Consider the following 55,471-nt stretch of genomic DNA (forward strand, 5'->3'; position numbering starts at 1 on the left):
CCGTCCACGGCCGCTGCGATGGCGGGCAAAAGATCGATCGCCGCGATCCCGCCGTTCGCTTGTCGGCCACCGTGATTGGAAACATAGACACCATCGACGCCCAGATCGATCGCCCGGCGCGCGTCGTCGGGGTGGCAAATGCCCTTCAGGACGATCGGCAAGCGGGTCAGCGAGCGCAACCACGCCATGTCGTCCCATGTCAGAACGCGCCCGAACGTCGCCGCCCAGGTCGCGACCGCCGCCTGCGGATCCTCCTCGGGCGGGCGGGTCAGCAAGGCGCGGAATGCCGGGTCGCTGAAGTAATTCGCGAGCACAAGTCCACGCAATTGCGGGAAATTCCCGGTGTTGAGGTCACGCGGCCGCCACCCGGTCACCCAGGTGTCGAGCGTCACGACGAGCGCCGCATAGCCCGCCGCCTCGGCACGTGCGACGATGCTGGCCGCGACATCGGCGTTGCGGGACGTATATAGCTGGAACAGCGCAGGAACCTCCCCGCACGCCCCGCGCACGTCCTCCAGTGCATCGTTGGCGAGCGTCGAGGCGCAGAACGGCACGCCCGTCTCCGCCGACGCCTTAGCCGCCGCGAGATCGCCATGCCCGTCATCGGTGCAGATACCGTTGACGCCGATCGGGGCCATGAACAGCGGGGAGGGGAGCGCGTGGCCGAACAATGTCGTGGATAAATCGCGGGTTGCGGTATCGACCATCATCCGCGGCACCATCCCCCAACGCGAAAAGGCGGTGGCGTTGACGTTCTGGGTGTATTCGTCGCCGCATCCGCCCTGCACGTAATCGCGCACCGAGGGCGGCCAATGCGCCTCGGCGCGCGCGCGCAGCCCGGCATGGTCGACCGGCCATTCGGGCACGATCCCCGACAGGCCCGCGAAATAGATCGCGTTCTGATAGTCGCCGTATTGCGGCATGATCCTCTCCGTATGGCGGCGGAGAGTGCCGGGCGGCGGCAGGGTTGTCGATGGGGTTGCGGTGGGTGGAGCGTTGGAAAGGTGGGAGATTTTGTCCGTCCTGACACATGCATGTCAGGGGTGGTGCGGCGTCGCGCGGGACGGGAGAGACATGGGCCCCTGCCTTCGCAGGGGCGACGGCGGCCCACGAACCGTCGCCCCTGCGCAGGCAGGGGCCCATGTCTGTCGCCTTCGTCAATCCGGCCGCCCCATGCTCCGACGCGCCTGTGTCCACAGCAGACGCGAAAAAGCCGGCGCACTCTCGCGAGTACGCCGGCTTTTCTCACCACGTCGGTTGCGGCGGGCTTACGCCCCCGCGACTTCCGCGGTGTCGACCTTGATGCCCGGGCCCATCGTCGAGCTGACGGCGACCTTGCGGACATACTTGCCCTTGGCGCCCGACGGCTTGGCCTTCACCACCGCGTCGACCAGCGCGTCGAAGTTGCGACGCAGGTCTTCCTGCGCGAACGACGCCTTGCCGATGCCCGAGTGGATGATGCCGGCCTTCTCGACGCGATACTCGACCTGACCGCCCTTGGCCGCCTTGACGGCTTCCGCGACGTTCATGGTCACCGTGCCCAGCTTCGGGTTCGGCATCAGGCCCTTCGGACCCAGCACCTTACCGAGGCGACCGACGACGCCCATCATGTCCGGGGTCGCGATGCAGCGATCGAAGTCGATCGTGCCGCCCTGGATGGTCTCCATCAGGTCTTCGGCACCGACGACGTCGGCCCCTGCGGCGCGCGCCTCGTCGGCCTTCGCGCCGCGCGCGAACACGCCGACGCGCACCGTCTTGCCGGTGCCGGCCGGGAGCGTGACGACGCCACGGACCATCTGGTCGGCGTGACGCGGATCGACGCCGAGGTTCAGCGCGACCTCGATCGTCTCGTCGAACTTCGAGGTCGCCCCCGACTTCGCCAGCGCGATCGCCTCGTCGACGCCGTGCAGCTTCTCACGATCGATCGTGATGGCCTTCTGCTTCTTGGTCAGCTTCGCCATGATCTCAGCCCTCCACCACTTCGAGGCCCATCGCGCGGGCCGAGCCTTCGATGATCTTGGTCGCCGCGTCGATGTCGTTGGCGTTCAGATCCTTCATCTTCGTCTGCGCGATCTCGGCCAGCTGCGACCGCTTGATCTTGCCCGCCGACACCTTGCCCGGCTCCTTCGAGCCCGACTTCAGGTTCGCCGCCTTCTTGATGAGGAAGGTCGCCGGCGGCGTCTTCGTCACGAACGAGAAGGAACGGTCGGCATAGACGGTGATGACGGTGGGGAGGGGCGCGCCCTTCTCCATCTCGCCAGTCTGTGCGTTGAACGCCTTGCAGAATTCCATGATGTTCACGCCGCGCTGACCCAGCGCCGGACCGATCGGCGGGGAGGGGTTGGCGGAACCGGCCGGGACCTGCAGCTTGATATAGCCTGTGATCTTCTTTGCCATGCGTCTCACTCTGTTACGGGGCGCGTCGTCGCCGTTGCGCCCGGTTCAAGTCTAGCGGTTCGTCCGGGCGCCGCCGTGGCGACACCCTCCCGCACGTTCCAGGTCGATGATGACAGGGAAGCGTGGGCCGATAGCGGATCGCCCCCGATAGCGCAACCGCCCTGTCACCTCCGCGCCACGCATTGGCACCGATTCGGTCTAACATTCATTAATCCAGAGCAGGCGGCGTTGCCCGACCGCTATTGGTTGTCGTAGCGACGAACCATGGCCAGAGCGATTCCACGAACGGGCGCATCCCTCGGCGGCGCACCGCTGTCGCTGAGTCGCACCCCTTGTGCGGCGCTGGCCGAGCATATCGCGCGCTTCTTCGTGACGGTCATCGAGCGGCCCGACGATGCGTTGCTCGACGATTTCCTGCTGCACGAAAACGCGTACGTTCGCGTGCCGCTGGTCGGCTCGTGGGAGACGCTCGTCGACGATCGATGGGTCGGCTATGAAGGGCCGATGCTGTTCGGCGCGCAGGAGCGACGCTTTTCGGTGCGGTGTCGCGGCCCGGTCGTCGCGGCGGGGTTCATGATCCGCCCCGGCGGGTGGTTCTCGTTCTGCGAGGAGCCCGCCGACCGGATGGCCGACCGGCTCACCCCGATCGGGGGCGACTGGGGCGCCGCGCTGCGCTGGGCGACCGAGGACGTCTACGATCACGAACAGACGTTCGCGCGAATGGAGCAGGTGGTGCTCGAACGGGTGATCGTGCGCGCGACCCCCGCGGATGCGGTCAGCGCCGCGTTCGAGCGGATCGCCCGAATCGATCCGGTTCGTCCGGTCGCCGATATCGCGGCGGAGTTCGGCATGTCGGGCCGGCGGCTCGACCGCACGGTACGGGCGCACTTCGGCCACTTGCCCAAGACGGTGCTTCGCCGCAGCCGCTTTCTGGACATGGCGGCGGTGATGCGAGGGTTGGCGGTGCCGACCGCCGACGAACTGGCCGAGTTGCGCTTCTACGACGCTTCGCATCTGAACCGCGAGTTCCGGCAGTTCGTGGGCATGACCCCGGCGCAGTTTCGCCGCTCGCAGACGATGCTGTTCACGCCCGGGCTGGAAGTGCGCCAGCAGCGCAAGCGCGTCGACCTCGCCCCGCATGTCGTCGCGGCGCCGTGGCGCGACGAAGCGGGGGCGGGTGAAGGCGGCAGCGATCGCGCGGGGGGCGTGACGGAGAAGTCGTCATTGCGAGCGTAGCGAGGCAATCCAGGGCGTCCTGGTCTGGCCCTGGATTGCTTCGCTACGCTCGCAATGACGGATATAGTATGGCGTCGCCCCGGATCACCAAGCCCCAGAGCGACGAAGGCCGGCTTACTTGCTGCGCTCGACCTGTTCGAAGTCGAGTTCGACCGGCGTCGCGCGGCCGAAGATGCTGACCGACACCTTGACCTTCGACTTGTCGAAATCGAGTTCCTCGACGGTGCCGTTGAAGCTGGCGAACGGGCCTTCCAGCACCTTGACCGCGTCGCCGATCTCGTAATCAACCTTGACCTTGGTCTTCGGCGCGGCGGCGGCCTCTTCCTTCGAGTTGAGCATCCGCGCCGCCTCGGCATCCGAGATCGGCTGCGGCTTGCCCGACGAGCCGAGGAAGCCGGTGACCTTGGGCGTGTTCTTGACCAGGTGATAGACGTCGTCGTTCATCGCCAGCTTGGCGAGGACATAGCCCGGCATGAACTTGCGCTCGACCGCGATCTTCTTGCCGCGCCGCGCCTCGGTGACCGTCTCGGTCGGCACCTCGATCTGCTCGACCAGCTGTTCGAGGCCCATCCGCGTGGCCTCCGACATGATCGAATCGCGGACCTTGCCCTCGAAGCCCGAGTAGGCGTGGATGATGTACCAGCGCGCCATCTTTTGGAATTCCGTCCTTACTGCGCCAGGCTCAGCAACGCCTTCACGACGGCGTTGAAGATCGAATCGACCGAGAGGAAGAACAGCGCGAGCACCGTTGTCATGATGACGACCATCACGCCGGTCATCACCGTCTCGCGCCCGGTCGGCCAGACGACCTTGGCGGTCTCGGTCCGCACCTGACGGATGAATTCGATCGGGGTCGTCTTCGCCACGAAACTGCGCCCTCGTTGAGCCCGGCCCGATTGAGCCTGAAAATGAAGTCCCGGCATAGGATCGCTACCGCTGCCCGGTCCGAAACCGGGAAGCGGTTGGCAAGCCGTCCGCGCTGTCGGATGAGGTAAGGGACATAAGGTCGTGCACGACAAAAGGCAAGCGGGGCAGGGTGGTGGCCCGGCGCCGGGCGACGCGCACGAAAAAGGGCCGGACGCGATGCGTCCGGCCCCTTCGCAAGATCATCGCACGCCGCCGTTATGGCAGCGCGCGCGTCCGATCAGTTGCTGTCGGAATCGTCGTCGTTGTCGTTGACGATCGCGATCACGCCGATCGCCGCAATGCCGGCGGCGATGATGGCGCCGAACAGGCCGGCACCGGCCAGCTCGCTCTTCTTGGCCGACGGCGACGCGGCGCGCGACTGCGCAACCGACAGGCTGGCGGCCGGGTTGCTGGTCGCGGCGAGCGCCGGGGTGGCGATGAGGCTGAGCGCAGCGGCGCCGGCGAGGATCGAACGCATGGTAGAACTCCCTTGAGTGGCTTTAACCCAGATCGCGCTATGGCGCTGTGCGGCACAACACGCAAGCCGCGTATTGGCTCCAGGTTTACAAAAGGTTTCTGGCAGGAGTGGAGGGACTCGAACCCACGGCCCTCGGTTTTGGAGACCGATGCTCTACCAACTGAGCTACACTCCTGTGCGGGCTGCGCTGTTGAACGTATCCGCCGCGTTCGTCAAGCGATTGCTGGCGCGCGTTCAGGCCGCATGTGTCTGAAGATGGCGCATCGCCAGCGCGCGGGCCTCGATCACCGGCAACGGGCGACCGAAATAATAGCCCTGGATACTGCGGCAGCCCAGTTCCTGCACCAGCCGCAATTCGCTTTCGGTTTCCACCCCTTCGGCGGTGGTGGTCATATCGAGGCTGTCGGCCATCGCCACCACGGCGCGGATGATCGCGATCGCCTCGGCCCGGCCCGCCGCGGCGGTCTGGACGAAGCTGCGGTCGATCTTGATCGAGGAGAAGCGCGTCGAGCTGAGATAGCCCAGCGACGAATAGCCGGTCCCGAAATCGTCGAGGCTGAGCCCGACGCCCAGCGCCAATATGTCGCCGAGCACGCGCGTCGCGCCGGTGCCTTCGCGCAGGAACACGCTTTCGGTCACTTCCAGTTCCAGCCGCCGCGGTGGCAGGCCGCTGTCGGAGAGCGCTTCGGCGACGACGGTGACGAAATGCGGATTGTGGAGCTGCTCGGGCGAGACGTTGACCGCGACATGCACGCCGTCCGGCCATGCCGCCGCCTCGGCACAGGCGGTGCGCACCACCCATTCGCCGATCGGCGCGATCAGCCGCGCCTCCTCGGCGATCGGGATGAACTTGGACGGCGGGATCTGCCCGAAGCCGGGGGTGATGCCAGCGCAGCAGCGCCTCGAACCCGCGCAGCGTGCCGGTGCGCGCATCGACGACGGGCTGATAGGCGAGCGACAATTCCTCGTTGGCCAGCGCCTGGCGCAGCGCCATCTCGAGCACGCGGCGCTCCTCCGCCTCGGCATGGAGCTGCGGCTCGTAGGCGTGGAAGACGCCGCCGCCCTGGTCCTTGGAGCGATAGAGCGCCAGATCGGCGGAGCGGATCAGCGTCTCGGCGCTGCGCCCGTCGCGCGGCGACGTCGCGACGCCGACCGACGCGCCGATGTAGAGCGTATGCTGGTCGACCTCATAGGGACGCGACAGCGTGTCGATGATCGCGCGAGCCAGCCGCTCGACGCGTAGCGGATCGGCCGCGTCGCGCACTACCACCGCAAACTCGTCACCGCCCAGTCGCCCGACGATCTCGCGATCGGCGAGCAATGTCGCGAGCCGTTCCGATACCTTGCCGAGCAACCGGTCGCCGACCGGATGGCCGAGCGTGTCGTTGACCGCCTTGAAGCGATCGAGGTCGATCATCATCAGCGCGCACCGCGTCCGCTCGCGCTCGGCATTGGCGACGGCATCGGCAAGCGCTTCGTTCACTGACAGACGGTTGGGCAGCCCGGTCAGCGTGTCGAACCGCGCCAGCCGCGCGATCTTCTCCGCCGAGGCGCGCTCCTCGGTCACGTCGGAGGCGACGCCGCGGAACCCGCCGAAATGGCCGTCGGCATCCCGGCGGGGCGAGGCGGCGATCCGCCACCAGCGCTGTTCGCCGCGCACCACCACGGGCAGGTTCAGGTCGCGGATCGCTTCGCGATTGCGCAACCGGGTCGCGAGATCGCGCAGCACCGGCGCGACCTGTCCGCTGTCCCAGCCGGTGCCCGCGAGCACTTCCAGCAGCGGTCGTCCCGCCAGTTGCTCGCGCTCCACCCCGCAGGCGGCCGCGAAGCGCGCGCTCGGGTCGAGGATGCGGCGGGATGCATCGGTCTGCCACAGCCAGTCGGGCGAGGATTCGTCGAAGTCGCGCAGCAGCAAGCCGATCGTGCCGTCCCGCTCCATCAGTGTCACCGCCGCGGCGTGCAGCATCGCATGCGCGCGCGCCCGGTCGAAGGTGCTGAGACACAGCAGCGAGGCATAGAGCAGATCGGCGAGCGCGGCGGCGAGATGACCGGTGGCGAGCAGGGTGAGCGCCGCCGTCAGCGTCGTGGTCGCGATGAAGGTGATCGTCATCAGCGGCAGCGACACCATCGCCACGGCATAGACCGTCATGAGCACCGCCAGCACCAGATGCGTCGCGAGCGCGGTCGTGACGTGAAGGTGGGTGCCGAACATGACCGGGACGACGCTCCAGGCCAGCGCCAGCGCCGCGCCCTCCAGTACCGGCGGACGCATCGCGGCGAGATCGGCATAGCCCCCGGCGCGCCCCCGGCAGCGCAGCCGGCGCGCCGTCGCGCCGACCGCCAGCGCGCCGACCACCACTGCCCAGAGCGTCAGCCACGGCATCGGGACGCAATAATCGAGGATCATCACCACCAGCGCGGCGCCGGTGAGATGCGCCGTCAGCAGCAACAGGGCGCGTTGCCGCGCCGCCAGCAATTGCGCCGCGCGAATCCGCCCCCACAGATCGGGATCATCGCCGTTGCTCAGCCCGAACAGCGCGGACGGCGGCGGTTGATGCGCGAGCGGGAAGGGGGATGAGGCTGTCACCCGCCCGTCTTAGGCGCGCTCTGGTTGACGAAGCGTTGCCCGGCATCGTTTTGCCGCGCGGCCGGCAGCGGGGTGCCGCTGTTGATAATCTTCAGAGAATTCAAAGGTAAGGGCGTGCTATGCACTGATGCCGGGACGCGACGCCCGCCCCGAAATATTTGCGGGTCGCCGCCACACACGCCGCCGCCCCGCATCGAATCCGGCGCGACGAGAAGCAAGGACGACGATCCGGCGCGGCACCCGTTACCGGGACGACGGCCGAACCCGGTCAGGCCGCCAGATCGTAGGGCTTGATCTCGCCGGCCAGATAGAGGTTGCGCGCCTTGGCGCGGCTCAGCTTGCCCGAGCTGGTGCGCGGCAGCGTGCGCGGCGGGATCAGTTCGACCACGCAGTTCATGCCGGTCACCGAGCGAACGCGGTCGCGGATCTCATCGCGCAGGCGGACGCGCTCGGCCTCGTCCGAGCTGCGGCACTGCACCAGCACCGCCGGGGTCTCCTCACCACCGGGTGCGGTGATCGCGAAGGCGGCGATGTCGCCGGCCTTGAAGCCGGGCAATTGCTCGACCGCCCATTCGATGTCCTGCGGCCAGTGATTGCGGCCGTTGATGATGATCATGTCCTTGGCGCGGCCGACGATGAAGATATAGCCGTCCGACATGTACCCCATGTCGCCGGTGTCGAGCCAACCATCGACCAGGCACGCGTCGGTCGAGGCCTGATCGCGGAAATAGCCGACCATCACGCTCGGCCCGCGGCACCAGACCTTGCCGATCGCGCCGTCGGGCAGCGGGGTGCCGTCCTCCTCGCGGATCTGGATCTCCATGTCGCGCACCGCCTTGCCGCAGTTCACGATCGCGCGGTAGCGCTGCGGGCGGTCCTCGCCGTGATGCATTCCCGACAGTTCGGTTTCCTCGACCAGCTCGACGCGGATCCCTTCGCCTGGCGGCATCAGCGAGACGGCCAGCGTCGCCTCGGCAAGGCCGTAGCTGGGCAGGAAGGCGGTCGCCTGGAAGCCGGCGTCGGCGAAGGCGTCGACGAACGCCTGCATCACGTCGGGGCGGATCATATCGGCACCGTTGCCCGCCACGCGCCAGCGCGACAGGTCGAAGCGATCCGACGCCTTGGTCTGCGACGAGATACGACGCGCGCAGATGTCATAGCCGAACGTCGGCGAATAGCTGAGCGAGGTGCCCTTGTTCCGGCTGATGAGGTCGAGCCACGACAGCGGGCGGCGCGCGAAATCCTCGGTCTTCAGATAATCGGTCGACACCTGATTGGCGAGCGGCGACAGGAAGCAGCCGACCAGCCCCATGTCGTGATACCAGGGCAGCCACGAAATGCAGCGATCGGTTTCCGCGATCTGCATCCCGTGCGCATGAGCGGCGAGGTTGCTGAGCAAGGCGCGGTGCGTCACCGCGACGCCGTGCGGGAAGCGCGTCGAGCCGCTGGAATATTGCAGGTAGCAGACGTCGTCGGCGCTGGCGGCGGGCAGTTCGGCGGCCGGGGCGGTGCGCGTCGCGAACTCGGTCCAGTCGACCCCGACGACGCCCGATGCCTCGGCGGCGGCGCCGGCCAGTTGCGCCAGTTCGGCCGGGTAGATCAGCAGCTTCGGATCGCAGCTCGCCAGCTGGACGCGCAGCTGGTCGATATAGGATTCGCGCCCGCCGAACGAGGTCGGCAGTGGCAACGGCACCGGCCATGCGCCGGCCAGCACCGCGCCGAAGAACAGCGCGCCGAACTCCGCGCTCGTCTCCGCGACCAGCGCGACACGATCGCCCACGCCGACGCCCGCGGCGATCAGGCGCAGGGCCGCGTCATGCGCGTCGTCGCGCAGCTGCGCGAAGGGATAGGCGCGCACCAGCGTGCCGCGCGCATCGTGGAAGTTCAGCCCGCGTACCCCGCTGGCGGCGTAATCGAGTGCCTCGCCCAGCGTGGTGAAATCCGAGAAGCGGCGCGGCAGCCGGTCCTCGGTCGGGGTGGCCGTCGGCGCAACCGTCGCGGGAGCGGTCATCGTGGCGGGGTCGATCGTCATCCTGTGTTCCTGTCGCACCTGTCACGCGTGCGCAATGGTTGAGCGGCAAAAATGGCGGTTTGCCGGATGTGTTAAAATTTTGAGCATCAGAATCTACGGTCAGTGTGGCACAATCAAGGCGTGGCCTTGACATCATCCTCCACGCGCGGACCGCGCCGTAACCCGCCGCCACTCGATGCCGGCGCGCTGGAGCGGCTCGCGTTGCGCTATGTCGAGCGGTTCGCGACGTCGCGCGGCAAGCTCTCCGACTATCTTGCCCGCAAGATCCGCGAGCGCGGCTGGGACGGCGCCCCGGTCGATCCGCGCGACGTGGCGCAGCGGATGGCCGACGCCGGCTATGTCGACGATCGCAGTTTCGCCGAGCAGAAGGGCGCCGCGCTGGCACGACGAGGATATGGAGCCCGCCGCGTCGCCGACACGCTGCGCGCTGCCGGACTGGAGGAAGAGGATCGCGCCCCGGTGCTGGAAGAAGCGCGTGCCACCGCGCTCGAAAGCGCGCTGCGGCTGGCGCGGCGCAAGCGGATCGGGCCGTTCGCTGCGGTGCGCGCCGATTCCCGCGAACGCGAGCGTCATCTCGCCGCCCTGTTGCGGGCCGGACATGATCCGGGAACCGCGCGGCGCGTGGTGGACAGCGCACCCGGCGACATTCCAGAACTAGACTGACATATCCCGGCTTGCTTTCGATCATGGTGCAGTGCACCGATGTGAACCGGGGATGAAGAGAGGGGCAGGACGCGACGTGCACGATGGGCCCGGCACACCGAGCGGCGGCGTGGAAGCGCGCGCCGAGACGAGCGAGGGTGGCCCGCCGCCGATCGCGCTGACGGGCGTGCTGAAATGGTTCGACGCCACCCGCGGCTTCGGCTTCATCGTCCCCGACGATTCGACGATGGGCGACGTGCTGCTGCATTTCAGCGTGCTGCAGGCCTATGGCCGCCGCACCCTGCCCGAAGGGACGCGCTTGCAGGGGCTGGCAGCGCAAGGCCCGCGTGGATGGCAGGCGGTCGAGATTTCCGCGCTCGATCTTGCCGCCGCGACCGAGACGGTGCGCGACCGTGATCGCGAGCGGCTGTCGCCGGAGGTCGCATCCGACGATGCCGCGGCACAGGCGCAGTGGGAAGACGTCAGCGTCAAATGGTTCAACCGGATCAAGGGCTACGGCTTTCTCGTCGCGCTGGCGCGGCCGGGCGATATCTTCGTGCATATGGAAACGTTGCGCCGCGCCGGGATCGCGGATGTCGAGCCCGAGCAGCGGCTGCGCGCGCGCGTGGTGCAGGGGCGAAAGGGGCCGCTCGCGGTCGGCGTCGCCGCACCCGAGTGACAGCGGAATGCCACGGGGCATTGAACGGGCGCGCGCACGCGGGTAAGCGAGGCGCCACGATGGGCATCAATCTCAACCCCTTCACCTGGTGGAACGGCGCAAGCTGGGGCACCATCCTCTATGGCCTGCGGGGCAAGCGTCAGGTGGGCGAGGATTATCTCGGCAACACCTATTGGGAGGGCGGCCGCGACACCGCGGGCGAACCGCGCCGCTGGGTGATCTATTCGGGCGCCAACGACGTCAGCCGCGTGCCGCCGGAATGGTTCAGCTGGCTCCACCGGCAGGTGGACGGCGTGCCGACCGACGTGCTGCCGCCACCGCGGCCGTGGGAGAAACCCGCCGTGCCGAACATGACCGGCACCGCCTTCGCCTATCGCCCGCAGGGCGCGCTGGAGAAGGGCGGCAACCGCGCCGCCGCGACCGGCGATTATGAGGCGTGGAGCCCCGACGCGTGAAGCGCGCGCTCGCGATCGGCGGGCTGGTGGTGGTGGCAGCGGCGGGGGTGACCTGGGCAGGGCTGAGCCTGCGCTCCGACCCGCAGGCGCCGACGCCCGACGCGCCGATCGTGAGCAAGGCGGTGCCCGACACGCTGCCCGACGCCGCGCCGACGCCGGCCGCCGATGAGGTGCAGGCGGATACGCAGGATACGCCCGTCGATTCCGGCACGACCCCGATGGCGCAGCGCGTCGCGGTGCTGGGGCTGCTCAACAAGCGTAATGGCGTCAGCCGCGAACTGTCGCTGCGTCCCGGACAGGCGGGGCGGGTCGGCGACGTGATCGTGCGGCTGCGCGCCTGCGAGAAGACCGCGCCCTGGGAGCCGGAGCAACTGACCGGCGCCTTCGTGCAACTCGACGTCCGCGGTGCCGACGCGCATTGGCGGCGCGTCTTCTCGGGCTGGCTCTACAAAGAGCGTCCGGCGCTCAACGTCGTGATCCATCCGGTCTATGACGTCTGGCCAAGGAGCTGCACCACGACATTCCCCGGTACCGCGCCGTCGGTCCCGGCCGCCGCGTCGAGCGCGAAGAAGTCGCCCGCACCGTCGTCGTCGACCGCAACGGCGGACGACGACGGCGCTGCCGACGAACCGGTCGAGGAAAGCGCCGCATCCAGCAACGCCATGTAATCGGCGCGATCGATCTCCTGCGCGCCAAGCGAGGCGAGGTGTGCGGTCATGAACTGGCAGTCGAGCAGCGAAAAGCCGCCCGCGCGCAATCTGGCCACCAGCGACGCGATCGCGACTTTCGAGGCGTTGGGCGCGCGGCTGACCATGCTCTCGCCAAAAAAGGCGCGGCCGAGTGCAAGGCCGTAGAGGCCACCGACCAGCCGGTCCCCGTCCCAGCACTCGACCGAATGCGCGTGGCCCAGCGCATGGAGGCGCAAGAACGCCTCTTCGATCATTGCGTTGATCCATGTGTCGGGGCGATCCTCGGCCGCCTCCGCACAGAGCTTGATGATTCGGGGGAAGTCGCGGTCGACGGTCACCCGAAAGCGGTCGGCAGCGATCACGCGTCGCAGCGAGCGCGACAGGTGGAAAGCATCGAGCGGTAGGATGGCGCGGCGGCGCGGCTCCACCCAATAGATGCTGGCGGCATCGCGGCTGTCGGCCATCGGGAAGACGCCGACCGAATAGGCGCCGAGCAACAGCCCCGGATCGAGGGTCCCCGTGCCGCTCAAGCGCGACGCTGCTCGATCGCTCGCCATAGTTGTGCGAAGGCCACCGCGGCCGGGCTCCGCGGCGCCGCGAGGCCGGTTGGCAGCCGCTGCGCCGTGGCATTCTCGACCGCGCTGGCCATCGGGATCACCGGCCAGTCGGGATTGCGCGCGATCGCCTCCGCATGAAGCGCGCGGCGGCGGTCGACCATCATGTGCACGGGGAAGATCGGCACCTGCCCGCCGAATTCGCGATCGAGCGTCGCAAACGCCTGTTGCGAGAAAGCCGAGGGCACGACCGGCACCACCAGCAGGTCGGCGGCGCGCACCACCTGGTCTGAGGTCTCGGTCAACCCCGGCGGGCAATCGAGCACCACCGTGTCGTGATCGCCCAGCTCGCCCACCAGCTTGCGCAAGCGGCGCTTCTTGTCGAGTTCGCGCAACTGATGGTTCAGGTCGCGCAGCGACGCATCCGCCGGCAGCAGGTCGAGCCGGTCGAATGCGGTCTTGGCGATCAGCTTGCCCGGCGACACGCCCTTGGCGAACAGCGCGCCGGCGCGGTCGTGCGCGCGGCCGTCGCCGAGCGTCCAGGTCGCCGAGCCTTGCGGATCGAGGTCCCACAGCAAGGTGCGACGCGCCGACAGCGTCGCTGCGCACCAGGCGAGATTGATCGCCAGCGTCGTTTTGCCGACGCCGCCCTTCACGCTGTAAATCGCCACCGTCGTCATGCGCGCGACGCTACGGTCCGGCCGGACACAGGGCAAGGAAGATGATGCAGATGAGGTTCACGGCGCGCCACCGTGGGTCAGGTACTGCACGGTGAAGTGTCGTTCGGCCGTAGCTCGACGCCGAACCGTCACCGCGGGCTTGATCCGGGGTCCCGGGCCGAGCCCGGGACGACAAGAGGAAGTAAGTGGATGACCCTTACGAGTGGCAGACCAGCTCGGGCTTGCCCGGACGGGTCAGCTTCACCTCGCTGGTGGTGCCGGTCATCTTCCAGCCGCCCTCGGCGGTCAGCGGGTCGCCGGCCTTTTCGGCCTTCAGCATGGTGGGGGTGCCGCCCTTTTCGGTGCGGACCACCGCCTGCTTGTCGCCATCGAAGAAGGTGACATAGGCCAGGCTCTGATCCTTGCAGCGCATGGTCTTGTCGGCCTTGATCGCGGGCGGCAGCTCGACCGGCGCCGCATTGGCGAGCGTCGAGGCCATCGGATCGGGGTTGCTGTCCAGCACCTGCGGCGAGGACGGTTCGGAATTGCAAGCCGACAGCGCCAGCAGGGCGGCGGCCACCGAGAGGGGGAGGAGCTTCTGCATAGTAAGCGCCGCTTCGCCGATGCAGTTTACTCCGTCAAGTCACGGTTTGTTGCGGTGCATCAGCGCGGGGGTCATTCGTGGAATTCGTCCATGTCCGGAATGCGTCCGAACGCAATCTTCGTGCCCACCCGGTCCAGCCGCCCGCCATGCATCGCCCCGACCGACACGGCATGGCGGCCGAATCGCTCGTTGATCCGGTCCATCGCGCGGCTGAGCGCCAATCCGCGCGTCTCGCGCGCCAGCGGATCGTCGGCAGGCAGATGCGCGAACAGCGAATGTTGCTCGGCGGTGACCGGCTCGATTTCGGCCAGCGTCACCCCGATCATCCGGCATCCGCTGCGGTGCACCACTTCCTGCGCCCGCAGCCGCGGAAGCAAGGTGTCGAGCACCGAGAGCACCGCGAAACTGTCCTGTGTCGCTGGCAGCTTCGCGGAAGTGCGCCACACGCTCTTGTCGTCCTCGAACCGTGCGTGGAGCACCAGCAGCCGCGCGCGATACGCCTTGCGGCGCAACCGGCTGGCCGCCTTCAGCGCCAGCCGCCGCGCGGTCAGCCGCACCGCGCCATAGCCGCGTTTGCCGGGTGACAGGACGTGGCTGTGACCGATCGTGCGGCTTTGCGTCGCCTTCTCGGCCAGATCGACGCCGTGGAGCAGATACCAGAGCCGGTCGCCGTTGGTGCCGCCCCAGGCATGGCCGGCGTCGCGCGGGCGGCGCGCGAGCAATTGCTCGATGTCGTTGATGCCGTCGCGCGCCAGCCGCCGCTCCATCTTCGCGCCGATCCCGCTGATGTCGCGCAGTGACAGGCGGTAGAGGGCGTGCGGCAGATCGGCGGCCTCGAACACCACCAGCCCGTCGGGCTTGTGCAGGTCGGACGCGAGCTTGGCGAGCAACCGGTTGGGCGCGATCCCGACCGATGAGGTCAGGCACCCGCCGACCTTCTCGCGGATGCCGCGCTTGATCCGAATCGCCAGCGCCTCGGCGTGCGTGCGGTCGTTCTCGTTGTCGAGCAGCCGGCACGCGACTTCGTCGATCGAACAGACCTTCGTCACCGGAATATGCCGCTCGATCTCGGCGATGATCGCATGGTGGAATTCGACGTAGCGCTCGTGCCGTGCGGGCGTGACGACCAGTTCGCGGCAGCGTTGCTTCGCCTCCCATACCGGCGTGCCCGTCGAGATGCCGAAGCGCTTGGCCTCCACCGACGCGGCGATCGCGACGGTCGTGTCGGTGCCGACCGGCGCGACGATGATCGGCCGCCCGCGCAGGCTGGGCTGCAACTGCTGCTCGACGCTCGCAAAATAGCTGTTCAGGTCGAGGAACAGCCAGCGCAGCGGACGGGGTGGCAGGTCGGGCATCGGCGACTCGATGGCTGAAACATATCAGGAACATGGCAGATCGTGGGGTAATTGGCGAGCGGCGCGAAGGCGGGAGTGGGTGGCCGATAGTTTCAATCGCTTGCGCATCGACCGGCCCGCCCGCATCTACGCGGTCATGCATACCACTACCGACACGCTGGCTCTGATCGGCAACACGCCGCTCGTCCGTCTGAAGGGGCCGAGCGAGGCGACCGGCTGCGACATCTTCGGGAAATGTGAATTCGCCAATCCGGGTGCGAGCGTGAAGGATCGCGCCGCCTTGTTCATCGTCAACGATGCCGAGGAGCGCGGCGTGCTGGCCCCCGGTGGCACGATCGTCGAGGGAACGGCGGGCAATACCGGGATCGGGTTGGCGCTGGTCGCCAATGCGAAGGGCTATCGGACCATCATCGTGATGCCCGATACCCAATCCAAGGAGAAAATGGACACGTTGCGCGCGCTCGGTGCCGAGCTGGTGACGGTTCCGGCCGCGCCATATTCGTCTTCGGCGCATTTCGTCCACACATCGCGCCGGATCGCGGAGGAGACGCCGGGCGCGATCTGGGCCAACCAGTTCGACAACATCGCCAACCGCCGCGCGCACATCGTCGGTACCGCCGAGGAGATCTGGACGCAGATGGACGGTCGGATCGACGGCTTCACCTGCGCGGTCGGCACCGGCGGCACGTTCGCGGGCGTCGGGCTGGGGTTGAAGGCGCACGATCCCGACGTGTGCATCGCGCTCAGCGACCCGCACGGCGCGGCGCTCTACGAATATTATGCGTGCGGCGAGCTGCGCGCCGAGGGTTCGTCGGTCGCCGAAGGGATCGGGCAGGGGCGGATCACCGCCAATCTTGAGGGCGCCCCGGTCGACGCGCAATTCCGTATCCCCGATCAGGAGGGGCTGGACTGGACCGATCGGCTGCTGCGCGAGGAAGGGCTGTGCCTGGGCCTGTCGTCGGGGATCAATGTTGCGGGTGCGGTGCGGCTGGCGCGGCAGCTCGGGCCGGGCAAGCGAATCGCGACGATCCTGTGCGACACCGGCTTTCGTTATCTCTCGACGCTCTACGATCCGGCGTGGCTGGCATCGAAGGGGCTGGTGCGCGGAGCGGCGTTAACGAATTGATCGACACTCGCGCGACGATCGGTTAGAAATGCGCGACCGATGAAGGCTCCTCTCAAAGATAAAGCCGCCGTCGAACGGCAACAGGCGGAACAGACCCGGCAGCGCGTGCGCGTCGGCATGATCGGTCTGGCGGCGGTCGTGCTGTTGATCGGGCTGGCGAGCGCGATCTTTTCTTCGGTCAATCAGCAGCAACCCGTCAGCGTGACGGGTGCCGCCCAACCGGAACTGGTCGCCAACATGAGCGCGCCTGCCTCCGCCCCCACGGCGGCGCCCACCAACGAGCCGCTCGCCGAAATGGGCGTGACGCCCGGCGCCGCGCCGACCCCCTCTACCGTCGAGCCGCAACCGCAGGCCCCCGCGCAGCCCACGTCCGACGCGTCGTCGACCAACGGCATGTTGTGATCGGCACGCCGCGGCCCGTGTCCGCGGCGATCCTTAAGCCGATTCGAATCAACTTGCCCGTTCCCATGTCCCGGCGGTCGCCAATTCCATGCCGTGCGCGCCGCACGGCCGCGGGGATTCGCCGGGGAAATCCGGGGAAGAGGTGCCCGAACACGGAAAAACCCGGGTCAGGCGGGTGTCTCGGGGCCGTTTTGGCATCGGCACGCGCGCACGCTCCGCCGTGGTTTTCGGCCATATTCCGGCAATCGCGGGGCTGATCCCCGGATTTCCCCGAATATCCCTTCTCATCCCGTTTTAACCCTGATACGTAAGCTCGACGACATTGGGGGCAGAACCACTGTTGTTTGCTGACGGCAACGTCGGCGCGCGGCGAGGGCTGTGCGCCGGGCAGGATGGTTGTGCGCTCCGGGTGCGAGGTGGGCGTGGTCGACAGGGTGGATTATCAGGGAAAGGGGCTTGGTCTTGTCGACGACAAGGGCCGGGTCGCGATTCCGAACACCTTGCGCGCAACGCTCGCCAAGAACGCCCCGCGCGAGGACGGCAAGGATGGCGGCACCGTCATCATCGCCCCGCACCCCGAACATCGCTGCCTGATCGCCTATGATCCCGGCTTCGTGCCGTTCTGGAAGGCGAAGCTGGAGGCGCTCGACGCCGCGCAATTCGCGACCAGCGGGCGCACCGACTATAACATCCTCGACCGCGCCGGCGGCGCCGAGCCCCTGCCGTTCGACGGCTCGGGCCGCTTCATCATGCCGACGTTCGAGCGCCGCTACGCCCGCATTCAGGGGGCGGCGGTCTTCCTCGGCGCGTTCAACTGGATCACGATCTGGGCACCCAACGTGCTGATCGAGACCCCGGGGATCGACCCCTTCCTCAAGGAGTATGTGGAATTCACCTGCGAGGACAAGGGGATACCCCTGTCATGAGCAGCGCCGCCGCCCCGCACATCCCCGTCCTGCTCGACGAAGTCGTCGCCGCGCTCGCCCCTGCCCCCGGCGAGCGCCACGTTGATGCGACCTTCGGTGCCGGCGGTTACACCCGCGCGATCCTCGCCACCGGCGCGACGGTGATCGCGTTCGATCGCGACCCGGATGCGATCGCCAACGGCCGCGCGCTGGAGGAAGACGCGGCGCTGACGCTCGTCCCCGCCACCTTCTCCGCGCTCGAATCGGAACTGGCGGCGCGCGACGCGGTGCCGGTCGATGGCGTGACGATGGACATCGGCGTGTCGTCGATGCAGCTCGATCAGGCGGAGCGTGGGTTCTCGTTCCAGTCGGACGGTCCGCTCGACATGCGGATGAGTCAGGAAGGCATGTCGGCCGCCGACTTCCTGAACGAAGCCGAGGAAGAGCAGATCGCCGACGTGCTCTATCGCTATGGCGAGGAGCCCAAATCGCGGCGGATCGCGCGCGCGGTGGTCGCGGCGCGCCCGCTCACCACGACCGCGCAATTCGCGAATGTGGTCCGCAAGGCGCTCGGCCATCGCCCGCACGACAAGAAGGACCCGGCGACACGCGCCTTCCAGGCGGTGCGCATCCATATCAACGGCGAGCTGGACGAGCTGACGCAAGGGCTGGAGGCCGCCGAGCGCGTGCTGAAGCCCGGCGGGCGGCTGGCGATCGTCACCTTCCACTCGCTGGAGGATCGCATCGTCAAGCGCTTCCTGCGCGACCGCTCGGGCGCTGCCCCCGGTGGGTCGCGGCACATGCCGGTCACCGCGCCAATGCGCGAACCGACCTTCGAGATCACCGCCCGCGCGATCCGCGCGGGCGAAGCGGAGCTGGCCGCCAACCCGCGCGCCCGCTCCGCCACACTTCGCACTGCCCGGCGTACCGGGGCGGCACCTTGGCGTTTGGAGGCGTAACGATGGCGGCGATATATCGGTTGAAGGGGCTCGGGTGGCTGACCGGCTGCGCGATCGTGGCGATCGGCTTCTATCTCGTGTCGTCGCAGGTCGCGGCCGAGCGCAAGCGGCTGGAGCAGGTCGACCGCCGCATCCTGAGCGCCGAACGCGACATCCGCGCGCTGGAAACCGAGTTCGACGTGCGCGCCAACCTCGCGCAGCTCGAGCGCTGGAACGGCAACACGCTGGCGCTGACGGTGCCGACCGCGCAGCAGTTCGTCCGCGACGAGCGCGCGCTGGCGGCGCTGTCGCCGGTGCAGGGCCTGCCCGCGCCGGGCCGCGACGTGCAGATCCAGACCGCGCAGCTGATCGTCCCCCGCCGCGCCCGTCGCCACCGTCATCCCCGCGGTCGCCACCGCCAGCGCCACGACCACGCCCGCCGTCGTGAAGGTCGCCGCGGTGCAGGTCGCCGCCGCGACGCCGGTCACCGTCACCAAGGTCGCTGCCCGCGCGGCCGCCGCGCCGGTCAAGGTCGCCAAGGTCGCGATGCTCGATCGCGGGCTGCTCAGCGACAACACGATCGGTGACCTGCTGAGCGGCGCGCGCGCCGAACGGAGCCGCTTGCGGTGACCACCCTGGTCGCCCGACCGCTTCGCGCCGGCCGCTCGGGCGACCAGCGCCAGCAATTGCTGGCGACGCAACACCTGCGCCTGATGATGCTGATGCTGCTGTTCGCGGCGGCGGTGCTGATCGTGATCGGGCGGTTGGCGATGCTCGGGCTGACCGAAGGCGGCGAGCGCGGCAACGCGCCGGTGCTGGCCGCACCGCGCGGCGATATCGTCGACCGCAACGGCGCGCCGCTGGCGCGCACGATCGACGCCTGGACGATCGGCGTCCACCCGAAGAAGCTGCTCGGTGACCCTTCGCAGATCGCGCAGAAGCTCGCCGACCTGATGCCCGATCGTGGCGATCAGGCGTGGTTCTATGCGCAGATCACGCGCCCGGTCAGCTTCACCTATCTCAACCGCCGCGCCAGCCCGGCGCTGGTCGAGGCGGTCAATGCGATCGGCGAGCCCGGCATCGTCTTCGAGCGCGAGACGCAGCGGCTGTACCCGCAATCGACGCTCGGCGCGCATGTGCTCGGCTTCATCAGCGGCGGCCACGGGATGAGCGGGATCGAGCGCGCGCTTGATGAGCGGCTCACCAACCCGGCCACCATCAACCAGCCGGTCACGCTGTCGATCGACACGCGCGTGCAGGCCGCGATGGAGAGCGAGCTGGGCCGCGCGATGACCACCTTCTCCGCGCGCGGTGGCGGCGGCATCGTGCTCGACGTCCACACCGGCGAGGTGGTGGCGATGGTGTCGCTGCCGACCTTCAACCCGAACCGCGTCGGCATGTCGGGCAGCGAGCAGCTCCGCAACATCACCACGCAGAGCGTGTTCGAACTGGGCTCGACCTTCAAGCCGATCACCATGGCGGCGGCGATCGACAATGGCGTCGTCACCTCGATGGAGCGGCGCTTCGACGCCACGCATCCGCTGCAGGTCGGGCGATTCACGATCCATGACGAGCGCGGCGATCCCAAGCGCTGGCTGAACATGGCGGAGACGCTGATCTATTCCTCGAACGTCGCCACCGCGCGCGTCGCCGACGAGGTCGGGCCGGAGCGGATGCAGGCGATGTTCAAGAAGCTGGGCTTCGACACCCGCCCGGACATCGAGATCCGCGAGAAGGGTCGCCCGCTGTGGCCGACCTTCTGGGCGCGCACCACGACGATGACCACCGCTTATGGCCATGGCATCGCGGTGACGCCGCTGCACCTCGCCAATGCCTATGCCGCGCTGGTCAATGGCGGGACGTGGCGCCCGGCGACCTTGCTCAAGGTCCAGCCGGGCCATGAGGTCGCAGGGCGGCGCGTGATCAGCGAGGCGACCAGCGCGCGGATGCGCCAGATGCTGCGGCTGATCGTGTTGCGCGGCACCGGCCGCAAGGGCGACGCGCCGGGCTACCGGGTCGGCGGCAAGACCGGCACCGCGGAGGCGGCGGTGGCGGGCGGCTACGACCGGTCGCGCAATGTCGCGACCTTCGCGGCGGCTTTTCCGATGGATGCGCCGCGCTATGTGGTGGTCGCGATGCTCGACTCGCCGCTGGGGACCAAGGAGACCTTCGGGTGGAAGACCGCCGCGTGGAACGCCGCTCCGGTCGTCGGTCGCACGATCGCGCGCGTCGGCGCGATCCTGGGCGTGACCCCCGACGACAATCGCGACATCGACGTGTCGGACATCGTTCCCACCTTGTGGGAGGACCCCGATCGCGCGCCGAAGAGCGGTGGGCAGTGAGGACGCGGGCATGAAGCTGTCGCAACTGGTCGAGGGCGGCGGCGAGCAGGCTGTCACCGGTTTCGCGATCGATCACCGCAAGGTCGCGCCCGGCACGATCTTCGGCGCGTTCGAGGGCGCGCGGGTGAACGGCGAGGATTATATCCCCGCCGCGATCGAGGCGGGTGCGGTGGCGGTCGTCGCGCGACCGCAGGCGCAGGTCGAGGGCGCGCTCCACATCCGCGACTATAATCCACGCGAATGTTTCGCACGGCTGGCGGCGCGCTTCTTCGCGCCCTTCCCGGAGACGGCGGTCGCGGTCACCGGCACCAACGGCAAAACCTCGACCGTCGAGATGACGCGGCAGCTCTGGCGCATGGCGGGGCATCATGCGGCGTCGATCGGCACGCTGGGGGTTGCGACCGCCGATGAGCGCGTCGTGACCGGCTTGACCACCCCCGATGTCGTGACCTTCCTGTCGAACGTCGCCGGGCTGGCGCGCGAGGGCGTCACGCATGTCGCGTTCGAGGCGTCGAGCCACGGGCTCAGCCAGTATCGCACCGAGGGATTGCCGGTGCGTGCGGCGGCCTTCACCAATCTCAGCCGCGACCACCTAGACTATCATGGCGATATGGCGGCCTATTTCACCGCCAAGCTGCGGCTGTTCGCGCAGGTGCTGGCGGACGGCGGCACCGCGGTGGTGTGGGTCGACGATCCGAATTCGGAGCGCGTGATCGATATCGCGCGCGAGCGTGGCAATCGCGTCTTCACGGTCGGCGAGCATGGCGACGACCTGCGGCTGGTCGCGCGCGCGCCGACCTTGCTTGGGCAGGGGCTGACGATCCGCGCCGACGGCGTCGACCACCGCGTCACGCTGCCGCTGATCGGCGGCTATCAGGCCGCGAACGCGCTGGTCGCCGCCGGGCTGGTGATCGCGACCGGCGGCGATGTCGCGCAGACGCTTGCCGGCCTTGCGCGGTTGCAGCCGGTGCGCGGGCGGTTGGAGCGGGCGGCGATCACCGCGGGCGGGGTGCCGGTCTATGTCGACTATGCGCACACACCCGACGCGATCGAGGCGGCGTGCGCCGCGCTGCGCCCGCATGTCGAGGGGCGGCTGATCCTCGTCTTCGGTGCGGGCGGCGACCGCGACGCGGGCAAGCGCGTGCCGATGGGACAGGTCGCGGTGGCGAGCGCCGAGGTGGTGATCGTCACCGACGACAATCCCCGTACCGAGGACCCGGCGGCGATCCGCCGCTCGGTCCTCGAAGGCGCGCCCGGTGCGCGCGAGATCGGCGACCGTCGCGCCGCGATCGCCGCGGCGGTCGCAGAGGCGCGCGCCGGGGACATCGTGCTGATCGCGGGCAAGGGCCACGAACAGGGGCAGATCGTCGGCGACCTCGTGCTGCCGTTCGACGACGTGACGGTCGCGCGCGAGGTGGCGGCGTGACGCTCTGGACCGCCGCCGAGATCGCCGCCGCCACCGGCGGCACCGCCGCCGCCGACTTTGTCGTCGATGGGGTCGCGTTCGATTCGCGCGAGGTCGGTGAGCGCGACCTGTTCATTGCGCTGACCGGTGAGACGACCGACGGCCACCGCTTCCTCGACCAGGCGTTCGCGCAGGGCGCGGGCGGCGCGATCGTGTCGCAGTCGACCGCGCATCCTGCGGTGCGGGTCGATAACACCTTCACGGCGCTCGAAGATCTTGCTCGCGCGGCGCGCGCGCGGGTGGCGGGCAAGGTGATCGGGGTCACCGGTTCGGTCGGCAAGACCTCGACCAAGGAGGCGCTGTTCGCGGCGCTCGACCGCGCGCCGGGCGTGCGCGCGCATCGCTCGGTCAAGAGCTACAACAACCATACCGGCGTCCCGCTCAGCCTCGCGCGGATGCCGGCCGACACCGATTTCGCGGTGCTGGAAATGGGGATGAACCATCCCGGCGAGCTGGCGCATCTAACCACATTGGTGCGCCCGCATGTCGCCTTGGTGACCGCGATCGCACCCGCGCATACCGAATTCTTCCCCGACGAAAGCGCGATTGCGGACGCCAAGGGCGAGATTTTTCGCGGTCTGGAGCCCGGCGGGACCGCGATCGTGCCGTTCGACAGCCCGCATCGTGACCGGTTGATCGAGGCGGCGAAGCCCTATGCGGGCCGGATCGTCACGTTCGGGCTCACGCGCGAGGCCGATGTGTGCGCAAGCGATGCGATGGTGGTGCGCGGTGGTGGCACGTTCGTCAGCGCGCGCGTCGGCGGGCGCGACCTGAGCTTCACGATCGCGCAGCCGGGACGGCATTGGGTATCGAACGCGCTCGCCGTGCTGGCGGTGGCGGATGCGGTCGGGGCCGATCTGGCGCTGGCCGGGCTCGCGCTGGGCGAGCTGGGCGGGTTGCCGGGACGCGGCGCGCGGCTGACGGTGCGCGTCGGCGACGGCGAAGCGACCGTGATCGACGAAAGCTACAACGCCAACCCCGCCTCGATGCGCGCGACGCTGGCGGTGCTGGCGCAGGCGGGCGGGCGGCACGTCGCGGTGCTCGGCGAGATGCGCGAGCTGGGCGAGGGCTCGGCGGACTTCCATGCCGGGCTGGCCGACGAGGTCGTCGCCGCGCGCGTCGAAACGGCCGTGCTGGTCGGCGAGGCGATGCGCCCGCTGGCCGCAGCGCTTGAGGGGCGGGTCGAATTCGTCCATGTGCCCGATGCCGGCCAAGCGCTAGAGCGCTTGCGGACGCTGATCCGGGCGGGCGATACCCTGCTCGTCAAGGGATCGAACGGCGTCGGCCTGTCGCGACTGGTCAGCGGCCTTGCCAACGGGATGAGTTGAGTTGCTGTACTGGATCGCCGAACAACTCGGTTTCGCGGGCGGGTTCAACCTGATCCGCTATCAGACGTTTCGTGCGGGCGCGGCGGTCGCGACCGCCTTGTTCATCGGCCTGATCATCGGGCCGCGCTTCATCGGCTGGCTGCGCGTCCGGCAGGGCAAGGGGCAGCCGATCCGCGCCGACGGCCCGCAGACGCATCTCGCCAAGCGCGGGACGCCGACGATGGGCGGGCTGATGATCCTCACCAGCCTGGTGCTGTCGGTGCTGATCTGGATGGACCTGCGCAACCCGTTCGTCTGGGCGTGTCTGTTCGTCACGCTCGGCTTCGGCGCGATCGGCTTCCTCGACGATTATGACAAGGTGCGGAAGGCCAGCACCGCGGGCGTGTCCGGGCGGGTCCGGCTGTTGCTGGAATTCGCCATCGCGGGCGTGGCGGCGTGGATCGTGATGCAGGAGAATGGCTCCGGCCTCTATTTCCCGTTCACCAGCCGCTATTTCGTCGACCTCGGCTACTTCTATCCCGTCTTCGCCGCGTTCACGATCGTCGCGTTCGGCAATGCGGTGAACCTGACCGACGGGCTCGACGGGCTGGCGACGATGCCGGTCATCATCGCCAGCGTCGCGTTCATGCTGATCGTCTATCTGGCGGGTAACGTGAAGTTCGCCGATTACCTCGGCATCCCGCACGTCCCGCGCGCGGGCGAGCTGGCGATCTTCTGCGGCGCGGTGATCGGCGGCGGGCTGGCGTTCCTGTGGTACAATGCGCCCCCGGCAGCGGTGTTCATGGGCGACACCGGCAGCCTCGCGCTGGGCGGCGCGCTCGGCACGATCGCGGTGGTCGCGCATCATGAGATCGTGCTGGGGATCATCGGCGGGCTGTTCGTGGTCGAGGCGCTGTCGGTCATCATCCAGGTGTTCTGGTACAAGCGCACCGGCAAGCGCATCTTCCGCATGGCGCCGATCCACCATCATTTCGAGCAATTGGGGTGGAGCGAACCGACGGTGGTGATCCGCTTCTGGATCATCTCGCTGGTGCTGGCGCTGGCCGGGCTGTCGACGTTGAAGCTGCGATGATCGTTTCCGGCGCCTTCGCGGGGAAACATTATGCGGTGCTCGGGCTGGCACGCTCGGGCGCCGCGACCGTTCGTGCGCTCGTTGCTGCGGGCGCGCGGGTGACGGCGTGGGATAGTGATGCGGAGAAGCGGGCGGCCCTTACTCCCTCTCCCCTTGGGGGAGAGGGTTGGGGTGAGGGGCTGGAGCCTCGCAGAGAGGGTGGTCTCGGTGAGACACCGGCCCCTCACCCAACCCTCTCCCCAGAGGGGAGAGGGCTAGAGGTAATCGACCTCGACGAATTCGACCTCGCCACCGTCGACTCGCTCGTCGTCTCACCCGGCGTGCCGCTCAATACGCACCCGCTAGCGGCGAAGGCTCACGAGACGGGCGTGCCGATCATCGGCGACATCGAACTCTTCGCGCAGGCCCGCGCGGACCTCCCAGCGCACAAGGTCGTCGGGATCACCGGCACCAACGGCAAGTCGACCACCACCGCGCTGATCCACCATATCCTCGACACCGCCGGCATCCCCGCGCGGATGGGCGGCAATATCGGGCTGCCGATCCTCGCACAGGAGCCGTTGCCGGAAGGCGGGGTCTATGTGCTCGAACTGTCCAGCTACCAGATCGACCTGACGCAGACGCTCGACTGCGACGTCGCGGTGCTGCTCAACGTCACCCCCGATCATCTCGACCGCTACGACGGCTTCGACGCCTATGCCGCCAGCAAAGCGCGGCTGTTCGCGATGCAGTCGCCCGCGCATGTCGCGATCGTCGATTACGAGGCCGAGGCGGAGCTTGAGGTGCTCGCCGACGCGCCCGTAGGGCTCAACGTCCGCTTCATCGACGGCGTGCCGCTGCCCGGCGAGCAGTCGCGCTGGCCGTCGCTGCAAGGCCCGCACAACGAACAGAATGCCAAGGCCGCGGTCGCGGTCGCCGAGGCGCTGGGGGTCGACCCCGAGACGATCGAACGCGCGCTCGAAACCTTCACCGGGCTGCCGCACCGTATGGAGCGGATCGCGACGCTGAACGGCGTGGCGTGGATCAACGACAGCAAGGCGACCAATCCCGAAAGCGCCGCGCCCGCGCTCGCCGCCTTCCCGCGCATCCACTGGATCCTCGGCGGCAAGGTGAAGGGCGACGATCTCGATGCGTGCCTGCCGCATCTCGGCAATGTCGTGCGCGCCTATACGATCGGCGAGGGTGGCCCGCGCTTCGCCGCGGTGCTGCGCGGGCAGGTGCCCGTCGCCGAGGTCGAGACGCTGGAGCGCGCGGTGAAGCTGGCGGCGCAGGAGGCGGAGCGCGGCGACGTCGTGCTGCTGTCGCCCGCCGCCGCCTCGTTCGACCAGTTCCGCGATTTCGAGCAGCGGGGCGCGGCGTTCCGCGCGGCGGTGGAGGAGCTGGCATGAGCGCGACCCGAACCGAGCCGGCGCGTCCCGGCGTGTCGCTGCGCAACCGCGGCGGGCGCGGCGATCCCTCGCCGCTGGGGACGTGGTTCTGGGACATCGACCGCGTGTTGCTGCTGCTCGCCTTGTTCCTGATCGCGATCGGGCTGATCGCGGTCGCCGCCGGCTCGCCGGTCAGCGCGACGCGCTATTCGGGCGAGCATCTGCACTTTGCGCCGCTGCATTATTTCTGGCGGCAGGTGATGTGGGTGGCGGTGTCGCTGCCGGTGCTGTTCGGCGTCTCGATGCTCCCGCTGACGATGGCGCGGCGCATGTCGCTGATCGGCGCGGCGGTGTGCGTCGCGTTGATGGTGCTGGTGCCGTTCGTCGGGGTCAGCGTCAACGGCGCGCGGCGCTGGGTCGGGTTCGGGTTCGCGCAGTTCCAGCCGTCCGAATTCCTCAAGCCGTTCTTCGTCGTGACGGTCGCGTGGCTCTTGTCGTTCAAGTCGCGCGATGCCGAGCTGCCGGTGACCGCGATCACCGCCGCGCTGACCGGATTGATCGCGATGCTGCTGATGTTGCAGCCCGATTTCGGGCAGACGGTGATCTTCTGCATCATCTGGCTGGCGCTGGTGACGATCGCGGGAACGCCGACGCGGGTGATCCTGGGTTTCCTGTCGATGGTGCCGGTCGCGCTGGTCGCGGCCTATCTGTTCTACAGCACCGCGCGCAAGCGGATCGACGCCTTCCTGTTTCCCGGCGTCGAGGGCGAGGGCGCGGCGGATCACTTCCAGACCAATGCCGCGCACAACACGCTGACCTCGGGTGGCTGGTTCGGGACCGGGCCGGGCGCGGGGACGGTCAAATACGGGCTGCCCGAGGCGCATACCGACTATATCTTCTCGGTGATCGGCGAGGAGTTCGGGCTGCTGGCGTGCATGATCGTCGGGCTGGCGTTCCTCGCGATCGTGGTGCGGGTGTTCGTCAAGCTGCTCGACGAACAGGATCCGTTCCGGCTGCTCGCCGCCTCGGGGCTGGCGGTGCAGTTCGGCGCGCAGGCGCTGATCTCGATGGCGGTCAACACCGGGCTCGCGCCGTCGAAGGGGATGACGCTGCCGTTCATCAGCTATGGCGGGTCGTCGATGGTCGCGCTGTCGATGGGAATGGGGCTGTTGCTCGCCTTCACGCGGCGCAACCCGTTCCTGCTGCGCAGTCCGTATATCGCGCAGCAACGCTGGAGCGCCGAATGACGCAGGTCCGCGATTTCCGCCCCCGCCATTACGTGCTCGCCGCCGGCGGGACCGGCGGGCATATGGTGCCGGCCGCCGCGCTCGCCGCCGAGCTGATGAAGCGCGGCCACCGCGTTGCCTTAGTCAGCGATGCGCGCGGGGTGCGCTTCCCGGGGCTGTTCGAGGGCGTGCAGACGCATGTCATTCCCGCCGGGCGCTTCGCGGGTGGGCCGCTCGGCTGGGCCAAGGCGGCGCGGCTGATGGTGCAGGGGCGGGCGATGGCGCGCGACCTGTACCGCACGTTCAAGCCGGCGGCGGTGATCGGGTTCGGCGGCTATCCGGCTTTCCCGGCGCTGTCGGCGGCGTTCGCCGAGAAGATTCCGACCGCGATCCACGAACAGAATGCGGTGCTGGGGCGCGTCAACCGGCTGGTGGCGGGGCGCGTCGACGCGATCGCGACCAGCTATGCCGAGACCGAGCGGCTCAATCCGCGCCACCGCGCCAAGGCGCATCTGATCGGCAACCCGGTGCGCGAGAGCGTGCTGGCGTTGCGCGCCAAACCCTATCCGGTGCCGGACGAGGACGGCATCTTCCGCGTGCTGGTGACCGGCGGCAGCCAGGGCGCGTCAGTGCTGAGCCAGGTGGTGCCCGACGGGCTGGCGCTGCTGCCGGTCGCGTTCCGTCGCCGCTTGCAGGTGACGCATCAGGCGCGGATCGAGGACATCGACGCGGTGCGCGAGAGATACGCCAGCCTCGACATCGCCGCCGATCTCGCCACCTATCTGCCCGATTTGCCCGAGCAATTGGGCTGGTCGCATCTCGTCATCGCGCGCGCCGGTGCGTCGACGATCGCCGAGCTGACCGCCGCCGGTCGCCCGGCGATCCTTGTGCCACTGCCCTCGGCGACCGACGACCACCAGACCGCCAATGCGCGCGAGATCACCGCCGCGGGCGGCGCGCGCACGATCCAGCAGACCGCCTTCACGCCGACGGAACTCGCCAAGCAGATGCAGAAACTCGGACTCGACCCCGAAGCGCTCGGCAATGCCGCCACCCGCGCGCGGGCGTGCGGTGCGCCTAATGCCGTCACCGACCTCGCCGATCTGGTCGAAAGCCTCGACGCGCCGCGCGCGCGGGTGATGGTCGGCAAGGCGCACACGCGGAAGGCGTTCGCATGAAGGGGGTCGCCACCGACATCGGTACGATCCACTTCGTCGGGATCGGCGGGATCGGCATGTCGGGCATCGCCGAGGTGATGCACAATCTCGGCTACAGGGTGCAAGGCTCCGACGTCGCCGAGGGCTATGTGATCGAGGGACTGCGCGCGCGCGGCATCGCCGTGACGATCGGGCACGACGCCGCCAATGTCGAGGGCGTGGCGGTGGTCGTGACCTCGACCGCGGTGAAGCGCGGCAACCCCGAGGTCGAGGCGGCGCTGCGCAACCGGATACCGGTCGTGCGCCGCGCCGAGATGCTCGCCGAGCTGATGCGGCTGAAGTCGACCGTCGCGGTCGCGGGCACGCACGGCAAGACCACGACGACCTCGATGGTCGCGGCGCTGCTCGATGCTGGCGGGGTCGACCCGACCGTCATCAACGGCGGGATCATCAACAGCTATGGCTCGAACGCCCGGCTCGGGGCGAGCGACTGGATGGTGGTCGAGGCCGACGAGAGCGACGGCAGCTTCCTGCGGCTCGACGGCACGATCGCGGTTGTCACCAACATCGATCCCGAGCATCTCGACCATTATGGCAGCTTCGACCGCGCCAAGGACGCCTATGTCGAGTTCGTCGAGAACGTGCCCTTCTACGGCGCGGCGCTGTTGTGCCTCGACCACCCCGAGGTGCAGGCACTGATCCCGCGCGTCCGCGACCGGCGGATCGTCACTTATGGCTTCGCGGCGTCGGCGGATGTGCGCGGGGTCAATGTCACGCCCTATCCGGGCGGCAACCGCTTCGAGGCGCTGATCCGCGCGCGGGACGGCGCGGTGCGCTCGATCGAGGGGATCGACCTGCCGATGCCGGGGCGGCACAACGTTCAGAACGCGCTCGCCGCGATCGGCGTCGCGCTCGAGCTGGGGATCGACGACGCCACGATCCAGAAGGGCTTCGAGCGCTTCTCGGGGGTCAAGCGGCGCTTCACCAAGGTCGGCGAGGTCCATGGTGCGACGATCATCGACGATTACGGCCACCATCCGGTCGAGATTCGCGCGGTGCTCGCCGCGGCGCGCGAGAGTGCGCAGGGGCGCGTGATCGCGGTCGTGCAGCCGCATCGCTACTCGCGGCTCGGCAATCTGATGGAGGACTTCCGCGGCGCGTTCAACGACGCCGATCAGGTCTATGTCACCCCGGTCTATGCCGCGGGCGAGGCGCCGGTGCCCGGTGTCGACGCCGAGGCGCTGGTCGCGGGGTTGCAGGAGCGCGGGCATCGTCAGGCGGCGGTGGTGGCGGACGCCGCCGCGCTGGCTGCGGTGCTGGCGGACGAATTGCGCGCAGGCGATCAGGTGATCTGCCTCGGCGCGGGCGACATCACCAAATGGGCGGCCGGGCTCGCCGCCGCGATCGGGGAACGCGCATGACCAACTGGTTCGACGCCGCGATCAACTGGCAGAAGCAATTGCTCGACACGCAGCGCCGCGCGCTGGAGGCCGGTCGCCACGCCACCGACGCGGGCGCGGCGCTGATCGCGGCGCAGGAGGCGACGCGGCGCGCGGGCGAGGCGAACGTGGCGGCGTGGCAGGCATGGGCGCAATTGTGGCGGGCCGGGCCGTGGTGAACGCGCTTCCCGAGGTTCGCGGGCGGCTGACCCCGCACGCGCCGCTGGCACCGCTCGTCTGGTTCAAGGCGGGCGGGGCGGCGGAATGGCTGTTCGAGCCCGCCGATGCGGACGACCTGTGCGCGTTCCTTGCGGCGCTCGATCCGGCGGTGCCGGTGATGGCGCTGGGGCTCGGCTCGAATTTGATCGTGCGCGATGGCGGGGTGCCCGGCGTCGTGGTCCGGCTCGGCAAGCCGTTCGCGACCGCGACCGCGCTCGACGACGTGACGCTGCGCTGCGGCGGCGGGGCGAGCGGCATCCTTGTGTCCTCGACCGCGCGCGATGCGGGCGTCGCCGGGCTGGAGTTCCTGCGCTCGATCCCCGGCACGGTCGGCGGGTTCGTGCGGATGAATGGCGGCGCGTACGGGCGCGAGACCGCCGACGTGCTGGTCGAAGCCGAGGTGGTGTTGCGCACGGGCGAGCGGCGGACGCTGGCGGCGGGTGAGCTTGGCTATACCTATCGGCATTCTGATTTGCCCGACGGCGCGGTGGTGATCGCCGCGACCTTCCGTGGTGCGGCCGGTGAGCCCGCCGCGATTCAGGCCGAGATGGACCGGATCGCCGCCGCGCGCGAGGCGTCGCAGCCGTTGCGGTCGAAGACGGGTGGGTCGACGTTCAAGAACCCCGACGGGCACAAGGCGTGGGCGCTGGTCGATGAGGCCGGGTGTCGCGGGCTGCGGCGCGGCGATGCGCAGGTGAGCGAGAAGCACACGAATTTTCTGCTTAACCTCGGTGCTGCGAGCAGCGCGGATATTGAGGCGCTGGGTGAGGATGTCCGGGCGCGCGTGAAGGCGGCGAGCGGCGTGGAGTTGGAATGGGAGATTCAGCGGGTGGGTTTGGTGTGTGACGAGAGCCCCCGCCCCTTCGGGGAGGGGGTTGGGGGAGGGGCCGGTGTCTCACCGAGCCCGACCTCTCTGCGAGACACCGACCCCTCACCCCAGCCCTCTCCCCAGAGGGGAGAGGGAGTATGAGCCTTCACATCGCCGTCCTCATGGGCGGCTGGTCGGCCGAGCGCGAGGTGTCGCTCTCCTCCGGTAACGGCGTCGCCGACGCACTCGAGTCGCTCGGTCACCGCGTCACGCGCATCGACATGGGGCGCGACGTGGCCGCTAAACTGGCCGACGCCGCACCTGATCTCGTCTTCAACGCGCTCCACGGCACGCCCGGCGAGGACGGCAGCGTGCAAGGTCTGATGGACCTCATGGGCCTGCGCTACACGCATTCCGGGCTCGCCACCTCGGTGATCGCGATCGACAAGGTGCTGACCAAGCAGGTGCTGGTCCCCGCCGGCATCCCGATGCCCGGTGGTCGAATCGTGAAAAGCGCCGACGTCCACGACGCCGATCCGCTGCCGCGCCCCTATGTGCTGAAACCGGTCAACGAAGGCTCGTCGGTCGGCGTCGCGATCGTCACCGATCAGGGCAATTACGGCAACCCGATCGCGCGTGACGCGACCGGGCCGTGGCAGGAGTTCGACGAGCTGCTCGCCGAACCCTATGTCCGCGGGCGCGAGTTGACCACCGCCGTGCTCGGCGACCGGGCGCTGGGCGTCACCGAGCTGCGCCCGAAGTCGGGCTGGTACGATTACGACGCCAAATATACCGACGGGATGACCGACCATATCTTCCCGGCCGAGATCCCCGACGACATCACGCAGGCGTGCATGGCGCTGGCGTTGCAGGCGCATCGCGTGCTCGGCTGCCGCGGCACCAGCCGTTCGGACTTCCGCTGGGATGACGAGCGCGGCGTCGACGGGCTGTTCCTGCTGGAAGTGAACACCCAGCCGGGGATGACCCCGCTGAGCCTCGTCCCCGAACAGGCGCGGCATACCGGCATGAGCTACCCGCAGCTGGTGCAGGCGATCGTCGACGAGGCGATGGTCGGGGCGAGGGGATCATGAGCCGCACGATCAAGCGCGGCGCCGCCCCGCCGGGGCGCCGCCCGACCCCCAACCGCCGGCGCATGCCCAAGGCGTCGTTCGGCGACCGGCTGCTCGCGAAGATGCCGATCAGCGAGGACGCGCTGCGCAAGGCGGTGACGTGGACGGTGCTGGGCGGGGTCGGGGTCGCGACGTTGTTCGTCGCCAATCTGTTGGGCGTTCCGCAGGCGATCGGCGCGGGCGTCGCCGAGGCGGCGGGGCGCGCCGGGCTGCGCGTCGAGCAGGTCGACATCACCGGGCTGAAGCGGATGGATCGCGAGACGGTCTATGCGGTCGCGCTGGAGGACCAGTCGTCGCGCGCGATGCTGCGCGTCGATCTGGAGCGCGTCCGCGAACGGTTGCTCGCTTATGGCTGGATCGCCGACGCCTATGTCGCGCGGCGGATGCCCGACCGGCTGGTGATCCACATCACCGAGCGCGAGCCGGCGGCGATCTGGCAGGACAAGGGGCAGTTGACGCTGATCGACGCGACCGGGCGGCTGCTCGCGCCGGTCGCGCCGACGCATATGCCCGACCTGCCGCTGGTGATCGGCCCCGGCGCGAACCAGCAGGAGCCGGGCTATCAGGCGCTGCTCGCCGCCGCCCCCGCGCTGCGCCCGCGCATCCGCGCCGCGACCTGGGTCGGCAACCGCCGCTGGGACCTGACCTTCACCACCGGCGAGACGCTGGCGCTGCCGCAGGACGGCGCGCCGCAGGCGCTGATCAAGTTCGCGCAGATGGACGGTGCGGACCCGTTGCTCGGCAAGGGCTGGCTGCGTTTCGACCTGCGCGATCCTGCCAAGATGTACGCGCGCCGCGCCGGGCAGGACAAGCAACAGGTCGCGGACGACGGCCGCAACGACCCGCCCGCCGATGCCGCGGCGGCGACGGGCAACAACGTGATCGGCGACAATGACCGAACGATCGAGGCGCGCGCCGGGGAAGCGCTGCGTTCCGGCGAAGCATGAGGGGGTAGAGCGATGGCGAAGGTGGCACCCGACGGCCTGATTACCGCGCTGGACATCGGATCGTCCAAGGTATCGGCGATGATCGCGCAGAAAGGCGATGGCGGCGAACTCAACGTGCTCGGCACCGGCCAGCGCGAGAGTCGCGGCGTCAAGCGCGGCTATATCGCCGACATGGACGCCACCGAGGTCGCGGTGCGCGAGGCGGTGGAGCAGGCGGAGCGGATCGCGGGCTTCAACATCGAGAACGTCTGGGCGGGCTTCTCGGCGGGCGGGCTGGTCAGCGACGAGGCGTTCATCGAAGCCGAACTGGGCGGGATGCGCATCGAACAGGCCGATATCGACGCCTTGCTCCACGAAGGGCGGCAGTCGATCGATCCGCAGGGACGGATGGTGCTCCACGCGCAACCCGCGCTGTACACGCTCGACGGGCTGACCGGGGTCAAGAAGCCGCTCGGGCTACACGCCGACCGGCTCGGCGTGCATATCCATGTCATCGCCGCCGATGGGTCGCCGGTGCGCAACCTCGACCTGTGCGTGCGATCGGCGCATTTGGAGGTGAAGTCGATCATCGCCTCGCCGGTCGCCACGGGCCTCGCCTGCCTCACCAGCGAGGAGCGAGATCTGGGCGTCGCCTTGGTCGAGATCGGGGCGGGGATCACCAACGTCTCGCTGTTCGCGGGGTCGATGTTGGTCGGGCTTAAATCGATCCCGTTCGGCGCGGCGGACATCACCGACGACATCGCTTCCGCCTTCGGCACCACGCGGTTGCAGGCCGAGCGGATCAAATGCTTCCACGGCTCGGCCAATGCGTCCCCGCGCGACAATCACGAGATGGTCACCATCCGCGAGCGGACGCAGGAGGAGGATTCGGAGGCGCTGCAGATCACCAAGGCGGCGCTGATCGCGGTGATCCGCCAGCGGCTGGAGCATCTGGTCGGCGAGATTCAGGCGGCGCTGAAGGAACTCAAGTTCGAGGGGCCGGTTGGTCGGCAGGTGGTGCTGACCGGCGGCGGCGCCGAGTTGAAGGGCATCGCCGATTATGCGCAGCAGGCGCTGGGCCGGTCGGTGCGGATCGGTCGCCCGCGCGGGCTGACCGGGCTGCCGGAGGCGCACGCCGGCCCGGGTTTCGCGACCCTGGCGGGGCTTGCGTTCTTCGCGGCCAGCGACCCCATCGACCTGCGCGGCCTCGCGCCGACGCAGCAGATGGTCCACCGTCAACGCGGGCTGCGGGGCTTCTGGAAGCTCGTTCAGGCCGCGAAGGCGAATTATTGACGCGACAACAGGGCGGTTGACGGTGTTTCCTCTTTCACCGCGCGCCCGCATGTTGCACATCGGTGTAAACGGCCCGTTATGAACCATGCGATGCGGGCGGACGGAGTATAGTTGCGATGAGCATCGAATTCATCACGCCCGATCTCGACGACCTGACCCCGCGGATCACCGTGATCGGCGTCGGCGGGGCTGGCGGCAATGCGATCGCGAACATGATGCGCGCGGACGTGCAGGGCGTGAACTTCCTGGTCGCGAACACCGACGCGCAGGCGCTCAAGCAGTCCGAGGCGGAGCAGAAGATCCAGCTCGGCGCGAAGATCACGCAGGGGCTGGGCGCGGGCAGCCGTCCGGAGATCGGCCGCGCCGCTGCCGAAGAGACGATCGAGGAACTGGGCCGGCTGCTCGAGGGCAGCCACATGTGCTTCATCGCCGCGGGCATGGGCGGCGGCACCGGCACCGGCGCGGCCCCGGTCATCGCCAAGGCGGCGCGTGACATGGGCATCCTGACGGTCGGCGTCGTGACCAAGCCGTTCAGCTTCGAGGGCAATCGCCGTTCGAAGTCGGCCGAGGCGGGTATCGAGGAGCTGCAGAAGTTCGTCGACACGCTGATCGTGATCCCGAACCAGAACCTGTTCCTGGTCGCCAATGCGAATACCACGTTCAAGCAGGCGTTCGAAATGGCCGACGAGGTGCTGCAGCAGGGCGTGCGCGGCATCACCGACCTGATGGTCATGCCCGGCCTCATCAACCTCGACTTCGCCGACGTCCGCTCGGTGATGCAGGAGATGGGCAAGGCGATGATGGGCACCGGCGAGGCGGAAGGCGACGACCGCGCGCTGATCGCGGCGCAGAAGGCGATCGCCAACCCGTTGCTCGACGGCGTGTCGATGCAGGGCGCGAAGGGCGTGATCGTCTCGATCACCGGCGGCGACGACATGCGCCTGCTCGAGGTCGACGAGGCCGCCAACCACATCCGCGAGCTGGTCGACCCGGACGCGAACATCATCTGGGGCTCGGCGTTCAACCCCGAGCTGGAAGGCAAGATCCGCGTCTCGGTCGTCGCGACCGGGATCGAGAGCACCGGTCAGGCGGCCGCGCCGGCCGCCGCCAGCGCGCCTTCGGAGCCGCCGCGCACCTTCAGCTTCTCCGCACCGCGCCGCACCGACGCCGCACCCGCGGCACCGGTCGCCGCCGCCCCGGCGCCGACGCCCGCGCCGCAACCGGTCGCCTATGAGCCGACCCCGGCCGTCCCGCCGCAGCAGCCGAGCGGCGCCGCCGCGGGTGCGATGGCCGAGGGCGTGCCGCCGGCCAACGGCGGTGTCGGCGTCGATCCGTCGCCCGCGCGTCCGGCCGAGGACGAGCTGGTGCTGGGCGCCGAGTCGCTGGTGCCCGCACCCGCCGCGACTCCGCCGGCCGGCGAGGCGCAGCGCCGCCGCTTCCTGTCGCCCGGCACGCCCGAGGAGGAGACGCCGGCTCCGGCCGCGCCGCGCGTCAAGCTGGGCGGGACGCTGTTCGAGCGGATGCAGAACGCCACCCGCAATGCCGGCGGCCGCGCGGTCGAGGAAGAGGGACGCGAGCCCGGCGATCTGCCGCGCTTCCTGCACCGCCAGAACAACCAGTAATCGTACCGGCTGGCGGTGCGCGGATCGACCGCGCGCCGCCGCTCAGGCTCGCTTCGTCGCAGGCGGGCGTGCCATGTCATTGCCGGTTCATGCCCGAGCGGCTCTATGGCGCGATGACCATTCGTCCGTCCGCTCCTGTCGCCACCGCGTCGGCGGGGATCGACGCGATGGCCGGCGCTTTCCTCTTGTCCGATCCGTCCGGCTGCTCGCGGCACCGGGGCGGGGAGCTTCACGCATGAACCATGTTCCTCGATCGCGATCGGGGCGTTTCCATGTCGCCGGCTGGCTCGCGCTGGCGCTGTCGAGCGTCGCGCCCGCCGGGATCGCTGCCGCGCAGGAGGTGGTCGCCGCGCCCAACCCCGATGCCGACCGGCTCGCCGCGGTCGTGCGCACGCTCGGTGCCGCCCCGCGCGACCTGTCGGCGTTGATCGAGGCCGGCGACCTGTCGTTCACCCTGGGCGACGCGACCGCCGCCGCCGCCTTCTACAAGCGCGCCGAGGCGATCGATCCCAACAACGGCCGTGTTAAGGCGGGCATCGCGCGCATCCTCGTCAACGGCGAACGGCCGGGCGAGGCGCTCCGCTATTTCGAGCAGGCGCAGCGCCACGGCGCGCCCATGCCGCAATATGCCGACGACCGCGGCCTCGCCTACGATCTGATCGGCGAGCAGGAGCGTGCGCAGCAGGAGTATCGCCTGGCGCTCACGCAGGGCGGGCGCGAGGCGAGCAGGGAGGATGAGATCCGCCGCCGCTACGCGCTGTCGCTCGGTATTTCGGGGCGGCAGGAAGAGGCGCTGGCGCAAATCGAGCCGTTGCTGCGCCGTCAGGACCGTGGTGCGTGGCGCGCGCGCGCCTTCATCCTCGCGATGAATGGCGACGTGGCTGGGGCCAACAAGATCGCGACCAGCATGATGCCGCGTGGCATGGCAGGCGGGCTTGCGGCGTTCTTTCAGCGGCTGCCGACGCTATCGCCGGTCGACCGCGCCTTTGCGGTCCATTTCGGCGAAGTGACGCCGACCCCCGCCCGGCTTGCCGATGCGCGCATGGTGCCCCCTCTCGCCCCGCTGACCGGCGCGCCGGCCCGCACGCAGGTCGCTGCGGTTGCGCTGACCGTCCAGCCGCTGCCGGCTCCGCAGAAGAAGTTGTCGCGCAGCGAGCAGCGCCGTCGCGATCGTGCCGAGGCGCAACTGGCGGCGGCGAACACGCGCGCCCCGGTCCCCGCCACGACATCTGCCGTCGCCACACCGCAGCCGACGACCCGCACGACCGTGCCCACGTCCGCGCCACAGGTCGCGCAGGCGCCGATCACGACGCCGCAGCCGCAGCCGCAGCCGCAGCCACAGCCGCAGCCGCAGGCGTCGACGCCCGCGCCGGTCGCGGTGGCGCCGAGCCAGCCGCTGCCGACGCGCACGGCGTCGCCGCCGCCGCAGCTCGCCGCCGCGAACACGACGCCGCCGCGCCCGGCGGTGACACGTCGCGCCCCGCCGCTGCGGGTCAGTCCGCCGCGGATCAGCGAGGATTCGATCCTTGCACGGATCGTCGCGGGCATCTCCGTCCCGGCCGCCGAACTCGGCGTCGCGCCGATGCCGGGGTCGCAGCGCGTCCCGGTCGTCGCCGCGCCACCGGCGCCGACGGCCGCGACGCTGGACGAAGCCGCGCGCACCGCCGAACGCAACGCCGCCGCCGACGAGCAGAAGCGCACCAAGCTGGCCGCCGCCAAGCGCGTGTCGGAGAAGGCGGTGGTTGCGGTCGAGGCGGCGGATGACAAGCCCGCCGCCAAGCCGACCGCCAAACCGGTCGACCGCAAGGCGCGCGCCAAGGAGCTTGCCGCTGAAAAGGCCAAGAAGGAGGCGGCCGCCAAGGAAGCCGCCGAGAAGAAGGCCGCGCGTGCCGAGCCGGCGCGCATATGGGTGCAGGTCGCCAGCGGCGCGAACGAGGGTGATCTGCCCAAGGCGTGGAAGAACGTGCAGGGCAAGGCCGACGCGCTCGCCGGCAAGCGCGCCTATACCGTCTCGAACCGCGCCACCAACCGGCTGGTCACCGGGCCGTACAAGACCGAGGCCGAGGCGCGCGCGATGGTCAACACGCTTAAGAAGCAGGGATTGTCCGCCTTCACCTTCACCAGCGAGGCCGGGCAGAAGATGACCAGGCTGGGCGGCAAGTAACATGGCCGCGCTCGCGCCGTGGGCGGCCGATCCGGCGCGGAGCCGCGGTCGGCTGCACCCCGAGGAAAGCGCCGACCGCGGCCCGCGCGACGCCTTCCAGCGCGACCGCGACCGGATCATCCACTCGATCAGCTTCCGGCGACTGCGCCACAAGACGCAGGTCTTCCTCGCGCCCGATGGCGATCATTTCCGGGTCCGCCTGACCCACAGTCTCGAGGTCGCGCAGATCGGCCGGACGATCGCGCGTGTGCTCGGGCTCAACGAGGATCTGACCGAGGCACTGTGTCTCGCGCACGACATCGGCCACCCGCCGTTCGGCCATGCCGGCGAGGATGCGCTGCGACAGGCGATGGGCGCGGCGGGCGGGTTCGATCACAACGGGCATACGCTGCGCACGCTGATGCGGATCGAGCGGCCGTATCCGCGCTGGCCGGGCCTCAACCTGACGTGGGAGACGCTGGAGGGGCTCGCCAAGCACAACGGCCCGATCGCCGTGCCGGCCTGGGCGTTGGCGGAGGCGGATGCCGAGGCCGCGCTGGAGCTGACCAGCCATGCCTCGCTGGAGGCGCAGGTCGCGGCGCTGGCCGACGACATCGCCTATGACAATCACGACATCGACGACGGTCTGCGCGCCGGGCTGCTGACGCTCGAGCAGATCGAGGCGGTGCCGCTGGTGGCGGACGGCTGGCGGCGCGTGGCGGCGCGCTTCCCCGACCTGCCGCGCGACCGGCTGACGGGCGAGCTGATCCGCAGCCAGATCGGGGCGATGGTCAACGACCTGATCGCCGAGTCGCGCACGCGGATCGCGGCGGCGGGGGGTGGGAAGCGTCGAGGATGTGCGCGCGGCGGGGCGGGCGCTGATCGGCTTCTCGCCCGCGATGGCGGCGGCGGAGCGCGAGCTGAAGCGCTTCATGTACGCCAATCTCTACCATCACCCGCGGCAGCTTGCGGCAGCGGGCGCGGCACAGCGCGTGGTGTCGGGGCTGTTCGCCGCCTATCGCGACGATCCGCGGCGGCTGCCGGAGGAATGGCGCGCTCGGTTGCCGGAGAGCGAGCCGGGGATTAGCCGGCATATCGCCGACTTCATCGCGGGGATGACCGACCGGTACGCGATCTCGCGCTATCGCGAGATAGTGGGTGAGATCGATCTGCCCGAGGGCTTTTGACCGACCGACATCATTGCGAGCGTAGCGAAGCAAACCAGGGCCGGATCAGGACGCCCTGGATTGCTTCGCTACGCTCGCAATGACGAACCTTTCGTCGTCCCGGACTTGATCCGGGACCCTGCTTCTTCTTCCGACCGTCGCCAGTAGAAGCGGGATCCCGGGTCAAGCCCGGGATGACGGGCTATTTCAGCTATCCGCCTCCCGGGTCACACCCCGGGGCGACGGGTAGATCAGTTCGCCGCGACCGCCACCGGCGCCAGCGGGCGGGTGGTTCGGAACGACACGTCGCGGCCATTGGCCTGACCCGAAACGCGCGTGCCCTTGACGGTCAGGCGGAAGCGGCCGTTGCTGCTGCCGACCTCATGGCCCTGGATCAGGGTGGTGCCGTCCTGGTTCGGGGTCAGCGAATAGACATAGGTGTGCCCGTCGCGGCTGAAGCTGCGCTCCGTGGTGGCGGCAGCGGCAACGGCGGGGACCAGCGCGGCGGCGGTCAGGACGAGAGCGATCGAGGAGCGCATGTGACGTTTCCCTGTCTGGAGATGATGCGCTGCAACATCCATGCTGCGCTGCAACAGCGCAATTGTCCGTGTCGCATTCGTCGTTGCGGCCGCTGCAATTAGGGGCGGCGTCACGCATTTTGCGTCCACGCCGCCCTTGGGCTAAGCGGCGCGCATGACGCTCTTCACCCGTTTCACCGCCCATGTCGACGCCGCGCTCGACGCGCTGACCGCCGCCGGCACGCTCCCCGCCGACCTCGACCGCCGCAACGTCACGGTCGAGCCGCCGCGCGACGCGACCCACGGCGATCTGGCGACCAACGCCGCGATGGTGCTCGCCAAGCCGGCGGGCACCAACCCGCGCGCGCTGGCCGAGGCGCTGGCGGGCGAATTGCGCGCGCTGCCCGAGGTCGCCGAGGTGTCGGTGGCCGGACCGGGGTTCATCAACCTGCGGCTCCACGACGACGTGTGGCGCAAGGAGATCGCGACGATCGTCGGCGAGGGCGGCGACTATGGCCGCTCGACGCGCGGGCAGGGCGTGTCGGTGAACATCGAATATGTTTCCGCCAATCCGACCGGGCCGATGCACATGGGGCATTGCCGCGGCGCGGTGGTCGGCGACGCGCTCGCCAGCCTGCTCGAATTCGCCGGGCACAAGGTGATCCGCGAATATTACGTCAACGACGCCGGCGGGCAGGTCGACGTGCTCGCCCGCTCGGCGCACCTGCGGTATCGCGAGGCGCTGGGCGAGGACGTCGGCGCGATCCCGGAGGGGCTGTATCCGGGCGATTATCTGATCCCGGTCGGGCAGGCGCTGGCGCAGGAATTCGGCGACCGTTACGCCGCCGCGCCCGAGTCCGAGTGGCTGGCGCTGTTCCGGGCCCGTGCGGTGGCGGCGATGCTGGTGCTTATCAAGGACGATCTCGCGCTGCTCGGCATCCACCACGACATCTTCTCGTCGGAAGCGGAGTTGCAGGCGGCGAAAAAGCCCGAGGCCGCCGAGGCAGTGCTGCGCGCGCGCGACCTGATCTACGACGGCGTGCTCGAAGCGCCCAAGGGCGAGACGCCCGAGGATTGGGAGCCGGTCGAGCTGCCGCTGTTCCGCTCGACCAAGTTCGGCGACGATCAGGATCGCCCGATCCGCAAGTCGAACGGCAGCTGGACCTATTTCGGCGCCGACATGGCCTATCACTTCCAAAAGGCCGAAGGCGCCGACCAGCTGATCGACATCTGGGGCGCCGACCATGCCGGCACCGTCAAGCGCATCCAGGCCGCGGTCGCCGCGCTGACCGAGGGCAAGACGCGCTTCGACGTCAAGCTGGTCCAGATGGTGCGGCTGCTGCGCGGCGGCGAGCCGGTCAAGATGTCGAAGCGCGCCGGCAATTTCGTGACGCTGGCCGATGTCGTGCGCGAGGTCGGCAAGGACGTGGTGCGCTTCACGATGCTGACGCGCCGCTCGGACGCGCAGATGGATTTCGACTTCGCCAAGGTGGTCGAGGCGTCGAAAGAAAACCCGGTTTTCTACGTGCAATATGCGCACGCCCGCGTCCATTCGCTCCACCGCCGCGCCGCCGAGGCGGGGATTTCGGCCGAGGGTGCCGACCTGTCCCGGCTTGATACGGAAGAACTGGCGCTGGTGCGGCTCGCCAGCCAGTTCCCGCGCGTGGTGGAGACGGCGGCTGCGGCGCGCGAGCCGCATCGCATCGCCTTTTATCTCTATGATCTGGCTGCTGAATTTCACTCGCTGTGGAATGCCGGCAACGATCGGCCGGACCGGCGCTTCCTGGTGCCCGACGATCACGCCGTCACCGCGGCACGGCTGGCGCTCGCCGCCGCGATCGGCCAGATCATCCGAAACGGCCTCGCCATCATGGGGGTAGAGGCGGTGGCGGAGATGCACTGATGCGCGAGGGGGAGCCGATCGGCAGGATGAGCGACGCAGATCGTTTGCCGTGGCTCGATACCGTCGAGGCCGACGATCCCTATGCGGTGCCGGTCGGGCGGATCGTCGCCTTGGTCGCGGTCGGCCTGCTGGTGCTCGGTGCGATCCTGTTCGGCCTGTACCGCTGGCAGTTCGCGGGCAGCGGCGGCGACGGGCGGCTGATCGCCGCACCGCCCGGCGACTACAAGATCCGCCCCGACGAACCCGGCGGGATGAAGGTGATCGGCGAGGGCGATTCGGCGATCGCCGCCAGCGCCGGCAGCCACACCGACGCCGCGATCGATCTGGCACAGGTGCCCGAGGCGCCGGTGGCCCGCGCGACCGCGCCGGTGCCGAGCCCCAGCGCGACCGCAAACGGTGCGCCGACCGCCAGCGTCGCGGTGCCGCAGGCCGCCGCGCCGCTGCGCGCGCAACGCCCGGTCAGCGCGCCCGCGACGCAGGTGTCGGGCGCGGCCTCGGGCGGGACGATGGTCCAGCTCGGCGCTTTCCCCAGCCAGGCGGTCGCAAACGGCGCGTGGAGCCAGATCGCGCGCCGCTTCGGCTATGTCGCGACGCTGGAGAAGGTCGTGCAGCCCGCGGTGGTCAAGGGCCGCACCGTCTACAGGCTGCGCGTCAACGCCGGCAGCGGCGCGGCCGCGGCCGAATTGTGCGCGCGGCTGAAGCTGGCCGGCGAGGGCTGTTTCGTTACCGGATGAGGCGGAAGATGCCGCGATCGGGGAGCCGCACCGAGAAGGTGTAATGCACGCCGATCGCGAGCTGTAGCTGGTTCGCCGAATCGGCGCGGCGGATGATCGGCGAATCGGCGGCATCCCCGACCAGCCGTTCGTAGGTCGCGTTCGCCTCGACCCCCCAGTGGCGCGAAATCTCCTTCGACGCGCTGCCGGTCAGCGCGACCGAACGCAGCCCGGCCTTGGGGGTGTAGCGCGTCAGCCCGGTCGCCGCGGCGGCGCGATCGTCGACCCCGAACCACGCGCGCTGATACCGCCCGTCGCCGAGCAGTACGCGCGGCCCCAGCGACACCAGCCAGTCATCACCATCGCGGCGGACGTAATCCATGCCCAGCTGGCTGATCCAGCCCTTGTGGCCGTTGACGCCCTTGCGCACTTCGCCGCGCCAGCGGACCTGATCGCCGGTCCATGTCTCGATCGAGCCGCCCAGTTCCAGCGTCCGCCCGACGCCCGGCAAGCCGGGGACGAGATCGTTGCCGCGCCGCCGCCCTTCACGGCGCAGCGCGATCGCATATTCGGTGCGCCCGCGCCGGAGCAGCGTCAGGTTGGTGCCGTCGTCGGGCGCGCCGAACGCGAACGGCGTGTCGCCACGCGTCCGGGAGAGGCTGAACCACGGGCTCAGCCGCCGCTGGTCGTCGCCCGGGAACCACGGCTGCCACTGCGGCCCGACGGCGACCTGCACGCGCATCGGGACGCGCGGCGGGGGAACGTCCTCCGGGGTGGTGGATTGCAACGCGCCCGGATCGGCCGGCGGCGGCGCGTCCTGCGCCAGCGCGGCATGGGGCAGGGCAGCGACCATGAGGCAAGCCAGGCAACCCGAAACGCGCATCGTCTTCTCCTGCAATCGCGCCCATAGCTAGGCCGGACGCGCGGACTTCCAAAGTCATTTCCTCCACGCTGCGTTCCGCCCTAGAAGCGCGGGCATGAAGCCTGTGATCTTCGGCCTGTCCGGCCCCGTCCTCACCGCGGCGGAACGCGCCTTCTTCCACGCGGTACGCCCCGCCGGCTACATCCTGTTCCGGCGCAACGTCGAGACGCGCGCGCAGCTGCGCGCGCTCACCGATTCGCTGCGCGAACTGGAAGGGCGCGACGATGTCGCGATCCTCGTTGATCAGGAGGGCGGACGCGTCGCGCGGTTGGGGCCGCCGGAATGGCCGGCGTTTCCGGCCGGACCCGACTTCGACCGGCTTTACGAACTGGCGCCGATGTCGGGGATCGAGGCGGCGCGCGCCAACGGCCACGCACTGGGGCTGATGCTGTCGGAGGTCGGGATCACCGTCGACTGCCACCCGATCCTTGATGTCGCACGTCCCGAGACGACCCAGGCGATCACCTGCCGCGCGTTCGGGCACGAGCCGATGCGCGTCGGGGCGATGGGGCGTGCGACGCTGGAGGGGCTGGCGGCCGGCGGCGTGGTCGGGGTCGTCAAGCACATGCCCGGGCATGGCCGCGCGCTGGTCGACACGCATTACCATCTCCCGACCGTCACCGCCTCGGCCGCCGAGCTGGAGGAGGATCTCGCGCCGTTCCGCGCGCTGGCGCACGCGCCGATGGGGATGACCAGCCATATCGTCTATCAGGCATGGGATGCCGAGCGGCCCGCGACGCTGTCGCCGGTGGTGATCGAGGAGGTGATCCGCGGGCGGATCGGCTTCGACGGGCTGTTGATGACCGACGACATCGACATGAAGGCGCTGTCGGGCTCGGCGGGCGACAAGGCCGCGGGGGCGATCGCGGCGGGGTGCGACGTGGTGCTCGACTGCTGGGCGCGGATGGCCGAGATGGAGGAGATCGCCGCACGGCTGGGGGAGATCACGCCAGCGGCGCGGGCGCGGCTCGACCGGGCGATGGCGGGGCGGATGGCGGCGACGGGCGAGATGGCGGCGCTGCTTGACAAGCGCGACCGGTTGCTGGGGTTGGTCGAGGGGCAAGCTGAGCTGTCTCCCCAAACTTAGTTTATCCGTCGCCCCGGACTTGATCCGGGGCCCCGCTTCTTCAGGCGAACCGCTCGAACAGATCGAGCCAGTCGGGATTGTCGCGCTCGATCAACGCGAACTTCCACTCGCGGTGCCAGCGTTTTAGGCGTTTCTCATGCGCGATGCAGGCGTCGATCTGCTCGCTGGACTCGGCTCAGACCAGCCGGGTCAAACCGTATTGAGCGCAGAACGCCGAGCCTCTTCCGGCTCGATGCTGTGCGACCCGCGCGATCAGGTCAGCCGTCACGCCGACGTACATCGTGCCGCGATACCGATCGGCCATGATATAGACCCACCCGCCAGCCATGCGGGGAGGGGAGAAGAAGCGGGGCCCCGGGTCAAGCCCGGGGCGACGCAGATTGGGGAGAGTAACCAACAAAAGTTGCGGGAGGCTACCTCACCCCTGCTTGGCCAGCCACTCCTCCAGCCACTTGATCGTGTACGCCCCCTCGCGGAACTCGGGGTCATCCAGCAGCGCCTGATGGAGCGGGATGGTGGTCTTCATCCCCTCGATCACGAACTCTTCCAGCGCGCGGCGCAGCCGGCGCAGCGCGCCCTCGCGGGTGGTGCCGTAGACGATCAGCTTGGCGATCATGCTGTCGTAATACGGCGGCACCTTATAGCCCGCGTAGAGCCCCGAATCGACGCGGACGTGCATCCCGCCCGGCGCGTGGTATTGCTTCACCAGCCCCGGCGACGGCGCGAAGGTGCGCGGGTCCTCGGCGTTGATGCGGCATTCGATCGCATGGCCGCGGAACACCACGTCTTCCTGCCGCAGCGTCAGCGGATGCCCCTCGGCGATGCGGATCTGCTCGCGGACGAGATCCAGCCCGGTGATCGCCTCGGTCACCGGATGCTCGACCTGCAGCCGGGTGTTCATCTCGATGAAGTAGAACTCGCCGTTCTCCCACAGGAACTCGATCGTCCCCGCGCCGCGATAGCCCATGTCGGCCATCGCCCTGGCGACGATCCCGCCCATCCGCTCGCGCTCGTCGGCGGTGATGACCGGGGAGGGGGCCTCCTCGACGACCTTCTGGTGGCGGCGCTGGAGCGAGCAGTCGCGCTCGCCGAGGTGGATGGCGTTGCCGTTGCCGTCGCCGAACACCTGGAACTCGATGTGCCGCGGATTGCCGAGGTACTTTTCCATGTAGACGGTCGCGTCGCCGAACGCCGCCTTCGCCTCGCTACCCGCCTGCTGCATCAGCGTCTCGAGCTGATCCGCCGACTGGCACACCTTCATGCCGCGCCCGCCGCCGCCGCTGGCAGCCTTGATGATGACCGGATAGCCGATCTGCTCGGCGAGCGCCTGCGCCTCGGCGACGTCATGAATCGCGCCGTCCGAGCCGGGCACCAGCGGCAGCCCGAGCGCGCCGGCGGTGCGCTTGGCCTCGACCTTGTCGCCCATCACGCGGATATGCTCGGGCTTCGGCCCGACGAAGATCAGGTTATGCAGCTCGACGATCTCGGCGAACTTGGCGTTCTCGCTGAGAAAGCCATAGCCGGGGTGGATCGCGTCGGCGCCGCTGATCTCGGCGGCCGAGATGATGTTCGGAATGTTGAGATAGCTGTCGGCCGCGGCCGGCGGCCCGATGCAGATCGCCTCGTCCGCGAGCCGGACGTGCATCGCATCCGCGTCGGCGGTCGAGTGGACCGCGACAGTCTTGATGCCCATTTCGTGGCACGCGCGGTGGATGCGCAGCGCGATCTCGCCACGATTGGCGATCAGCAGTTTCTTGATCTGCGGCATCCGCTTACTCGACCACCACCAACGGCTGGTCGAACTCGACCGGCTGGCCGTTGTCGACCAGGATCGCCTTGACGACGCCCGCCGACGGCGCGGTGATCGGGTTCATCACCTTCATCGCCTCGACGATCAGCAGCGTGTCGCCGGCCGCGACGCTCTGGCCGACGCTGGCGAACGGCTTGGCGCCCGGCTCGGCGGCGAGATAGACGGTGCCGACCATCGGCGAGCGCACCGCATTGGCGTCCGACGCCGCCGACGGCCCGGCGACATCGACCTGCGGCGCGGCCGCGGCCGGCGCGGGCGCGGCTGGCGCGGGGGCATAATGCAGCGCGGGCGCGGCGTTGACCGCCGCCGCCTTGCGCGCGACGCGGATCTTGCGATCGCCGTCCTCGACCTCGATCTCGGTCAGCTGCGTGGTGTCGAGCAGCTCGGCGAGCTGGCGCACCAGATCGACATCGACCTGCATCGCGCCGCTATTGTGTGAAATGTCAGCCATTGAACCCCGATTATCCCTGACCTTTGGCGGCGGCTCCTGTCAGAAGCGGGCCGCGGCTTCAAGCGCGAGCTGGTACGACAGTGCGCCGAAGCCGGCAATGCTGCCCTTCGCCGCGCGCCCGACGAACGACGTGTGACGGAATTCCTCGCGCGTGTGCGGGTTCGACAGATGCACCTCGATTACCGGCGTCCTGATGGCCTTGATCGCGTCGTGGATCGCGATCGACGTGTGCGTGAACGCCCCGGCGTTGAGCAGCACCGCGTGCGCGTCATGCGCCTGCGCCTCGTGCAGCCAGTCGACCAGATGGCCTTCGTGGTTCGACTGGCGCATGTCGATCGTCAGCCCCAGCTCGCGCGCGCGATCCTCCAGCGCGCCGGCGATATCGTCCAGCGTGTCATGGCCATAGATATCGGGCTCGCGCACGCCGAGCAGGTTCAGGTTCGGTCCGTTGAGGACATAGACGGTGTCGGTCATCGCCGCGCATCATCGCACCCGGCGCGACGGCGCGCAACGTTGCCCCGCGGCTCCCGCGGTCCTAGATGACCGGCATGGCACATACTGACGGCACCATCACCATTTCCGTGAACGGCGAGCACAAGCGCGTGACCGCCGGGATCACCCTCGCCGAGCTGGCGGAGTCGCTTGGGCTGGTCCCCGAGAAGGTGGCGGTGGAACGCAACCTTGAGGTCGTGCCGCGCTCGACGCTGACGCAGGTGGTGGTCGAGGATGGCGACGAGCTGGAGATCGTCCACTTCGTCGGCGGCGGCGACCATGTGCAGCCGATCACCGACGATACGTGGACGGTCGCGGGCCGCACCTTCCGCTCGCGGCTGATCGTCGGCACCGGCAAGTACAAGGATTTCGCACAGAACGCCGCCGCGGTGGAGGCGTCCGGTGCCGAGATCGTCACGGTCGCGGTGCGGCGCGTCAACGTCAGCGATCCGAACGCGCCGATGCTGACCGACTATATCGACCCGAAGAAAGTCACCTATCTTCCCAACACCGCCGGCTGCTTCTCGGCGGAGGATGCGATCCGCACGCTGCGGCTGGCGCGCGAGGCGGGCGGCTGGGATCTGGTGAAGCTCGAGGTGCTGGGCGAGGCGCGCACGCTCTATCCGAACATGCGCGAAACGCTGAAGGCGACCGAGGTGCTGGTCCGCGAGGGCTTCAAGCCGATGGTCTATTGCGTCGACGATCCGATCGCCGCCAAGCAGCTCGAGGAGGCGGGTGCAGTGGCGATCATGCCGCTCGGCGCGCCGATCGGCTCGGGGCTCGGCATCCAGAACCAGGTGACGATCCGGCTGATCGTTGAGGGCGCGACCGTGCCGGTGCTGGTCGATGCGGGCGTAGGGCAGGCGAGCGATGCGGCGGTGGCCATGGAGCTGGGCTGCGACGGCGTCTTGATGAACACCGCGATCGCCGAGGCGAAGGACCCGGTGCTGATGGCGGCGGCGATGAGGGCGGCGGTCGAGGGTGGGCGGATGAGCTACCGCGCCGGCCGGATGGGCAAGCGCCGCTATGCTGACCCGTCGAGCCCGTTGTCGGGATTGATCTAGGGTAAGGATTCTCCCGCCGTTACGGAACCGCGTCGTTGCACCACCGTTCTGTCGTCACAGGGTTTCGCACAAGGAGATTGACGATGGGCGAGCTGACCGACAAGATCAAGGGCAATGTCAACGAAGCGATCGGCAAGGTGAAGGAAGCCGTCGGCAACCACAACCATGACGCTGACCTCGCCGCGGAAGGCAAGGCGCAGCAGGCCGAAGGCAAGGGCGAGCAGTTCAAGGGCAAGGTCAAGGGCGCGCTCGGCGACGACATCTGATCGGGCTCACGCTCGACATGAACAAGAGGCCGCTTCGTGAACAACGAGGCGGCCTTTTTTCTTCGTCATCCGGACCCTTCGACAAGCTCAGGAGAGCCTTGATCCCGGATCCGGCTTCTTCTTGCTGAGGCCGAAGCAAAGCGGGGCCCCGGATCAAGGCTCTCCTGAGCTTGTCGAAGGGTTCGGGGCGACGGCGCGTATTTACGTCATTGCGAGCGTAGCGAAGCAATCCAGAGCCGGATCAGGACGCCCTGGATTGCTTCGCTACGCTCGCAATGACGGTGGGGCGCTACCCCCGCCCACTCCACAAGCCGACGCCGATCCCCACCGCCGCGATCGCCAGCACCGTCGCCACGATCATCAACAACCCGTCGCGCACGGCGATCGCCAGCCCGAACGCCGCGATCGCCAGCATCGGCGCGGTGGTCGCGAGCGGCAGCAACTCCAGCGGCGGCACCGCGCACGCCAGCGCGATCACGCCGAACGCCGCGGCGCGCACGAACGGCCCGCGCGTCAGCGCCGGCAACCGCCCGTGGAACCAGCGATCCATGAACCGCGCCACGCCACGCGTCTTGTCGACCGCCTTGCGCACCTTGTCCGACGACACCGCGCGTCGCCGCACGAAGCCGGGCAGCCAGAGGTGCTTGCGTCCCAGCGCCATCTGCACCGCGATCAGCATGATGACTGCGGCCATCGCGGTCGGCAGGCCGGGAATGCTGCCGATCGGGGAGATGTCGATCAGCGGCATGACGATCAGGAACGGCCCGAAGCCGCGTGCGCCCAGCGCCTCGACGACATCGCCGACCGCGACCTCGTCCTTTTTGTCGGCGAGATCGTCGATCGCGTCGAGGATGTCGCCGACACTATGGGGTTCGTCTGCCATCGCCGATCAACCGACCAGCGCAGCGCAGGTTGCGGAACAAGCGCCGGACGCCGGACCTCCGTCATTGCGAGCGTAGCGAAGCAATCCAGGGCGTCCTGATCCCACCCCGCTCATTAACGCTATGCCCGCAATGAAGAATCGTTACCGAAACCCGGCCTTCTGCGACCCCCGCGCCGGAAACGCGCCTTACGCCTGCGGCGCCGCCGCCGCGCCCGCCTTCTGGAACAGCTCGCCCAGCTCGCCGGCCTCGTACATCTCCATCATGATGTCCGATCCGCCGACGAACTCGCCGGCGACATAGAGCTGCGGGATGGTCGGCCAGTCCGAATAGCCCTTGATGCCCTGCCGGATCGCCTGATCCTGCAGCACGTCGACGCTCTCGAACTGCACGCCCAGCCGCTCGAGGATCGCCACCGCGCGGCTCGAAAAGCCGCATTGCGGGAACAGCGGCGAGCCCTTCATGAACAGCACCACCGGGTTGCTCTTCACCAGCGCGTCGATGCGGGCGTTGGTATCGTCGGTCATATCGTCTTCCTTGCGAATGCGGTGGCGCGTCTCGCGCTTACTTCGGAACGGCGGTCGTCAACTGCAAGGCGTGGAGCACGCCGCCCATCCGCCCGCCCAGCGCGGCATAGACCGCCTGATGCTGTTTGACGCGCGGCATCCCTGCGAACGACGCCGACACGACCCGCGCCGACCAGTGATCGCCGTCGCCGGCCAGATCGGTCATCTCGACCTCGGCATCGGGGATGCCGGCCTTGATGAGCGCGGCGATGTCGCTTCCTTCCATCGGCATCGGCGTTACTCCGGCTGCATCAGCTGGCGGCGCGCCTCGACGGTCTGGTCCGCCAGCGCCTGCCGCACCGCCGCCTCGTCGACCTCGACGTTCGCCGCGGTCAGGTCGCCATAGATTTTGCGAACGACGTCCTCGTCGCCGGCTTCCTCGAAATCGGCCTGCACCACCGCCTTGGCATAAGCGTCTGTTTCGGCGGGAGTCAGTTGCATCAGCTGCGCCGCCCATTGCCCGACCAGCCGGTTGCGGCGTGCGATGATGCGGAACGCCACTTCCTCGTCGCGGGCGAACTTGGCCTCGAATGCGCGCTCACGATCGTCGAAAAGGGTCATGCTGGCTCCACTGCTCTGTTCACAGTGGATAGTGCGCGGACCGCTGCGGCGCAACGTGACTCAATCCGCGACGCGCACCACCAGCTTGCCGATCGCGCTGCGCTGACCCAATCGGGCGATCGCGGTGCCGCCTTGTTCGAGCGGGAACACCTCGGTGACGCGCGGCGCGATCCGCCCCGCTTCCCACAAGTCGAGCAGATGCAGGATGTGCGCGCGATTGGCGGCCGGCTCCCGCCCGGCGAACGCGCCCCAGAACACCCCGCACACGTCGCAGCTCTTGAGCAACGTCAGGTTGAGCGGCAGCTTCGGGATACCGGCGGGAAAGCCGACCACCAGATAGCGCCCCTCCCAGCCGATCGCGCGCAGCGCCGGCTCGGCATAATCGCCGCCGACCGCGTCGTAGATCACCTGAAAGCCGTGCGCGCCGCCGGCCTGCTTGAACCGCTCCGCCAACGCCTTGGACGCCGGCTTGTCGAACGGCGCATGTGAATAGACGATCACCTCGTCGGCACCGGCGTCGCGCACCGCCTGCGCCTTGTCCTCGCTCGACACCGCACCGACCACCTGCGCGCCGAACGCCTTGGCCAGCTCGACCGCCGCCAGCCCGACCCCGCCCGCCGCGCCGAGCACCAGCACGCGGTCGCCTGCCTTCACGCGCCCGCGATCGACCAGCGCATGGATGCTGGTGGCATAGGTGAGCAGCAGCGCCGCGCCCTCCTCGAACCCGCGTCCGTCGGGCAGCGGATAGAGCGCATCGGCGGAGACGGCGCGTCGTTCGGCGAGTCCGCCCATCAGCACCGTGCCTATCACGCGGTCGCCGACGCGCCATTGCGTGACGCCCGCGCCGACCTCGGCGACGATGCCGGCGATGTCACCGCCGGGCGCGAAGGGGCGGGGCGGCTGGAACTGGTAGCGATCCTCGATCACCAGCACGTCGGGATAGTTGATCGAACACGCCTTGACCGCGACCACCACCTCGCCCGGACCGGGGGCGGGATCGGGCAGCTCGCCGACTTCCAGAGTTTCAGGTCCGCCCGGCGCCCTCGACAGCAAAGCCCGCATCCACCCGCTCTCCCTTGATCCAGGGCCGCTCGTCGTCGAGCCGCTCCTCGAATTTCGAAATCGCGGTATCCTTTGCCAGTGTCAGCCCGACCTCGTCCAGCCCTTCCATCAGGCAGCGGCGACGAAAGGCGTCGAGTTCGAAGGGAAAGCGGTCCTGATAGGGGGTGGTGACGGTCATCGTCTCCAGATCGACCGTGACGGGATCGGTCTTCGCCACCTCGATCAGCCGGTCGACCGCCTCCTGCGGCAACACGACCGGGACGATGCCGTTCTTGAACGCATTGCCCGAGAAGATGTCGGAGAAGCTCGGCGCGATCACCGCCTTGATGCCCATGTCGCCCAACGCCCAGGCGGCATGTTCACGGCTCGACCCGCAGCCGAAATTGTCGCCCGCGATCAGGATCGGCGCACCGGCATAGGCAGGATCGTCGAAGATGTTGCCGGGCTGCGCGCGCACCGTCTCGAACGCGCCCTTGCCCAGCCCTGACCGCTTGATCGTCTTCAGCCAATGCGCCGGGATGATGACGTCGGTGTCGATATTCTTGGCACCCCAAGGGTAAGCGGTGCCCGAAACGCGCGTGACCGGCTCCATCAGCGTGCCGGACGGCTAGCCGGGATCGCGGGGCGCGCGAATCGCGGCATAAGCGGCGACGCCGCTCAATACCGAGCCGGCGATCAGGAAAACGAATACCTTCTTCATGACGCGTCCCCTTGTCCTCAGCCCATCAGTTCGCGCACGTCGGCGAGCCGTCCGGTGACCGCCGCCGCCGCCGCCATTGCCGGCGACAACAAATGGGTGCGGGCGCCAGGTCCCTGACGTCCCACGAAATTCCTGTTGCTGGTTGACGCGCAGCGCTCGCCCGGCGGCACCTTGTCGGGATTCATCGCCAGACACATCGAGCAGCCCGGCTCGCGCCACTCGAACCCGGCCTCGGTGAAGATGCGGTCGAGCCCCTCGGCCTCGGCCTGCCGCTTGACCAGTCCCGAGCCGGGCACGACCATCGCGCGCACGCCGTCCGCGACATGCCGGCCGCTCGCCACCCCGGCGGCGGCGCGGAGATCCTCGATCCGGCTGTTGGTGCAGCTGCCGATGAAGACGTGCTGGACGGCGACGTCCTGCATCCGCATCCCCGGGGTCAGCCCCATGTAATCGAGCGACTTCTGCGCCGCCTCGCGTTTCGACGGATCGGCGAAGCTGTCGGGGGCGGGGACGAAGCCGGTGATCGGCACGACGTCTTCGGGGCTGGTGCCCCAGGTCAGCGACGGCGCGATGTCGGCGGCGTTCAGCACCACGCGCTTGTCGTAGCGCGCCCCCGCGTCGCTCGGCAGCGTCCGCCACCACGCGACCGCTTTGTCCCAGTCCGCGCCCTGCGGCGCGAGCGGCCGGCCCTTCAGATAGGCGAAGGTCGTCTCGTCGGGCGCGATCATCCCGGCGCGCGCGCCGCCCTCGATCGACATGTTGGCGATCGTCAGCCGCCCCTCGACCGACAGGTTGCGGATCACCTCGCCGGTGAACTCGATCACATGCCCGGTGCCGCCCGCCGCGCCGATCTTGCCGATGATCGCCAGCACGACATCCTTCGCGCTGACCCCGAAGCCGAGCGTACCGTCGACGCGCACTTCCATCGTCTTCGACGGCGACAGGATCAGCGTCTGGGTGGCCAGCACATGCTCGACCTCGCTGGTGCCGATCCCGAACGCGAGCGCGCCCAGCGCACCATGCGCCGAGGTATGGCTGTCGCCGCACACCATCGTCGTGCCCGGCAGCGTAAAGCCCTGTTCCGGCCCGACGACATGGACGATGCCCTGCTTGGCCGACAGCGCGTCGATATAAGGCACGCCGAACGCGGCGACGTTCTGGCGCAGCGCCGCAAGCTGCTCCGCGCCCTCGCGGTCAGCGATCGGCAACTCGTGCCCGTTCGCATCGACGCGCGGCGTCGTCGGCAGATTGTGATCGGGCACCGCGAGCGTCAGGTCGGGGCGCCGCACCCGTCGCCCGGCGGCGCGCAGCCCCTCGAACGCCTGCGGGCTGGTCACCTCATGGACGAGGTGCCGGTCGATATAGATCAGGCAGGAACCATCGTCGCGACGCTCGACCACGTGAGCGTCCCAAACCTTCTCGTACAATGTGCGGGGAGCGGAGGACATGATCCGCGGCTGTTAACCGAAAAGCATCGTCGATCCAAGTTCAGGCGTAACAAAATGGCGTGCGGAGGGCGGTCGCGTCGGCCACATCCGTCATTGCGAGCGTAGCGAAGCAATCCAGAGCCGGACCAGGACGCCCTGGATTGCTTCGCTACGCTCGCAATGACGACATGAAGAGCCGCCTTTCCAATTTCTTACGACGGCAGCGCTCGAAGATCCTCGGTCACGACGCCGACCGCCGCGACCTCCGCCTCATGCGAGTCCTCGCGGAACGTCTCCGCCAAAGCAGCATCTTCCCACGCGCGCATCGCCGGTTGCTCCAGCATCCTCGCGACCCACCCTGCGCCGGTCGCGCCAACGTCGATGCCATAGGTCCGTACCCGGAACACCACCGGTGCAAAGAACGCATCGACCGCGCCGAACCGATCCCCCGCAAGAAACGGCCCGCCGAACCGCGTCAGCCCCTCAGCCCATAACTCCGCCAGCCGCGTGACGTCGCGCGCGAGTCGCGGCGAGGTGGCGTGCGGTGTCACGCGCTGCGCGACCGTCATCGTCCGTTCGCCCCGCAGCGCGCCGAACCCGCCGTGCATCTCGGTCGCCGCGCACATCGCCCACGCCCGCGCGTCCGGGTCGGTCGGCCACACGCCGTCGTGCCGCTCGCCGAGATACAGCGCGATGCCGAGCGAATCCCACACGGTCCGCTCGCCATCGATCAGCACCGGCACCTGCCCGGTGGGCGAGAAAGCGCGGAACGCATCGTAATTGTCCATCGACGCGAACGGCTCGATGCGATCGTCAAACGGGATGCCGAGCACCGTCATCAGCACCCACGGCCGCAGCGACCAGCTCGAATAATTCCGGTTCGCGGTGATGAGCGTATAGGCCATCCGCGTCAGACCTCGTAACGCGCCGCCGTCTTCGCCGCGACCTCGTCCGCAGTCACGCCGGGCGCCAGCTCGACCAGCCGGAACGGCGAGTCGTGATCCGCGCGCTGGAACACCGCCAGATCGGTGACGATCATGTCCACGACGTTCTTGCCGGTCAGCGGCAGCGAACAGGCCGGCAGAAACTTCGGGCTGCCGTCCTTGGCGACATGCTCCATCACGACGATGATCTTCTTGACGCCCGCGACCAGATCCATCGCGCCGCCCATGCCCTTGATCATCTTGCCGGGGATCATCCAGTTGGCGATGTCGCCGCCCTCGGACACCTCCATCGCGCCCAGCACGGTCAGGTCGATATGCCCGCCGCGGATCATCGCGAAGCTCTGCTCGCTGCCGAAATAGGCCGAGGAGGGCAGCTCGCTGATCGTCTGCTTGCCGGCGTTGATCAGGTCGGGGTCGACCTCGTCGTCATAGGGGAACGGCCCGATCCCCAGCATCCCGTTCTCGGATTGCAGCGTGACCGTCATCCCCGCCGGGATGTTGTTCGCCACCAGCGTCGGGATGCCGATCCCGAGGTTGACGTAATAACCGTCTTTCAGTTCGCGCGCGGCGCGTGCCGCCATGCCGTTGCGATCCCAGCCCTTCGTTTCCTGCGACATCAGTTCAGGCTCCCGTCCTGGATGGTGGTGATCTCGGTCGCCTGCTCGCGCAATTGCGCGCTCAGCCCGGCGACGATCGCCTGCAACGCCTCGTCTTCGGTCATGCCATAAGTGCCGGCATAGGCGCGCGCGGCGTGGCG

56 protein-coding genes, 1 tRNA gene and 4 pseudogenes (2 of these 61 cut by a window edge) are annotated in these 55,471 nt (G+C 69.0%); 31 read left to right on the forward strand and 30 right to left on the reverse strand.

The window, feature by feature from the left end; translation table 11 throughout:
• The 3 genes from PGN16_RS15365 to rplK all read right to left on the reverse strand — a co-directional run.
• A protein-coding gene (locus PGN16_RS15365) for an alpha-hydroxy-acid oxidizing protein (RefSeq protein ID WP_335310234.1) crosses the window boundary here: on the reverse strand, positions 1-923 show its 5' portion. Its footprint begins 241 nt before the window's first position; 923 of the gene's 1,164 nt are visible here — the first part of the coding sequence; it begins with the start codon at positions 921-923; its stop codon lies off the left edge, out of view.
• Between the two features lie 345 nt (positions 924-1,268).
• Complete coding sequence (gene rplA / locus PGN16_RS15370) at positions 1,269-1,961, reverse strand: 50S ribosomal protein L1 (protein WP_335310235.1); 693 nt, start codon at positions 1,959-1,961, stop codon at positions 1,269-1,271.
• 4 nt (positions 1,962-1,965) lie between these two features.
• Positions 1,966-2,397, reverse strand: coding sequence for a 50S ribosomal protein L11 (gene rplK / locus PGN16_RS15375; RefSeq protein WP_028966921.1), 432 nt, complete (start codon positions 2,395-2,397; stop codon positions 1,966-1,968).
• 264 nt (positions 2,398-2,661) lie between these two features.
• Here rplK and PGN16_RS15380 point away from each other — a divergent pair, with 264 nt between their 5' ends.
• A complete protein-coding gene (locus PGN16_RS15380) occupies positions 2,662-3,633 on the forward strand; it encodes a helix-turn-helix domain-containing protein (protein ID WP_335310236.1) in 972 nt (323 codons plus the stop codon).
• 114 nt (positions 3,634-3,747) lie between these two features.
• Here PGN16_RS15380 and nusG read toward each other — a convergent pair whose 3' ends face one another.
• The 7 genes and pseudogenes from nusG to PGN16_RS15415 all read right to left on the reverse strand — a co-directional run bounded on the left by nusG (position 3,748) and on the right by PGN16_RS15415 (position 9,636).
• Positions 3,748-4,284, reverse strand: a complete 537-nt coding sequence (gene nusG / locus PGN16_RS15385; protein WP_022687599.1) for a transcription termination/antitermination protein NusG — start codon at positions 4,282-4,284, stop codon at positions 3,748-3,750.
• Positions 4,285-4,301: 17 nt separating this feature from the next.
• Entirely contained in the window at positions 4,302-4,499 is a 198-nt protein-coding gene (gene secE / locus PGN16_RS15390; RefSeq protein ID WP_184039926.1) for a preprotein translocase subunit SecE, read from the reverse strand.
• A 278-nt stretch (positions 4,500-4,777) separates the two neighbouring features.
• On the reverse strand, positions 4,778-5,017 hold the full coding sequence (locus tag PGN16_RS15395) for a hypothetical protein (RefSeq protein WP_335310237.1): 240 nt from the start codon (positions 5,015-5,017) through the stop codon (positions 4,778-4,780).
• 99 nt (positions 5,018-5,116) lie between these two features.
• A tRNA-Trp gene (locus tag PGN16_RS15400) sits at positions 5,117-5,192 on the reverse strand.
• Positions 5,193-5,251: 59 nt separating this feature from the next.
• Complete coding sequence (locus PGN16_RS15405; protein WP_335310238.1) at positions 5,252-6,043, reverse strand: EAL domain-containing protein; 792 nt, start codon at positions 6,041-6,043, stop codon at positions 5,252-5,254.
• Positions 5,943-7,424 (reverse strand): annotated as a pseudogene (locus PGN16_RS15410) (diguanylate cyclase domain-containing protein); the annotation flags it as partial. The gene PGN16_RS15405 and the pseudogene PGN16_RS15410, both read right to left, overlap by 101 nt.
• Before the next feature lie 448 nt (positions 7,425-7,872).
• On the reverse strand, positions 7,873-9,636 hold the full coding sequence (locus PGN16_RS15415; protein WP_335310239.1) for a fatty acyl-AMP ligase: 1,764 nt from the start codon (positions 9,634-9,636) through the stop codon (positions 7,873-7,875).
• A gap of 126 nt (positions 9,637-9,762) precedes the next feature.
• Here PGN16_RS15415 and PGN16_RS15420 point away from each other — a divergent pair, with 126 nt between their 5' ends.
• From PGN16_RS15420 to PGN16_RS15435, 4 genes and pseudogenes are all read left to right on the forward strand, one after another.
• Positions 9,763-10,299, forward strand: coding sequence for a regulatory protein RecX (locus PGN16_RS15420; protein WP_335310240.1), 537 nt, complete (start codon positions 9,763-9,765; stop codon positions 10,297-10,299).
• 76 nt (positions 10,300-10,375) lie between these two features.
• Positions 10,376-10,957, forward strand: coding sequence for a cold shock domain-containing protein (locus tag PGN16_RS15425; protein WP_335310241.1), 582 nt, complete (start codon positions 10,376-10,378; stop codon positions 10,955-10,957).
• A gap of 59 nt (positions 10,958-11,016) precedes the next feature.
• Positions 11,017-11,412 carry an NADH:ubiquinone oxidoreductase subunit NDUFA12 gene (locus PGN16_RS15430; RefSeq protein ID WP_335310242.1) on the forward strand — a complete coding sequence of 132 codons (396 nt, stop codon included), beginning with the start codon at positions 11,017-11,019 and terminating at the stop codon, positions 11,410-11,412.
• Between the two features lie 218 nt (positions 11,413-11,630).
• Positions 11,631-11,864 (forward strand): annotated as a pseudogene (locus PGN16_RS15435) (DUF2155 domain-containing protein); the annotation flags it as partial.
• A gap of 35 nt (positions 11,865-11,899) precedes the next feature.
• Here PGN16_RS15435 and aat read toward each other — a convergent pair.
• The 4 genes from aat to PGN16_RS15455 all read right to left on the reverse strand — a co-directional run bounded on the left by aat (position 11,900) and on the right by PGN16_RS15455 (position 15,273).
• Positions 11,900-12,631 (reverse strand): leucyl/phenylalanyl-tRNA--protein transferase, encoded by a 732-nt coding sequence (gene aat, locus PGN16_RS15440; RefSeq protein WP_335310243.1) that lies wholly within the window; start codon positions 12,629-12,631, stop codon positions 11,900-11,902.
• Positions 12,628-13,335: a ParA family protein gene (locus tag PGN16_RS15445; protein WP_335310244.1), complete on the reverse strand. Its 708-nt coding sequence runs from the start codon at positions 13,333-13,335 to the stop codon at positions 12,628-12,630. The genes aat and PGN16_RS15445 overlap by 4 nt, the downstream gene beginning before the upstream one ends.
• Positions 13,336-13,531: 196 nt before the next feature.
• Positions 13,532-13,918, reverse strand: coding sequence for a hypothetical protein (locus PGN16_RS15450; protein ID WP_335310245.1), 387 nt, complete (start codon positions 13,916-13,918; stop codon positions 13,532-13,534).
• Positions 13,919-13,989: 71 nt separating this feature from the next.
• Positions 13,990-15,273 (reverse strand): Y-family DNA polymerase, encoded by a 1,284-nt coding sequence (locus PGN16_RS15455; protein WP_335310246.1) that lies wholly within the window; start codon positions 15,271-15,273, stop codon positions 13,990-13,992.
• Positions 15,274-15,409: 136 nt separating this feature from the next.
• Between PGN16_RS15455 and PGN16_RS15460 the strand changes: the two genes are divergently transcribed.
• From PGN16_RS15460 to PGN16_RS15560, 21 genes and pseudogenes are all read left to right on the forward strand, one after another.
• On the forward strand, positions 15,410-16,399 hold the full coding sequence (locus PGN16_RS15460; protein WP_335310362.1) for a cysteine synthase A: 990 nt from the start codon (positions 15,410-15,412) through the stop codon (positions 16,397-16,399).
• Positions 16,400-16,438: 39 nt separating this feature from the next.
• Positions 16,439-16,801, forward strand: coding sequence for a hypothetical protein (locus PGN16_RS15465; RefSeq protein WP_335310247.1), 363 nt, complete (start codon positions 16,439-16,441; stop codon positions 16,799-16,801).
• Positions 16,802-17,223: 422 nt separating this feature from the next.
• Positions 17,224-17,727 (forward strand): division/cell wall cluster transcriptional repressor MraZ, encoded by a 504-nt coding sequence (locus tag PGN16_RS15470; RefSeq protein WP_028966908.1) that lies wholly within the window; start codon positions 17,224-17,226, stop codon positions 17,725-17,727.
• Positions 17,724-18,665: a 16S rRNA (cytosine(1402)-N(4))-methyltransferase RsmH gene (rsmH, locus tag PGN16_RS15475; protein WP_335310248.1), complete on the forward strand. Its 942-nt coding sequence runs from the start codon at positions 17,724-17,726 to the stop codon at positions 18,663-18,665. Before PGN16_RS15470 ends, rsmH begins: the two co-directional genes overlap by 4 nt.
• Positions 18,666-18,667: 2 nt before the next feature.
• Complete coding sequence (locus PGN16_RS15480) at positions 18,668-19,231, forward strand: hypothetical protein (protein ID WP_335310249.1); 564 nt, start codon at positions 18,668-18,670, stop codon at positions 19,229-19,231.
• A 39-nt stretch (positions 19,232-19,270) separates the two neighbouring features.
• The gene (locus PGN16_RS15485) at positions 19,271-20,986 is read left to right on the forward strand and encodes a peptidoglycan D,D-transpeptidase FtsI family protein (protein ID WP_335310250.1); all 1,716 of its coding nucleotides are present in this window, start codon (positions 19,271-19,273) and stop codon (positions 20,984-20,986) included.
• 10 nt (positions 20,987-20,996) lie between these two features.
• Positions 20,997-22,412 (forward strand): UDP-N-acetylmuramoyl-L-alanyl-D-glutamate--2,6-diaminopimelate ligase, encoded by a 1,416-nt coding sequence (locus PGN16_RS15490; RefSeq protein ID WP_335310251.1) that lies wholly within the window; start codon positions 20,997-20,999, stop codon positions 22,410-22,412.
• Positions 22,409-23,779, forward strand: a complete 1,371-nt coding sequence (locus PGN16_RS15495) for a UDP-N-acetylmuramoyl-tripeptide--D-alanyl-D-alanine ligase (RefSeq protein ID WP_335310252.1) — start codon at positions 22,409-22,411, stop codon at positions 23,777-23,779. Before PGN16_RS15490 ends, PGN16_RS15495 begins: the two co-directional genes overlap by 4 nt.
• Position 23,780: 1 nt before the next feature.
• The gene (gene mraY, locus PGN16_RS15500) at positions 23,781-24,851 is read left to right on the forward strand and encodes a phospho-N-acetylmuramoyl-pentapeptide-transferase (protein WP_335310253.1); all 1,071 of its coding nucleotides are present in this window, start codon (positions 23,781-23,783) and stop codon (positions 24,849-24,851) included.
• Positions 24,848-26,239 carry a UDP-N-acetylmuramoyl-L-alanine--D-glutamate ligase gene (gene murD, locus PGN16_RS15505; RefSeq protein WP_335310254.1) on the forward strand — a complete coding sequence of 464 codons (1,392 nt, stop codon included), beginning with the start codon at positions 24,848-24,850 and terminating at the stop codon, positions 26,237-26,239. Before mraY ends, murD begins: the two co-directional genes overlap by 4 nt.
• Entirely contained in the window at positions 26,236-27,465 is a 1,230-nt protein-coding gene (locus tag PGN16_RS15510) for an FtsW/RodA/SpoVE family cell cycle protein (protein WP_184504231.1), read from the forward strand. Before murD ends, PGN16_RS15510 begins: the two co-directional genes overlap by 4 nt.
• A complete protein-coding gene (gene murG / locus PGN16_RS15515) occupies positions 27,462-28,622 on the forward strand; it encodes an undecaprenyldiphospho-muramoylpentapeptide beta-N-acetylglucosaminyltransferase (RefSeq protein ID WP_335310255.1) in 1,161 nt (386 codons plus the stop codon). The genes PGN16_RS15510 and murG overlap by 4 nt, the downstream gene beginning before the upstream one ends.
• Positions 28,619-30,022, forward strand: coding sequence for a UDP-N-acetylmuramate--L-alanine ligase (murC, locus tag PGN16_RS15520; RefSeq protein ID WP_335310256.1), 1,404 nt, complete (start codon positions 28,619-28,621; stop codon positions 30,020-30,022). The genes murG and murC overlap by 4 nt, the downstream gene beginning before the upstream one ends.
• Positions 30,019-30,219: a hypothetical protein gene (locus tag PGN16_RS15525; protein ID WP_335310257.1), complete on the forward strand. Its 201-nt coding sequence runs from the start codon at positions 30,019-30,021 to the stop codon at positions 30,217-30,219. The genes murC and PGN16_RS15525 overlap by 4 nt, the downstream gene beginning before the upstream one ends.
• Positions 30,216-31,229: a UDP-N-acetylmuramate dehydrogenase gene (murB, locus tag PGN16_RS15530; RefSeq protein ID WP_335310258.1), complete on the forward strand. Its 1,014-nt coding sequence runs from the start codon at positions 30,216-30,218 to the stop codon at positions 31,227-31,229. The genes PGN16_RS15525 and murB overlap by 4 nt, the downstream gene beginning before the upstream one ends.
• Positions 31,226-32,158 carry a D-alanine--D-alanine ligase gene (locus tag PGN16_RS15535; RefSeq protein WP_335310259.1) on the forward strand — a complete coding sequence of 311 codons (933 nt, stop codon included), beginning with the start codon at positions 31,226-31,228 and terminating at the stop codon, positions 32,156-32,158. Before murB ends, PGN16_RS15535 begins: the two co-directional genes overlap by 4 nt.
• Positions 32,155-33,144: a cell division protein FtsQ/DivIB gene (locus PGN16_RS15540; protein WP_335310260.1), complete on the forward strand. Its 990-nt coding sequence runs from the start codon at positions 32,155-32,157 to the stop codon at positions 33,142-33,144. Before PGN16_RS15535 ends, PGN16_RS15540 begins: the two co-directional genes overlap by 4 nt.
• Before the next feature lie 12 nt (positions 33,145-33,156).
• Entirely contained in the window at positions 33,157-34,416 is a 1,260-nt protein-coding gene (gene ftsA, locus PGN16_RS15545) for a cell division protein FtsA (RefSeq protein ID WP_335310261.1), read from the forward strand.
• A 116-nt stretch (positions 34,417-34,532) separates the two neighbouring features.
• On the forward strand, positions 34,533-36,038 hold the full coding sequence (ftsZ, locus tag PGN16_RS15550) for a cell division protein FtsZ (protein WP_335310262.1): 1,506 nt from the start codon (positions 34,533-34,535) through the stop codon (positions 36,036-36,038).
• A gap of 235 nt (positions 36,039-36,273) precedes the next feature.
• Positions 36,274-38,202: an SPOR domain-containing protein gene (locus tag PGN16_RS15555; RefSeq protein WP_335310263.1), complete on the forward strand. Its 1,929-nt coding sequence runs from the start codon at positions 36,274-36,276 to the stop codon at positions 38,200-38,202.
• Between the two features lies 1 nt (position 38,203).
• Positions 38,204-39,368 (forward strand): annotated as a pseudogene (locus PGN16_RS15560) (deoxyguanosinetriphosphate triphosphohydrolase).
• A gap of 230 nt (positions 39,369-39,598) precedes the next feature.
• On the opposite strand, the gene PGN16_RS15565 reads toward PGN16_RS15560, so the two are convergent.
• Entirely contained in the window at positions 39,599-39,886 is a 288-nt protein-coding gene (locus tag PGN16_RS15565; RefSeq protein ID WP_335310264.1) for a hypothetical protein, read from the reverse strand.
• A 154-nt stretch (positions 39,887-40,040) separates the two neighbouring features.
• On the opposite strand from PGN16_RS15565, the gene argS reads away from it, so the two are divergent.
• Positions 40,041-41,768, forward strand: a complete 1,728-nt coding sequence (gene argS, locus PGN16_RS15570) for an arginine--tRNA ligase (protein ID WP_335310265.1) — start codon at positions 40,041-40,043, stop codon at positions 41,766-41,768.
• A gap of 26 nt (positions 41,769-41,794) precedes the next feature.
• Entirely contained in the window at positions 41,795-42,502 is a 708-nt protein-coding gene (locus PGN16_RS15575; RefSeq protein WP_335310266.1) for an SPOR domain-containing protein, read from the forward strand.
• Here the strand turns inward: PGN16_RS15575 and PGN16_RS15580 are convergent.
• Complete coding sequence (locus PGN16_RS15580; protein ID WP_335310267.1) at positions 42,492-43,334, reverse strand: MipA/OmpV family protein; 843 nt, start codon at positions 43,332-43,334, stop codon at positions 42,492-42,494. The genes PGN16_RS15575 and PGN16_RS15580 overlap by 11 nt on opposite strands.
• Positions 43,335-43,458: 124 nt before the next feature.
• Here PGN16_RS15580 and PGN16_RS15585 point away from each other — a divergent pair, with 124 nt between their 5' ends.
• On the forward strand, positions 43,459-44,490 hold the full coding sequence (locus PGN16_RS15585) for a glycoside hydrolase family 3 N-terminal domain-containing protein (RefSeq protein WP_335310268.1): 1,032 nt from the start codon (positions 43,459-43,461) through the stop codon (positions 44,488-44,490).
• Between the two features lie 40 nt (positions 44,491-44,530).
• On the opposite strand, the pseudogene PGN16_RS15590 reads toward PGN16_RS15585, so the two are convergent.
• From PGN16_RS15590 to aroQ, 4 genes and pseudogenes are all read right to left on the reverse strand, one after another.
• Positions 44,531-44,818, reverse strand: a pseudogene (locus PGN16_RS15590) (GIY-YIG nuclease family protein).
• 90 nt (positions 44,819-44,908) lie between these two features.
• Positions 44,909-46,258, reverse strand: coding sequence for an acetyl-CoA carboxylase biotin carboxylase subunit (gene accC / locus PGN16_RS15595; protein ID WP_335310269.1), 1,350 nt, complete (start codon positions 46,256-46,258; stop codon positions 44,909-44,911).
• A 4-nt stretch (positions 46,259-46,262) separates the two neighbouring features.
• Positions 46,263-46,751 carry an acetyl-CoA carboxylase biotin carboxyl carrier protein gene (accB, locus tag PGN16_RS15600; RefSeq protein ID WP_335310270.1) on the reverse strand — a complete coding sequence of 163 codons (489 nt, stop codon included), beginning with the start codon at positions 46,749-46,751 and terminating at the stop codon, positions 46,263-46,265.
• Positions 46,752-46,790: 39 nt separating this feature from the next.
• Positions 46,791-47,225, reverse strand: coding sequence for a type II 3-dehydroquinate dehydratase (gene aroQ, locus PGN16_RS15605; RefSeq protein ID WP_335310271.1), 435 nt, complete (start codon positions 47,223-47,225; stop codon positions 46,791-46,793).
• Positions 47,226-47,299: 74 nt separating this feature from the next.
• Here aroQ and thiS point away from each other — a divergent pair, with 74 nt between their 5' ends.
• Both thiS and PGN16_RS15615 read left to right on the forward strand, forming a co-directional pair.
• On the forward strand, positions 47,300-48,307 hold the full coding sequence (gene thiS / locus PGN16_RS15610; RefSeq protein WP_081668611.1) for a sulfur carrier protein ThiS: 1,008 nt from the start codon (positions 47,300-47,302) through the stop codon (positions 48,305-48,307).
• 83 nt (positions 48,308-48,390) lie between these two features.
• The gene (locus tag PGN16_RS15615) at positions 48,391-48,573 is read left to right on the forward strand and encodes a CsbD family protein (protein WP_335310272.1); all 183 of its coding nucleotides are present in this window, start codon (positions 48,391-48,393) and stop codon (positions 48,571-48,573) included.
• 289 nt (positions 48,574-48,862) lie between these two features.
• On the opposite strand, the gene PGN16_RS15620 is transcribed toward PGN16_RS15615, so the two are convergent.
• From PGN16_RS15620 to PGN16_RS15665, 10 genes are all read right to left on the reverse strand, one after another.
• The gene (locus PGN16_RS15620) at positions 48,863-49,456 is read right to left on the reverse strand and encodes an exopolysaccharide biosynthesis protein (RefSeq protein WP_335310273.1); all 594 of its coding nucleotides are present in this window, start codon (positions 49,454-49,456) and stop codon (positions 48,863-48,865) included.
• 186 nt (positions 49,457-49,642) lie between these two features.
• Positions 49,643-49,981 (reverse strand): Grx4 family monothiol glutaredoxin, encoded by a 339-nt coding sequence (grxD, locus tag PGN16_RS15625; RefSeq protein WP_335310274.1) that lies wholly within the window; start codon positions 49,979-49,981, stop codon positions 49,643-49,645.
• Between the two features lie 37 nt (positions 49,982-50,018).
• On the reverse strand, positions 50,019-50,252 hold the full coding sequence (locus tag PGN16_RS15630) for a BolA family protein (RefSeq protein WP_184504217.1): 234 nt from the start codon (positions 50,250-50,252) through the stop codon (positions 50,019-50,021).
• 5 nt (positions 50,253-50,257) lie between these two features.
• Positions 50,258-50,581: a DUF1476 domain-containing protein gene (locus tag PGN16_RS15635; RefSeq protein ID WP_335310275.1), complete on the reverse strand. Its 324-nt coding sequence runs from the start codon at positions 50,579-50,581 to the stop codon at positions 50,258-50,260.
• Between the two features lie 60 nt (positions 50,582-50,641).
• The gene (locus PGN16_RS15640; RefSeq protein WP_335310276.1) at positions 50,642-51,643 is read right to left on the reverse strand and encodes an NADPH:quinone oxidoreductase family protein; all 1,002 of its coding nucleotides are present in this window, start codon (positions 51,641-51,643) and stop codon (positions 50,642-50,644) included.
• A complete protein-coding gene (leuD, locus tag PGN16_RS15645; protein WP_335310277.1) occupies positions 51,606-52,235 on the reverse strand; it encodes a 3-isopropylmalate dehydratase small subunit in 630 nt (209 codons plus the stop codon). Before leuD ends, PGN16_RS15640 begins: the two co-directional genes overlap by 38 nt.
• A gap of 125 nt (positions 52,236-52,360) precedes the next feature.
• Positions 52,361-53,791 (reverse strand): 3-isopropylmalate dehydratase large subunit, encoded by a 1,431-nt coding sequence (gene leuC / locus PGN16_RS15650; RefSeq protein ID WP_335310278.1) that lies wholly within the window; start codon positions 53,789-53,791, stop codon positions 52,361-52,363.
• Between the two features lie 191 nt (positions 53,792-53,982).
• Positions 53,983-54,675, reverse strand: coding sequence for a glutathione S-transferase family protein (locus tag PGN16_RS15655; RefSeq protein ID WP_335310279.1), 693 nt, complete (start codon positions 54,673-54,675; stop codon positions 53,983-53,985).
• 5 nt (positions 54,676-54,680) lie between these two features.
• Positions 54,681-55,331: a 3-oxoacid CoA-transferase subunit B gene (locus PGN16_RS15660; protein WP_335310280.1), complete on the reverse strand. Its 651-nt coding sequence runs from the start codon at positions 55,329-55,331 to the stop codon at positions 54,681-54,683.
• Positions 55,331-55,471, reverse strand: the 3' portion of a protein-coding gene (locus tag PGN16_RS15665) for a DUF5076 domain-containing protein (RefSeq protein ID WP_335310281.1). Its footprint extends 174 nt past the window's final position; only the last 141 of its 315 coding nucleotides appear in the window; its start codon lies off the right edge, out of view; its stop codon occupies positions 55,331-55,333. The genes PGN16_RS15660 and PGN16_RS15665 overlap by 1 nt, the downstream gene beginning before the upstream one ends.

Origin of the sequence: Sphingomonas phyllosphaerae (genome assembly GCF_036946485.1) — a bacterium.
GTDB classification, from domain to species: domain Bacteria; phylum Pseudomonadota; class Alphaproteobacteria; order Sphingomonadales; family Sphingomonadaceae; genus Sphingomonas; species Sphingomonas phyllosphaerae_E.

Bases quoted from the DNA above. Each gene is read 5' to 3' on its own strand.
- rplA (WP_335310235.1), bottom strand. From the start codon at position 1,961: ATGGCGAAGCTGACCAAGAAGCAGAAGGCCATCACGATCGATCGTGAG.
- rplK (WP_028966921.1), bottom strand. From the start codon at position 2,397: ATGGCAAAGAAGATCACAGGCTATATCAAGCTGCAGGTCCCGGCCGGT.
- PGN16_RS15380 (WP_335310236.1), top strand. From the start codon at position 2,662: ATGGCCAGAGCGATTCCACGAACGGGCGCATCCCTCGGCGGCGCACCG.
- nusG (WP_022687599.1), bottom strand. From the start codon at position 4,284: ATGGCGCGCTGGTACATCATCCACGCCTACTCGGGCTTCGAGGGCAAG.
- PGN16_RS15395 (WP_335310237.1), bottom strand. From the start codon at position 5,017: ATGCGTTCGATCCTCGCCGGCGCCGCTGCGCTCAGCCTCATCGCCACC.
- PGN16_RS15405 (WP_335310238.1), bottom strand. From the start codon at position 6,043: ATGCCGAGGCGGAGGAGCGCCGCGTGCTCGAGATGGCGCTGCGCCAGG.
- PGN16_RS15415 (WP_335310239.1), bottom strand. From the start codon at position 9,636: ATGACGATCGACCCCGCCACGATGACCGCTCCCGCGACGGTTGCGCCG.
- PGN16_RS15430 (WP_335310242.1), top strand. From the start codon at position 11,017: ATGGGCATCAATCTCAACCCCTTCACCTGGTGGAACGGCGCAAGCTGG.
- PGN16_RS15445 (WP_335310244.1), bottom strand. From the start codon at position 13,335: ATGACGACGGTGGCGATTTACAGCGTGAAGGGCGGCGTCGGCAAAACG.
- PGN16_RS15450 (WP_335310245.1), bottom strand. From the start codon at position 13,918: ATGCAGAAGCTCCTCCCCCTCTCGGTGGCCGCCGCCCTGCTGGCGCTG.
- PGN16_RS15455 (WP_335310246.1), bottom strand. From the start codon at position 15,273: ATGCCCGACCTGCCACCCCGTCCGCTGCGCTGGCTGTTCCTCGACCTG.
- PGN16_RS15460 (WP_335310362.1), top strand. From the start codon at position 15,410: ATGCATACCACTACCGACACGCTGGCTCTGATCGGCAACACGCCGCTC.
- PGN16_RS15465 (WP_335310247.1), top strand. From the start codon at position 16,439: ATGAAGGCTCCTCTCAAAGATAAAGCCGCCGTCGAACGGCAACAGGCG.
- rsmH (WP_335310248.1), top strand. From the start codon at position 17,724: ATGAGCAGCGCCGCCGCCCCGCACATCCCCGTCCTGCTCGACGAAGTC.
- PGN16_RS15480 (WP_335310249.1), top strand. From the start codon at position 18,668: ATGGCGGCGATATATCGGTTGAAGGGGCTCGGGTGGCTGACCGGCTGC.
- PGN16_RS15490 (WP_335310251.1), top strand. From the start codon at position 20,997: ATGAAGCTGTCGCAACTGGTCGAGGGCGGCGGCGAGCAGGCTGTCACC.
- murD (WP_335310254.1), top strand. From the start codon at position 24,848: ATGATCGTTTCCGGCGCCTTCGCGGGGAAACATTATGCGGTGCTCGGG.
- PGN16_RS15510 (WP_184504231.1), top strand. From the start codon at position 26,236: ATGAGCGCGACCCGAACCGAGCCGGCGCGTCCCGGCGTGTCGCTGCGC.
- murG (WP_335310255.1), top strand. From the start codon at position 27,462: ATGACGCAGGTCCGCGATTTCCGCCCCCGCCATTACGTGCTCGCCGCC.
- murC (WP_335310256.1), top strand. From the start codon at position 28,619: ATGAAGGGGGTCGCCACCGACATCGGTACGATCCACTTCGTCGGGATC.
- PGN16_RS15525 (WP_335310257.1), top strand. From the start codon at position 30,019: ATGACCAACTGGTTCGACGCCGCGATCAACTGGCAGAAGCAATTGCTC.
- PGN16_RS15535 (WP_335310259.1), top strand. From the start codon at position 31,226: ATGAGCCTTCACATCGCCGTCCTCATGGGCGGCTGGTCGGCCGAGCGC.
- PGN16_RS15540 (WP_335310260.1), top strand. From the start codon at position 32,155: ATGAGCCGCACGATCAAGCGCGGCGCCGCCCCGCCGGGGCGCCGCCCG.
- ftsA (WP_335310261.1), top strand. From the start codon at position 33,157: ATGGCGAAGGTGGCACCCGACGGCCTGATTACCGCGCTGGACATCGGA.
- ftsZ (WP_335310262.1), top strand. From the start codon at position 34,533: ATGAGCATCGAATTCATCACGCCCGATCTCGACGACCTGACCCCGCGG.
- PGN16_RS15555 (WP_335310263.1), top strand. From the start codon at position 36,274: ATGAACCATGTTCCTCGATCGCGATCGGGGCGTTTCCATGTCGCCGGC.
- PGN16_RS15565 (WP_335310264.1), bottom strand. From the start codon at position 39,886: ATGCGCTCCTCGATCGCTCTCGTCCTGACCGCCGCCGCGCTGGTCCCC.
- argS (WP_335310265.1), top strand. From the start codon at position 40,041: ATGACGCTCTTCACCCGTTTCACCGCCCATGTCGACGCCGCGCTCGAC.
- PGN16_RS15575 (WP_335310266.1), top strand. From the start codon at position 41,795: ATGAGCGACGCAGATCGTTTGCCGTGGCTCGATACCGTCGAGGCCGAC.
- PGN16_RS15580 (WP_335310267.1), bottom strand. From the start codon at position 43,334: ATGGTCGCTGCCCTGCCCCATGCCGCGCTGGCGCAGGACGCGCCGCCG.
- PGN16_RS15585 (WP_335310268.1), top strand. From the start codon at position 43,459: ATGAAGCCTGTGATCTTCGGCCTGTCCGGCCCCGTCCTCACCGCGGCG.
- accC (WP_335310269.1), bottom strand. From the start codon at position 46,258: ATGCCGCAGATCAAGAAACTGCTGATCGCCAATCGTGGCGAGATCGCG.
- accB (WP_335310270.1), bottom strand. From the start codon at position 46,751: ATGGCTGACATTTCACACAATAGCGGCGCGATGCAGGTCGATGTCGAT.
- aroQ (WP_335310271.1), bottom strand. From the start codon at position 47,225: ATGACCGACACCGTCTATGTCCTCAACGGACCGAACCTGAACCTGCTC.
- thiS (WP_081668611.1), top strand. From the start codon at position 47,300: ATGGCACATACTGACGGCACCATCACCATTTCCGTGAACGGCGAGCAC.
- PGN16_RS15615 (WP_335310272.1), top strand. From the start codon at position 48,391: ATGGGCGAGCTGACCGACAAGATCAAGGGCAATGTCAACGAAGCGATC.
- PGN16_RS15620 (WP_335310273.1), bottom strand. From the start codon at position 49,456: ATGGCAGACGAACCCCATAGTGTCGGCGACATCCTCGACGCGATCGAC.
- grxD (WP_335310274.1), bottom strand. From the start codon at position 49,981: ATGACCGACGATACCAACGCCCGCATCGACGCGCTGGTGAAGAGCAAC.
- PGN16_RS15630 (WP_184504217.1), bottom strand. From the start codon at position 50,252: ATGCCGATGGAAGGAAGCGACATCGCCGCGCTCATCAAGGCCGGCATC.
- PGN16_RS15635 (WP_335310275.1), bottom strand. From the start codon at position 50,581: ATGACCCTTTTCGACGATCGTGAGCGCGCATTCGAGGCCAAGTTCGCC.
- PGN16_RS15640 (WP_335310276.1), bottom strand. From the start codon at position 51,643: ATGCGGGCTTTGCTGTCGAGGGCGCCGGGCGGACCTGAAACTCTGGAA.
- leuD (WP_335310277.1), bottom strand. From the start codon at position 52,235: ATGGAGCCGGTCACGCGCGTTTCGGGCACCGCTTACCCTTGGGGTGCC.
- leuC (WP_335310278.1), bottom strand. From the start codon at position 53,791: ATGTCCTCCGCTCCCCGCACATTGTACGAGAAGGTTTGGGACGCTCAC.
- PGN16_RS15655 (WP_335310279.1), bottom strand. From the start codon at position 54,675: ATGGCCTATACGCTCATCACCGCGAACCGGAATTATTCGAGCTGGTCG.
- PGN16_RS15660 (WP_335310280.1), bottom strand. From the start codon at position 55,331: ATGTCGCAGGAAACGAAGGGCTGGGATCGCAACGGCATGGCGGCACGC.